Genomic DNA, 57035 nt, shown 5'->3' with positions numbered 1-57035 from the left:
CCGGATGCGTGCCGAGGCGCCGATCCTGCCGGTGTTGTTCCTGACGGCGAAGGACGCCGTGGAGGACCGCATCGCCGGGCTCACCGCGGGCGGCGACGACTACGTCACCAAACCGTTCTCGCTGGAGGAGGTCGTGCTTCGGCTGCGCGCGCTGCTGCGGCGCACCGGCGTGACCGACGCGGACGCGGGCACCCGGCTGATCGTCGGCGACCTGTCGCTGAACGAGGAGACGCGCGAGGTCGAACGCGCCGGCGCCTCGATCGACCTGACGGCGACGGAGTTCGAACTGCTGCGCTACCTGATGCGCAACCCGAAGCGCGTGCTGAGCAAGGCCCAGATCCTGGATCGCGTGTGGAGCTACGACTTCGGCGGCCAGGCGAACATCGTCGAGCTCTACATCTCCTACCTGCGCAAGAAGATCGACGCCGGGCGCACCCCGATGATCCACACGATGCGAGGCGCCGGTTATGTCCTCAAGCCTGCGACCTAGAACGCTGCGGGCGAAGCTGGTCTCCGGCCAGATCGTCCTGCTCACCGCGCTGTGCCTGGTGATCGGCGGGGTGTCGGTGCTCGCGCTGCACGCGTTCCTCATGAGCAACCTGGACCGAGAGGTCACGACCCTGCGGCCGGGGCCACCCGGCTCGCCCTACGGTCCTCCCGGCATCAACGCGCAGATCCAGCGCAACGGCAGCATCAGCGGCACGATCGAACTGCCGGGGTCGCAGTCGCCACGACTGCTCACCGACGACGAGATCGCGCTGCTGGCGGCGACGCCGTCGGGTCCGCACACGGTCGATCTGGGTGAGGCGGGCGAGTTCCGCGTGGTCACCGACCGGTTCGGGATCAAGGGCCTGCCGCTGGGGCCCGTCACGGACATCGTGTGGCAGATGGTCTGGATCCTCGCAGGACTCATCATCGCGGGAGCGGCGGCGGTCGCCCTGGCGGGCAGGGTGATCGTGCGGCGCGCGCTGGTGCCACTGGACCGGGTCGCGGAGACCGCCTCGCGCGTCTCCGAACTCCCGTTGCACGAGGGCGAGGTCGCGCTCGCCGAGCGCGTGCCGGACGAGGACACCGATCCGGCCACCGAGGTCGGCAAGGTCGGTCTCGCGCTGAACAAGCTGCTCGGCCACGTCGGCGAGGCGCTGAAAGCCAGGCACGACAGCGAGACCAGGGTCCGGCAGTTCGTCGCCGACGCCTCGCACGAGCTCAGAACACCGCTCGCCGCCATCCGCGGCTACGCCGAACTGACCAGGAGGACCACCGCGGACCTGCCACCCGAGGTCACCCACGCGATGAGCCGGGTCGAGTCAGAGGCGGTGCGGATGACCTCACTGGTCGAGGATCTCCTGCTGCTCGCCCGCCTCGACGCCGGCAGACCGCTGGAGAGCAAGGACGTGGACCTGTCGAGGCTGGTGCTGGACGTGGTCGGCGACGCCAGGATCGCGGGCCCCGGCCACCGCTGGAAGCTCGCGCTGCCGGAGCAGCCGGTCACAGTTCCCGGTGACGTGCAACGACTGCACCAGGTCATCGGCAACCTGCTGTCCAACGCCCGCGCGCACACCCCGCCGGGCACGACCGTCACGACCGGTCTGTCCGTCCACAACGGACAGGTGGACCTGACCGTCACCGACGACGGTCCCGGCATCCCCGAGGGCCTGGAGGTCTTCGAACGGTTCGCGCGCGGCGACTCCTCGCGTTCGCGGGCGGCGGGAAGCACCGGCCTGGGACTGTCGATCGTGTCGGCAGTGGTCGGCGCGCACGACGGCGACGTGGCCGTCACGAGCAAGCCGGGCCACACCACGTTCACGGTCTCGCTGCACACAGGTCGTTCACAGCGGGAGCACACGACCGACCCAGGCTAGGCCGCGACTCTCGTCCCCATGAGACGAGAACGCCTGGCGCTGGCGGTCCTGCTGATCGCGACCGGCGCGCTGTACCTGTGGCGACTGGGGGACTCGGGTTGGGCCAACGCCTACTACTCCGCCGCCGCGCAGGCCGGTGCGACGAGCTGGAAGGCGTGGTTCTTCGGCTCGTCGGACGCCTCGAACGCGATCACCGTCGACAAGACGCCCGCCTCGCTGTGGGTGATGGGCCTGTCCGCGCGGCTGTTCGGCGTCAACGCGTGGAGCATCCTGGTGCCGCAGGCGTTGATGGGCGTGGGCAGCGTCTGGCTGCTGTACGCGACGGTGCGCCGCTGGTTCTCCCCCGCGGCCGCGCTGATCTCGGGGGCCGTGCTCGCGCTGACGCCGGTCGCGGTGCTGATGTTCCGCTTCAACAACCCGGACGCGTTGCTGGTCCTGCTGATGGTCGCGGGCGCCTACTGCGTGACCCGTGCCGTCGAGAACGCCAATCCCTACTGGCTCGCGCTCGCAGGCGTCGCGGTCGGTTTCGGGTTCCTCACCAAGATGCTGCAGGCGTTCCTGGTTCTGCCCGCGTTCGCACTGGTCTACCTGCTCGCCGCCCCGATCTCCACGGGCAGGAAGCTCCTGCACCTGGCCGGCGCGTTCGGCGCCATGGTCGTCGCGGGCGGCTGGTGGATCGTCGCCGTCGAGCTGACGCCGGACCGGCCCTACATCGGCGGATCGCAGACGAACAGCGTGCTCGAACTGACCCTGGGCTACAACGGTTTCGGCCGCCTGACCGGTGACGAGGTCGGCAGCGTCGGAGGTGGCCGCGGCTGGGGTTCCGCGGGTTGGGGCCGCCTGCTGGGCGCGGAGATGGGCAGTCAGATCGCGTGGCTGCTGCCGGCCGCGGTGGTGCTGCTGGTCGCCGGGCTGTGGCTGACGAAGGGCCGTGCCCGCACCGCACTCGCGTTGTGGGGAGGCTGGCTCGTCGTCACCGCCGGGGTGTTCAGCTTCATGAACGGGATCATCCACTCCTACTACACCGTGGCACTGGCTCCCGCGATCGCCGCCGTCGTCGGCATCGCCGCCACCGAACTCTGGGACCGGCGCAGCGAACCCGTTGCGGCAGCGGTGCTTTCGGGTTCCGTCGCGCTGAGCGCGCTGCAGTGCTACGTGCTGATCAACGAGTTCTCCACGCCCGTCGCGGTGCTGGTGCTGATGACGGGACTGATCGCGGCGGTCGGCCTGGTCCTGTCGATGCGCTGGGCCATCCCGGTAGCACTCATCGCCGCGTTGCTCGGCCCCACCACGTACTCCTTCGCCACCGTCACCACCCCGCACACCGGCGCGCTGCCCGTCGCGGGCCCGTCGAACGGCCGGATGGGCGGCATGGGCGGCGGACTGCTCGACGCGACGACCCCGGACGCCGAGGTCGTGACCCTGTTGCAGGACAACGCGGGCAGCTACAGGTGGGCCGCCGCGACGATCGGCTCCAACAACGCGGCCGGGCTCCAGCTCGCGAGCGGGCAGCCGGTCATGGCGCTCGGCGGCTTCAACGGCACCGATCCCGCGCCGACCCTGGAGCAGTTCCAGGAGCTGGTCCGAAGTGGACAGATCCACTACTACGTCGCGGCCGACCGGATGATGCAGGGCGAGAGCGGCAGCGACGCCGCCCACGACATCGCCGCGTGGGTCGCCGAGAACTACACCGCGACCACCGTCGCCGGTGCCACCCTCTACGAACTGGACGCGTCATGACCGCCACGCTCGCACCCGCGCCCACCGCTGCCCCGGCACCGGAACCACAACGCAAGCCGAAGTCGAAAACGGTGCACCGCATCGCCTTCCTCGGTCTGCTCGCCGGTACCGCCGTGCTGTACCTGTGGAACCTCACCGCGTCCGGCTACGGCAACGAGTTCTACGCGGCGGCCACCCAGGCGGCGTCGCAGAGCTGGAAGGCGTTGCTGTTCGGCTCGCTCGATCCCGGCAACACGATCACCGTCGACAAGCCGCCCGCGTTCCTGTGGGTCAGCGGCCTGTTCGCGAAGGCGTTCGGCTTCTCCAGCTGGGCCGTGCTCGCCCCGCAGGCGGTGGAAGGCGTTGCGGCGGTGGGACTTCTGCACGCGACGGTCAAGCGCACGTCCGGACCTGTCGCGGCGTTGTTCGCCGGTGCGGCCTTCGCGCTCACCCCCGTGGCCACGCTGATGTTCCGGTTCAACCTGCCGGACGCGTTGCTGGTGCTGCTGATGGTCGCGGCCGCGTACTGCACGGTGCGGGCGCTGGAGAAGGCGAGCCCGCTGTGGCTGGCGTTCGCGGGTTCGGCGATCGGGTTCGCGTTCCTCACCAAGATGCTGCAGGCGTTCCTGGTGCTGCCCGCGCTCGCGCTGGCCTACCTGATCGCGGCTCCCACCTCACCGCTCAAGCGGCTGCTGCACCTGCTCGGCGCCGGCGTCGCGATCGTCGTCTCAGCCGGGTGGTTCATCGCGCTGGTCGAGCTGTGGCCGGCGGACAGCCGCCCGTACATCGGCGGGTCGACCAACAACTCGTTGTGGGAACTGGCCATCGGGTACAACGGGCTCGGCCGCATCTTCGGCAGTTCCGGCGGTCCCGGTGGTGGCGGGATGGGCGGCAACGGCAACATCGGCTTCGGCGGCGAGACGGGCATCGGGCGGTTGTTCGGCGCCAGCATGGGCCCGGAGATCTCCTGGCTGCTGCCCGCCGCGTTGATCGGCCTGGGCGCCGGACTGTGGTTCCTGCGCCGTGCGCCCCGCACTGACCGCACGCGTGCGGCACTGGTGGTGTGGGGCGGCTGGGTGCTCGTGAGCGGCGCGGTGTTCAGCTTCATGAGCGGCATCACGCACCCGTACTACACAGTCGCTCTGGCGCCCGCGATCGCCGCGGTCGTGGGCATCGCCGGACGGGAGCTGTGGCGCGGCCGCGGCCACTTCCCGGTGCGGATGGCGTTGACGGCGATGGTCGCGGCCACCGGTGTGTGGGGCTTCATCCTGCTCGACCGCACGCCGGACTGGACGCCGTGGCTGCGCTGGGTCCTGCTGGCCGTCACCGCGCTCGTCGTGTTCGCGCTGGTGTTCGGCCTGAACGGACGCCGCTGGATCGCGGCCGCGCTGGTGGTCGCCGCGTTGCTCGGCACGTCCGGCTACGCGTTCGCCACCGCCTCGACGACGCACAGCGGGTCGATCCCGTTGTCCGGCCCGCGTTCCCAGCAGGGCGCCGGCATGGGCATGCGGGAAGGCGGTTCGTCGACGGAGGTCGTGCAGCTGCTGAAGGCCACGGACACCGAGTGGGCGGCCGCGACGACCGGCGCCCAGAGCGCGGCGTCGCTGCAGCTGGCGTCCGGGCGGTCGGTGATCGCGATCGGTGGCTGGAACGGCAGCGATCCCGCGCCGACGCTCGACGAGTTCAAGGCGCTCGTCGCGGAGGGCAGGGTGCGGTACTACGTCGAAGGTGGCGGCGGCGGACGAGGTGGCGGCAGCGAGATCGCCGAATGGGTCGCGGCGACCTTCCAGTCCACGACGGCGGGCGGCCAGACCCTCTACGACCTGACCACGGGCTGATCCTCAGAGACGGCCGGTGTCGGCGGGGAGCACCTCCCCCGGCACCGGCCCGATCGCCTCGGCCGGCTCGTCGGCCCACAACAGCGGAAGCAGGTCGGCTCCGCGCTTCCACAGCCACGGAACACCCTTGAGCATCAGCCACGCCATGTGGTGCCACACCGTGAGCTCGCGGCCGCCGGAGCACTCCAGGCTGACGTCGCCGAACTGGAGTCCGTCCGCGCGCAGTTCGGCCGCGAACGCCCGCGCCAGCATGCGGTGACCCCGCTCCGACGGGTGCAACCGGTCGACGGCCCACGTGTCCAGCTCGTAGGCGCCGGGCATCGTGTGCAGGTCGACGCACCGCACACCGTGCCGTGCGACCACGACGTCGACCACGCGGTTGTACTCGTCGATGCGGTCCTTGAGCACCCGCCGCAACCTGCCCGGCAGCTTGAACACGCGGCCCTGGTCGTGGAACCGCACGGTGACGACGGCGACCCCGGCCGCGGTCAGCTCACGGCAGACGTGGTCGAGGTCCTCGTACATCCGCCGCGCGGAGAAGTCGGACCGGAGCGTGTCGTTCACGCCGGCGATGACGACGGCCGCGCTGGGCCTGTCGCGCAACGCCTGCGGCAACTGGACGCGTCGGACGTCGGCCAGCCGGGCACCGGAGACGGCGTGGTTGCGATAGCCGTTGTCCGAGTAGGCGGACGAGAGGATCGGGCCGAAGCCACGCCATCCGCCGGGCACGAGGTCGCCGATCCCGACCGCCGTCGAGTCACCTAGTAACACCAGCACGCGGTTCAGGATCAGCCTGCCCGGTGAGCCGGGAATGACCGTGCGGGAACGGTTCAGCGAAATGCTGGGTAAAGCGGGAGTTCGAGCACCTCAGGGCCGTAGCGGTCGGCCAGTGCCCCGATCACCGCGTCGGCGTGCGACGCGACCGTCTTCTCGCCCAGCAGCAACGCGTCGGACCTCAGTCGGATCCACCGGCCGGTCAGCACGACACTGCGCGGCGGAGCGTTGACAACGTTGGGCATGGGCTTGGAGAGCGCTCGCCACGTCGCGAGCCACACCCACAGCAGCTGGGCTTCCAGCAGCCGCGGTAAGAACACCGCGTCGTCGTCCATCTCGGGCCACACCGACCCGACCTCTGCCCGCCAGGCGGCGACCATGGCCTCGGACATTCCCGGCGGCAGGCCCCATCCGCACCAGCAGGACGGGAACGGCACGCGCAGCGCGGCGGCGTCGAACACGATGTCGCGGACGCAGCCGCCCTCGAAGTCGACGAACCGGACGCCGCGCGAGGTGACCAGGTGGTTGTCCGGGCAGGACGTCGACGGGCTGAACGCGCGCCGCCGTGAGGTGCTGAACGCCCGCGCGGACTCCGCGGCGAACTCGATGGCCTGCGTGGACGTGCCGACGCCCAGGGTGGTCTCCAGCAACCCCGGTAAGCCCGCGATCGCCGCGTGCACGTCGACCGCGATCGGGTCCTGGCAGCACTGCGCGCCGGCCCGCCGCATCAACGCGTCGAAGTCCGCGTCACGGCCCGCCGTCGTGGCGTGCAGGCGGCCCATGGCGTGTGCCCACGAGAGCAGGCCACGTTCCGCGGCGCGCGCATCCGGCGCGTGCAGCTTTTCGGACAGCCGCGGCGCACGGCCCAGGTCTTCCAGCACGACCAGACGCATCGCCGCGTCGTGGGCGAAGAGTTCCGGGGTGGCGCGCTCTTCGGCCGGAAGCGCCGTGAGCAGCTGGTGGCTGACCGCCTCGTGCGCCCACGGGTCGCGGTCGCCGGTCCCTGCGGGATAGCGCTTCACGACCAGCGTGCGCGGCATGGAGAACGGCGAGGAGGCCACTCTTACGCGAATGACGACGGAACGACCGGTACCCCCGAGAGTCTCGGGGTCCGCGAGGCGCACCTGTGCGCCCAGTCTTCTGGTCAGTACGCGTTCAGCCGCCCCGACAGCGTCTGCGATCTCAGGTGAAGTCGTGTCGGGAGGGCCCGCGGTGATCTCCACGCTCATCCCCTCCGACCCTACTCCCCAAGTCCGTGAGCCGGACCGACGCTAATCGGGCCAGGCTGCGACCACCACTACTCGTTGATAACGGCTCGCGGTGTTTCCGGATCCCCCTCCGACGTGTGGACGTGTGGAAACACCTTCCGTTGCCCACTACGTGCCGATCAACCCGATCGATCGCCGCCCTTGGGTCAATACCGATCAAGTAGCTGCTCGATCGGGCGAACGGGTCTCATGTTCTGAGACGCTCGGAGGCATCCGGCAGGTTGCCTCCGAGCCGGCCACGTTCCGGGACACGCCGCCGAAAGATCGTTAAGCCTTCGACTCGGCCTTGTCGGCGGTCTTCTCGGCCGCCTTCTCCTGCGGCTTGGCGTCCACGCCGGCCTCCTTGCGCTGCAGCGCCGTGATGGGCGCCGGAGCGGCCGTCAGCGGGTCGTAGCCGCCGCCCGACTTCGGGAACGCGATGACCTCGCGGATCGAGTCGGCGCCCGCGAGCAGCATGCAGAGGCGGTCCCAGCCGAGCGCGATGCCGCCGTGGGGCGGGGCGCCGAACTTGAACGCGTCGAGCAGGAAGCCGAACTTCTCCTGCGCCTCCTCGGCACCGATGCCCATGACGTTGAACGCGCGCTGCTGCACGTCCGCGCGGTGGATACGAATCGAGCCACCGCCGAGCTCGTTGCCGTTGAGGATCACGTCGTAGGCGTAGGCCAGCGCGTTGCCGGGGTCGGACTCGAAGTTGTCGATCCACTCCGGCGTCGGCGAGGTGAACGCGTGGTGCAGCGCCGTCCAGTTGCCGCCACCGACCGCGACGTCGCCCGCGTCGAGCTTGTCGACCGACTCGAACATCGGGAAGTCGACGACCCACGCGAACGCCCAGGCGTTCTCGTCGATCAGGCCGACGCGGTGCGCGATCTCGACACGGGCAGCACCCAGCAGAGCGCGCGCGTCACGCGGGTCGCCCGCACCGAAGAAGATGCAGTCGCCCGCGTTGGCGCCGACGGCCTTCGCGAGACCCTCGCGCTCGGTGTCGGTGAGGTTCTTCGCGACCGGGCCGCCCAGCGTGCCGTCCTCCTGGATCAGCACGTAGGCGAGACCCTTGTGGCCGCGCTGCTTGGCGAACTCCTGCCACGCGTCGAGCGTGCGGCGCGGCTGCGAGGCACCACCCGGCATGACGACGGCGCCGACGTACGGCGCCTGGAACACGCGGAACGTCGTGTCCTTGAAGTACTCGGTCAGGTCGGTGAGCTCGAGCTCGAAGCGCAGGTCCGGCTTGTCCGAGCCGTACTTCGCCATCGCGTCGGCGTAGGAGATCCGGCGGAACGGCAGCGGCAGCTCGACGTCCTTGGTCTCCTTCCAGATCGCGGCGAGCAGCTTCTCGGTCAGCGCGATGACGTCGTCCTGCTCGACGAAGCTCATCTCGATGTCGAGCTGGGTGAACTCCGGCTGGCGGTCGGCGCGGAAGTCCTCGTCCCGGTAGCAGCGCGCGATCTGGTAGTAGCGCTCCAGGCCACCGACCATGAGCAGCTGCTTGAACAGCTGCGGCGACTGCGGCAGCGCGTACCAGGAGCCGGGACGCAGCCGCGCCGGCACCAGGAAGTCACGCGCGCCCTCGGGGGTGGAACGGGTCAGGGTCGGCGTCTCGATCTCGGAGAACTTCTCGCCGTGCAGCACCTCGCGGGCGATGCGGCTGACCTCGCTGCGCAGCCGGATGGCCTTGGCCGGGCCGCTGCGGCGCAGGTCGAGGTAGCGGTGCTTGAGGCGGGCCTCCTCGCCGGGCTCCACGTCGCTCTCGACCTGGAACGGCAGCGGCGCGGCCTCGTTGAGGACCTCGAGGTCGGTCACGTAGACCTCGATGGCGCCGGTGGCGAGGTCGGGGTTGTCACTGCCCTCGGGACGCTTGCTCACGTCGCCGGTGACCTTGATGACGTACTCGCTGCGCAACCGGTGCGCGCGCTCGGCCATCTCGCCCTCGCGGAACACGACCTGGGCCACACCGGAGGCGTCGCGAAGGTCGATGAAGATGACACCGCCGTGATCCCGCCGGCGAGCGACCCACCCGGTGAGGGTGACGGACTGCCCGGCGTGCTCGGCCCGGAGTGATCCGGCCTCGTGCGTGCGCAACACGGTGGTGGCTCCTTGTAGACGAAGTCAGCTTTGCCGTCAAGGCTAGCCGGAGCCACCGACAGATTTTCACGCAGGGCTTTTTCGCTGCGGAGATGATCTCCGTTGGCTAGGTTCCGCGGCATGCGGATCGCGGTCGCCCTGCTGGGCATGCTGGTGATGTTCGTGGCCGCCGTGGGCGTCCTCTTCTTCGGCGTCCTCGGCTTCACCCCGGTCAGAACGTGCACCGGCGCGTGCCACGCGCCCTTGCTGATCATCTTGGTGGGCACGGTGGTGATCGGCCTGTCCGCGACGTTCGCGACGTGGTTCCGCGCGCTGCGCGAGCCGCGCGCCTACTGCCCGTGGGTCGGCGCGGCACTGATGGTTCTGCTGTTCCTGGTATCACTCAAGATCGCGGAAAACGTCCTGTAACTCCGGTTTCGCCTTCTCCCAGGCGGCGTGCCAGCCGGCGTCGACCTGCTCGGCGTTCTCACCGTCGTCCGCGATCCGTTCGATCAGGTCCCGCAACCGCGCCCGGTGCTCCGGCGCGAGCGACGGCATCACCGCGACCAGGAACGGCAGCACCGCCGTGGCCGCGGGACACACGAAACCGCCTTCCTCGTGCACGGTCCTGTCCAGGTCCGTGACGGCCCGCGCGACCACCTCGGGATCCTCGGACGACAAGGCCCGCAGATGGCCTGGCGTGTCCAGCGCGGGACCGTAGGCGTGGTCGATCGAGTGCCACGCGACGTCGTCCAGCCCCTCCAGTGTCATCCGAGCTCCAGCAGCACCGACGTGGCCAGCGTCGAGACCTTCTGCCCCAACGACGTCACGCCGTGGTCGTGCACCCTCTCGGCGACGAGGTCCCGGTACTCCCGAGCCCCCGCGACGCCGGTCAGCCACACCGCGAACGCCCGGAGCCGCACGTCCGGATCGGCGATCCACACCGGCACGAACGGAACGACCAGCCCCACGTCGGTCGTGTCGCGTTCGAAGAGCCTGCGCAGGTAGTCGAGCGCCTCGGTCCGCCACGGCAGCACGTCCACCAGCGCCAGCACGAGGTCGATGCCGTCGAAGTCCTTGGGCCCCACCAGCCAGAGCACGTGCTCCAGCACCTCGTCGTAGCCCATCTCGAACGACCCGGTTGCCAGGAACAGCTCCAGGTCGCCGGTCAGCGCGCGCAGGATCACGTCGGCGTCGGGCCGGGTCGCCGCGGACACGAGCATCCGCACGAGCGGTTCGTCGTCCGCGACCGTCAGCTCCCGCAACCACGAGGCCGCCGCCTCGTCACCCCGCCCGGCGAACTCCGTGGCGACGATCACGACGCACAACCGCGTGGCCGGATCGACCTCCTCCTCCCACCGCCGGGACAGGGCGGGCAGCACGAGGGCACTGTCCCCGAGCCCCTTCCCCAGCATGAACAACACGCCCCGCCGCACCGCCGCCGAGCTGTGGTCGAGCAGGGCGAGCAACGCCGGTTTCGAAGCCTCCCAGGCGGGTGGCCAGCCGGGGTCGACGCCGTCGGAACCGCTGCCTCCGGCGACCGCGATCGCGCCGCACAGGTTCTCCAGCAGCCAGTCACGGCTCGGGGTGTTGTCGTGGGCGACGAGTTCCAGCAGGAACGGCCACGCCGCCGCGGTCGCCTCGCTGACCTCGGACTCGTCCCCGGTCAGGTGGCGCACCAGCTCCTCGTGCGGCTCGACGGACGTCCTGGCCTGCCTCAACAGCCTGGGAAGGTCGTCGGCGAACCCGTCGTGGCTCCGCAACCGGTACCAGTCGATCTTCTTCAGGCCGTCCACCATGGATCCAACAATAGGAAAAAGGGCCGCGACCGGAGTCGCGGCCCTTCACCCAGAGCTAGCTCACGCGGTCGGCGCGAGGTACAGCAGGCGGTTCGGCGAACCGGAGCCCGGGTTCGTCACCTTCGACGGCGTCGACTGCGCGACCAGGTACGAGGCGACCTGGGCCGGCGTCGCCGCGCGGTTCGTCGAGAGGTAGCGAGCGGCGGCACCCGCGACGTGCGGGGTGGCCATCGACGTACCGGAGATGGAGTTGGTGGCGCTGTCGGACGTGTTCCACGCCGACGTGATGGCCGAGCCCGGCGCGAAGATGTCCAGCACCGAACCGAAGTTCGAGTAGGACGCGCGGGCGTCGGTGCGCTCGGTGGCGCCGACGGTGATCGCCTCGGTCACGCGGGCCGGGGAGAACGTGTTGGCGTTGGCGTTGGAGTTGCCCGCCGCCACGGCGAACGTGACGCCCTTGGCGATGGCGTTGCGCACGGCCGTGTCGAGCGTGGCGTTGGCGCCACCGCCCAGCGACAGGTTGGCGACGGCCGGCTTGACGGCGTTGGCGCCCACCCAGTCGATGCCGGCGGCGACGCCCGCGAGGGTGCCGGAGCCCGCGTTGTCGAGCACGCGGACGGCGACGATCTTCGCGGCCTTCGCGACGCCGTACTGCGAGCCCGCGATGGTGCCGGCGACGTGCGTGCCGTGGCCGTTGCCGTCCTGCGCGACGTTGTCGTTGTCCACGAAGTCACGGCCGTTCGAGGCGCGGCCCCCGAACGTCGAGTGGCTGATGCGGACACCGGTGTCGATGACGTACGCCGTCACGCCGGAACCGGTCGAGGTGTAGCTGTAGGACTGGTTGAGCGGCAGGTTGCGCTGGTCGATGCGGTCGAGACCCCAGGACGGCGGGTTCGTCTGCGTGGCCTGCGTGTGGACGACCTGGTCGGCCTCCACGAACTCGACCGACGGGTCGGCCGCGAGGCGCTTGGCCTGCTTCTCCGTGAGCTTCACGTTGAAGCCGCCGAAGGTCTTGTACTCGCGCTCGACCGTGCCGCCGAAACGCGAAGCGAGGGCCTGCCCGTTCGCCTTGCCCTCCTTCAGCTTCACGATGAAGCTGCCGGCGATCTTCTCGGGTGCGTTGAGGGACAGCACCTCGCCTTCCGCGGCGGAGGCGTTGGGAACCATCAGAACCGACATGGCGAGAGTCGCCGCGCCGGCACCGGCGAGGAACCGGATCTTTCGCGTCATGAGTCGCTTTCCGTTCTTTGCAGGGGAACGAAGCGCTTTCGACGTTATGGAGAGATCCGGTTCCTGCCAAGGGTGTCTTAAGATTTAAGACGGGCTTGCATTGCCGGACATTTCACCTTTCACAGGGATGGCGGCCAGTAAAGGATACGAGTGACGGGTGGCGTCCCCGGAGTGCCCGTGGTAACCAGCGCGCGCTCGACCTGCGCGGGCGTGGCGGCACGGTTGCGTTCCAGGAACCTGGCCGCGACACCGGCCGCGTGCGGTGCGGCCATGGACGAACCGCTCAGCGTGTTGGTCGCCGTGTCGGAAGTGTTCCAGGCGGAGGGAATGCTCACGCCGGGCGCCCAGATGTCCACCAGGGGCCCGAAGTTGGACGACGAGGCCTTGGTGTCGTTCTGCGTCAACGCTCCCACGCAGATCGCCTGCGAAACCCGTTGCGGCGACGAGTTTCCCGGATCGGTGTTGCTGCCACCGGCCGCGACCGTGTACGAGACGCCGGAGTCGATCGACTTCTTCACCGCCGTGTCCAGCGCCGCGGAAGCGCTGCCGCCCAACGACATGTTCGCCACCGCGGGCTTCACGGCGTTGCTCGTCACCCAGTCGACGCCCGCGATGACACCGGAGATCGTGCCGGAACCGGACCCGTTCAGCACCCGCACGCCCCACACCGTGGCGTGCTTCGCGACGCCGTACTTGGTGCCCGCCGCGATGCCCGCCACGTGCGTGCCGTGACCGTTGTCGTCCTGCGCGATCGCGTCGTTGTCGACGGTGTCCCAGCCGTTGCGCGCACGGCCGCCGAAGTCCGCGTGCGTCACGCGAAGACCGGTGTCGATCACGTAGATGTTCACGCCACGGCCGGTGGTCGTGTACTCGTAGCGCTGGTCGAGCGGCAACGCGCGCTGATCGATCCGGTCCAGCCCCCAGGGCGGGTTGGGCTGGACGCTGTTGGCGTGCACGATCCCGTCACGCTCCACAGAGGACACGTTCGGATCGGCTTTCAGCGCACGGAGCTGCGCCGATGTCAGCCGGGCGCTGAAACCGTTCAGAACACTGGTGTACCGGTGCTCGACGGCACCGCTGAAGGACGACACAGCGCCGTCCTTCAGCACGACGATGTACGACGACGTGGCCGCGGACGCCGGGGCGACCACGACCGTTGCCGCGAGGGCGGCGACTGCCAGCAGGGCTCTCACGGGCAGACTTCCTTTCATTTGCAGGGAAAACGGCCCCGGCTCACAGGGAGCCGGGGCCGCACATCCGAAGTGGCCGCGATCAGCTGGTCGGCGGCCAGTACAGGAGCCTCGTGGTCGTGTTCGCTCCGGGGTTGGTCACCTTGCCGTTGGTGGCGTTGGAGGTGATCGCGGTCGCCACCTGCGCGGGCGTCACGTTGAAGTTGCCCTGCAGGTACCGGGCGACCACGCCGGCGACGTGCGGCGACGCCATCGAGGTGCCGGAGATGGTGTTCGTGGCCGTGTCACTGGTGTTCCACGTGGACGTGATGCCACCGCCGGGCGCGAAGACGTCCACCACGGGGCCGTAGTTGGAGAACGAGGAGCGGGCGTCCGTGCGCTCGGTGGAGCCCACGGTCAGCGCCGCCGCCACACGCGCGGGCGAGGTGTTCGCCGCGTTCGTGTTGGAGTTGCCCGCCGCGACGGCGAACGTCACGCCGCGCGTGATCGCACCCGACACGGCGTTGTCGAGCGAGGTGTTGGCGCCGCCGCCGAGCGACATGTTGGCGACAGCGGGCTTGACGTGGTTGGACGCCACCCAGTTGACGCCCGCGACGACACCGGCGATGGTGCCGGAGCCCGAGTTGTTCAGCACGCGGACCGCGACGATGTTCGCCTGCTTCGCGACACCGTGCAGCGTGCCCGCGACGGTGCCGGCGACGTGCGTGCCGTGCCCGTTGCCGTCCTGCGCGACGGCGTCGTTGTCCACGAAGTCGTAGCCGTTGCGCGCCCGGCCGCCGAAGTCGCGGTGCGTGATGCGGACACCGGTGTCGACGATGTAGGCGTTCACGCCGGAGCCGGTGCTGTTGTAGGTGTAGCGCTGGTCGAGCGGCAGGTTGCGCTGGTCGATCCGGTCGAGGCCCCACGACGGCGGGTTGACCTGCGTGGCCTGGGTGCTGACGACCTGGTCGCGTTCCACGTACTCGACGGAAGGGTCAGCGGCGAGTCTGCGCGCCTGCGCGTCGCTCATCTTGACCGAGAAGCCCTGGAAGACGGTGTCGTAGACGTACCCGACCTGGCCGCCGAACCGGGAACCGAGAGTCTGCGCGCTCGCGGTGACCCCGCCGTCCTTCAGCTTGACGATGAAGCTGCCCGCGATGTTCTCACCTGGTGACACCCGGATCTCACCCACCGCGGCCGTCGCGGGTGCCGCGAACGCCGCGATCATGACCGCCGAGCCCAGCAGAGTTGCGGTCTTGCGCATTGTGTAGTCCTGTTCGTCGCAGGGATGCTCAGGAACCCAATCGGAGGCTATTGGCGGCGTAATAGTCCCGAGATCTGAACCTGCCGAGTTTCGAACCCTGACAAAACCGCCGATCGGCTGTACCGCGCTCCCTTTGCTGCCGATAGCCTTCCGACCTTGACTCCGTGAAACCGGAGGAGCGATGCTCACGATTTACCCACCGCGCGAGGAGCTCGCCGACCTTCTCGTGACGGGTCCGTTCGCGGACGCGTTGCGGGTCGCGATCCAGGTGCGGGGACTCAGCCTGGAACGGCTGCAGCACCGCCTGAAAGTGCGGGGCGCGCCGATCAGCGTGACGGCGCTGAGCTACTGGCAGTCAGGCCGGCGCAGACCCGAGCGGCCGGAGTCGCTGATGGCGCTCGCGCAGCTGGAGAACGTGCTCGGGCTGCAGGAGACCGCCCTGAGCCGCCTACTGGGCCCGCCGCGGCCGCGCGGCCGTTCACGCAGACGGGAGCTGTCGTCCCGGGCGCCGTGGGACGGTTCCGGGCTGTTGCTGACCGCCCAGCACGACCGGGTCGACGTCGCGCCCTGCGGTGGTGTGCGCGGCATCCGTTCACGGCAGGTCCTGCAGGCCAGTTCCGCCAATGTGGACCGCTGGATCCTGTGCCAGGAAACAGGTTCCGCGCAGCCCGCGCTCACCGCCGTCCGTTCCTGCCAGGTCGGCCGGATCGCGCGGGAACGCACGAACGGCGTGCTCGTCGCGGAGCTGTTGTTCGACGAACCGATCTCCGCCGGAGAGTCGATCGCGATCGAGTACGAATTGATCTATCCACATCCGACCGTCGAGCACACGCATTTCCGGCGGTTCGGCGAACGCGTGCACGACTACGTCCTGGAGATCAAATTCCCGGCCGAGTCCCCGCCCGCGTCCTGTGAGCAATTCGCTTCCGGCCCGGCGGGAACAGAAATGCCCGGCGGCACCCGCCCGGCCCCCGTGGACGAAGGGGGCTACGCACACGCCGCCGCGCTCGACTTCGGCCCTGGTCTTTACGGAATGCGCTGGACCGCCGCCGCGAACGCCACGGGATCATCGCCCCAGGGGAAGTGACCGGCGCCGGACTGCACGACCAGCGTCGCGCGCGGGATCAGCTTCGCGAACTCCTGCGCGCGGTTCGGCGGCAACGCCACGTCGTACTCGCCCGCGACCAGAAGTGTTGGCACGTCCAGGTTCCCGAGCTCCTCGCGGACCCGCAGCGGATCGAACGCACCCTCCGCGTAGTACTCCCGGGCGGCCTCGGGGTTGCGCGGGTGGTCGTCCAGCGCCCGCGCCGCGTCGTCCCAGCGGCCGTGGAAGAACGGACTGATCTTCGCGAACGCCTCCGGCGTCACGTTGCCGGCCCAGATCTCCTCGAATCCCTTGATCGCCTCGGCGTACCAGGGCTCACCACTGCGCCGCAGCGCGATGTCCCTGCGGTCGTCATCGGTGACGTCGATGCCGACCACGCGCGGACTGGGCGCGACGAGCACGAGTTCCTCGACGTGCTGCGGGAACCGCGTCGCGTAGAGGATCGCGAGCGTGCCGCCCGCCGAGTGGCCGAGCAGGCTGATCCGGTCGAGACCGAGATGCCGGCGCAACGCCTCCACGTCACCGACCTGCTGATCGACGCGGTAGGCCGCAGCCTTCTCCGAGTCGCCGGTGCCGCGCAGGTCGAGCCTGATCACGTCGTCCAGCGGCAGGCCGCCCAGGTACGACGACGCCTGCATCGGCCCGCCGGGCAGGCAGATCAACGGATCGTCGGCCTCGCCGTGGTAGACGAGGCCGACGCCGTCTGAAGTGCTGAAAGTCCCCATGGACCGCAGTGTGTCAGTAGGAGCGCGGCAACTTCAGCGAGTTTTGCGCGACGAAGTTGAGCACCATCTCCCGCGACACGGGCGCGATGCGGGACAGCCGGGACATGCCGAGCATCGACGCCAGCCCGAACTCGGAGCTCAGCCCGTTGCCGCCGTGCGTCTGGATGGCCTGGTCGACGGCCGCCGCGATCGCCTCGCCCGCCGCGTACTTGGCCATGTTCGCGGCCTCGCCGGACTCCTTGTCGCGGCCGGAGTCGTAGAGCGCGGCCGCCTTCTGCGTCATCAGCCTGGCCAGCTCGATCTCGATGTGGATCTTCGCCAGGGGGTGCGAGAGGCCCTGGTGCGCGCCGATCGGGCTGTCCCAGACCTGACGTTGCCGGGCGTAGGAGACGGCCTTGCCGATCGCCAGCCGCGCCGACCCGGTCGCCATGCTCGCGCCCATGATCCGTTCGGGGTTGAGACCGGCGAAGACCTGCAGCAGCCCCTGGTCCGGCGAGCCCACGACGGCGTCGGACGGCAGCCTGACGTCGTCGAAGAACAGCGTGAACTGCTTCTCCGGCGCCACCAGGTCCATCTCGATCTGGTGGTGGGTGAAGCCCTCGGAGTTGGTCGGCACGACCACGAGCACCGGCCCGGTCGCCTGGATCGCGACCACCAGCACGGCGTCGACCTCGTCGACGCCGGAGATGTAGGTCTTGGTGCCCTTGAGGATCCAGTCGTCACCGTCGCGCCGGACGTGCGTCTTCAGCTTGTGCGAGTTGGACCCCGCGTCCGGCTCGGTGATCGCGAACGCCATCTTCAGCGTGCCGTCCGCGAAACCGGGCAGCCACTTCGACTTCTGCTCGTCCGTGCCGAACCGCGCGATCACCGTCGCGCAGATCGCCGGCGACACCACCATGAGCAGCAACGGACATCCCGCCGCCGCCAGCTCCTCGCACACCGCCGCGAGGTCACCGATGCCACCGCCACCACCGCCGTACTCCTCGGGCACGGCCACACCGAGGTAGCCGAGTTTGCCCGCCTCTTCCCACAGCTCGGTGGTCTTCTCCCCCGCCCGGGACTTGGCGATGAAGTAGTCGTGGCCGTACTTGGCGCCGAACTCGGAGACGGCCTTGCGCAGCGCGATCCGCTCTTCGGACTCGACGAAGCTCACGATCGGTCTCCACTCTCTTCGGCTACTACGGCCAGGACATCTCCGGCGTTGACCTGCTGTGCCTGCTCGACAAGGAGTTCGGTGACGGTGCCCGCGTTGTTCGCGAGCACGCGGTGTTCCATCTTCATGGCCTCCAGCACCAGGAGTTCGGCACCGGCCTCGACCACATCGCCTTGGCGCACGCTGACCCTGACCACGGTGCCGGGCATCGGCGCGATGGTGGCGCCCGGCGCGAGCTTCGTCTCCGGCTCGGGGAACCGCGGCACGACCTTCAACGACAAGGATCCGCGCGGCGAGTCCACCTCGACCAGATCGCCGTAGCGGGCGACGTGGAACGGGGTCCGCACGCCGTCCAGATCCAGCGCGATCACGCCGGGATTCGCCTGTGCGGGGTCGTACTCGACCTCGACGAGCTCCTCACCGACCAGGAACCTCGCCTTCGGCTGCTGCGACCGCACGTTGCGCCAGCCGAGCGGCAGGTGCCCGATCCGGCGGCTCGCCGCCTGAGCCAGGGCCGCCGCACGCGCAAACGGTTGCGGGTCAACGGTTCGGCTGAAGTCGTGCTCGGTCAGGAACCCGGTGTGCGTGTCACCGTTGAGGAACGCCTCGTTCCCGAGGATGTCCACGAGCAGTGCGCGGTTCGTGACCAGGCCGTGGATCTGGGCGCTCTCCAACGCCGTGGCGAGCTTGCGGGCGGCCGCCCTGCGCGTCGGGGCGTACGCGATCACCTTGGCCAGCATGGGGTCGTAGTGCACGGAGACCACGGACCCGTCCTCGACGCCGCTGTCGAGCCGGACGTCACCGGGCACGTGGAACCGGTGCAACGTGCCGCTCGCCGGGCGCCAGTCGTTCGCGGGATCCTCGGCGTAGAGCCGGACCTCGATCGCGTGCCCGCGCGGTTCCGGCACGTCCACCGGCAATCGAGCGCCCTCGGCGATCCGGAGCTGCCACTCGACCAGGTCCACGCCGTGCACGAGCTCGGTGACCGGATGCTCGACCTGCAGCCGGGTGTTGACCTCCAGGAAGTGGAAGTCCTCGCCCTTCAACATGAACTCGACGGTGCCCGCGCCGACGTACCCGATCGACTCGGCCGCGGCCGTCGCGGCGGCGAACAAACGCTTGCGCACGTCGTCGGTGACCGCCGGGCTGGGCGACTCCTCGACGATCTTCTGGTGCCGCCGCTGGATCGAGCACTCGCGTTCGCCCAGCGCCCACACCGTGCCGTGCGTGTCCGCGAGGATCTGCACCTCGACGTGCCGCGCGTGCTCCAGCAGCGGCTCGCAGAACACCGTGGGATCACCGAACGCCGACTCCGCCTCGCGCCGCGCACTCGCCAGTGCGTCCGCGAACTCGGCCTTCTCGCGCACGATCCGCATGCCCCGGCCACCACCACCGGCCGACGCCTTGATCAGCACCGGGAACTCGGTGACGGTCTCCGGGTCCAGTTCGGGCAGCGTGGGCACGCCGGCGGCGGCCATGCGCTTCTTCGCGGCGACCTTGGAGCCCATCGCCTCGATCGAGTCCGGTTCCGGACCGACCCAGGTGAGACCCGCCGCCTGAACCTTGCGCGCGAAGCCGGCGTTCTCACTCAAGAACCCGTAACCGGGGTGGACGGCGTCCGCACCGGCCTTCGTCGCCGCCTCGACGAGCAGGTCGGCACGCAGGTAGGTCTCGGTGGGCGACGCACCGGGCAACCGGACCGCGAAGTCGGCCTCCCGCACGTGCGGCGAATCGGCATCCGGGTCGGAGAAGACCGCGACCGTGCGGATTCCGTTGTCCTGACAGGTGCGGATGATCCGGCGGGCGATCTCGCCGCGGTTGGCGATCAGCAGAGTTTTGATCACTGGGGTCATCACATCCGGAAGACGCCGAAGCCGTCGGCGCCCTTGATCGGTCCGCTGTGGACAGCGGAGAGGCAGAGGGCGAGCACGGTCCTGGTGTCGCGCGGGTCGATCACGCCGTCGTCGTAGAGCTTCCCTGACAGGAACGGCGCGAGCGACTGCTCCTCGATCTGCGCCTCCACCATCTTGCGCATGGCGGCGTCGTGCTCCTCGTTGTACTCCTGCCCCTTCGCCATCGCGGCCTGCCGTCCGACGATCGACAGCACGCCGGCGAGCTGTGCGGGCCCCATCACCGCCGACTTGGCGTTGGGCCAGGTGAACAAGAAGCGAGGGTCGTACGCCCTGCCGCACATGCCGTAGTTGCCGGCGCCGTACGAGGCGCCCATCGTGATCGTCAGGTGCGGGACCCGGCTGTTGGACACGGCGTTGATCATCATCGAGCCGTGTTTGACGATGCCGCCCTGCTCGTACTGGGCGCCGACCATGTAGCCGGTGGTGTTCTGCAGGAACACCAGGGGCGTGTCGCTCTGGTTGGCGAGCTGGATGAACTGCGTGGCCTTCTGCGACTCCTCGCTGAACAGCACGCCGCGCGCGTTGGCGAGGATGCCGACCGGGTAGCCGTGGATGCGGGCCCACCCGGTGACGAGACTGTTGCCGTACAACGGCTTGAACTCGTCGAAGTGCGACCCGTCGACGAGCCGAGCGATGACGTCCCGCGGGTCGAACGGCACGCGCTGGTCCTCGGACACGACGTCCAGGATGCTGTCGGCGTCGAACTTCGGTTCCTCGATCGCGGCCGGTGCCGGCCCGAGCTTGCGCCAGTTCAGCCGCGCGACGACCCGGCGGGCCAGCCTGATCGCGTCGGTCTCGTCCTCGGCCACGAAGTCCGCGAGCCCGGACGTGGCGCCGTGCATGGTCGCGCCGCCCAGCGACTCGTCGTCGGATTCCTCCCCGGTCGCCATCTTGACCAGCGGCGGACCACCCAGGAACACCTTCGAGCGGTCCTTGATCATGATCACGTAGTCGGACATGCCGGGCACGTACGCGCCGCCGGCCGTCGCGTTGCCGAACACCGCCGTGATCGTCGGGATGCCCGCCGCCGACAACCGGGTCAGGTCGCGGAACGCCCGGCCGCCGGGGATGAAGATCTCGCTCTGCGTCGGCAGGTCCGCGCCGCCCGACTCGACCAGGCTGACCAGCGGCAGCCGGTTCTGCAACGCGATGTCGTTGGCCCGCAACGACTTGCGCAACGTGTACGGGTTCGACGAGCCGCCGCGCACCGTCGGGTCGTTCGCGACGATCACGCACTCGACGCCTTCGATCCGCCCGATGCCCGTGACGACCGAAGCGCCGACCGGGAAGTCGGTGCCCCACGCGGCAAGCGGCGACAGCTCCAGGAACGGGCTGTCCTCGTCGATGAGCAGCTCGACCCGTTCACGGGCGAGGAGCTTGCCGCGCTTGTGGTGCCGCTCGACGTACTTCGGCCCACCGCCCGCGAGCGCTTTGGCGTGTTCGGCGTCCAGTCCCGCGATCTTCGCGAGCAGCGCCTCCCTGTTGCCCATCAGGCGAACCCCAATCGTCGTGCCGCGAGCTCGGTCATCACTTCACTCGCCCCGCCCCCGATGCCGAGGATGCGGGCGTCCCGGTAGTGACGCTCCACTTCGGACTCCCGCATGTACCCCATGCCTCCGTGCAGCTGCACCGCTTCGTCGACGACCTCGGAACAGGCGTCCACGGCGGCGTTCTTCGCGAAGCAGACCTCGGTCACGCAGTCCTCGCCGCGGTCGATCCGGGCCGCGACCTCGCGCGTGTACGTCCGCGCCAGGTCGATCTTCTGTGCCATGTGCGCGAGCTTGTGCCGCACGACCTGGTTCTTGATCAGCGGTTTGCCGAACGTCTCGCGGTTGCGCGTCCACTCGACGGTCAGGTCCAACGCCCGTTGCGCCGTCGCATAAGCCTCGACCGCCATCGTCACGCGCTCCACCTGGAACTGCTGCATGATCAGCGCGAAGCCCTGGTTCTCCTCGCCGACCAGGTTCGCCACCGGCACGCGCACGTCGTCGAAGTGCAGTTCGGCGGTGTCGCTGCAGTGCCAGCCCATCTTGTCGAGCTTGCGCCGGGTGAACCCGTCCTCGATCACCAGCAGCGAGATGCCCTGATAGCCCTCGCCGCCGGTCCGCACCGCGGTCGTCACGAAGTCCGCACGGCAGCCCGAGGTGATGAACGTCTTCTCGCCGTTGACGACGTAGTGATCGCCGTCCCTGACCGCTCTGGTCCTGATCGCCGCGACGTCGGACCCGGCGCCGGGCTCGGTGACCGCGAGACTGCCGATCTTCTCGCCCCGGATCGCGGGCTTCGCGAACCGTTCGATCAGATCCTCGTCGCGCGACTGCCAGATGTGCGGAATCGCGATGCCGAGCGTGAACAGCGCCGCCATCACGCCCGACGAGCCGCCGTTCTGGATGATCTCCTCGGTCAGCGCCACCGAGTCCAGCAGATCGCCATGCTCGAACCCGATGCCGAGCAGGTCGAGTTCCGCCGCCTTCTTGTGCAGCTCGCGCGGAACCTCGCCGTCGCGTTCCCACTGGCCGAGGTGCGGCGCGATCTCCCTGCGGGTGAAGTCGCGGACGAGTGCCCTGAGTTCTTTCCGCTCGTACAGGTCCTTCGTGATCACAGGAGCTCCTCGGGGATCTCTACTTCCCTGCCGCGCAACCACTCGCCCAGCGCCTTGGCCTGCGGGTCGAACCGCGTGCTGCTCGCCACCCCGTCGCCGAGCAGGCCGTGCAGCACGAAGTTGAGCGCCCTGAGGTTCGGCAGCTCGTACCTGCTGACGTTCTCGGCCTCCGGCAGCAGTTCCTTCAGCTTCTCGGTGGTGAGAAACCCGTTGAGCCACTCGAAAGCTTCTTCGGTGCGGACCCACACGCCGAGGTTCGCGTCCCCGCCCTTGTCGCCGCTCCGCGCGCCGGCGATCGTTCCCAGTGGCTTCTTCACAGCAACACCGCCTTGGCACTGACCTCGTCACGGTTCACGTACGCGGCCCGGTAGACCCCGAACGGCGTCCCGTCACCGGGCGGCGCCGTCACGTGGAACCCGGGATAGCTCGCCAGCGCCAGCTCGATCGCCGCCCGGCTGAACCCCTTGGCCCGCTTGGGATCCGGCGTCTTGATCGTGACGTGCAGCAACGCGCTCGCCTGCTCCTCGGTAGCCGCGTCCGGCTGATCAGTCCGGGCCAGGGTCCACGTCAGCCCTTCCTCACCGATGGCGTCGTGGAGCTGCCGCTGGACGAGCTCTGCCTTGGCATCGACGTCCAGTCCGGTGAGGACGAACGTCGTGGAGTTCCTGAACCCGCCCAACGTGTTCAGGCAGACCTTCAGGGTGTCCGGCGGCGGACTCCCCTTGACACCACTGATCCTGACCCCGCGCTCGTGCTCGCCGAGACGGATCGTGTCGAAGTGCGTGATGACGTCCGGCCCCAGGTACTCCGGCGCCCCGATCTCGTACAACAGCTGCGCCGTGACGGTGTCCGCGGTGACCGCGCCGCCGGTGCCGTCGTGCTTGGTGATCAGGCACGACCCGTCCTCGTCGATCTCCGCGATCGGAAACCCCGGCCGGGTCACGTCGATCTCGGTGAAGAACGAGTAGTTGCCGCCCGTGGCCTGCGTCCCGCACTCCAGCACGTGCCCGGCGACGGTGGCTCCCGCGAGCCGATCCCAGTCGTCGCGCGCCCACCCGAAGTGCGCCGCGGCGGGCCCGACCACCAGACTGGCGTCCGTGACGCGCCCTGTGACCACGACCTGCGCCCCCTGGTTCAGGCACTCCGCGATCTCCCACGCGCCCAGATAGGCGTTGGCGGTCAGGGCTTCCGGGAACCGCGCCTTGAGATCGTCGCCCGTGACGTACCCGACCTTGGCGTCAAGCTTGCGCGCGAGCCCCTCGGGGTTGAGCCCACCGGCGTTGACGACGATCTTGACGCCCTTGTCCAGCGCCAGCGCCAGACAGTCCTCCATCTGCCGCAGGAACGTCTTCGCGTACCCGAGATCGGAATCCTTCATCCGGTCGCGGCCGAGGATGAGCATGGTCAGCTCGGCGAGGTAGTCACCGGTCAGGACGTCGAGATGGCCACCTTCGAGCTGCTCCCGCATCGCGGAGAGCCGATCGCCGTAGAACCCGGACGCGTTGCCGATCCTGATCACCGGCCACCACCGGGCGGCCCCGCGAAGGCCTGCGCGATCGGCACCCACTCCTCCGCGACCGGCCCGGATGCCTCGATCGCGAGCTCCTTGCGGTTGCGCCGCTGCGTCACCAGCCACGCGAAGTCCAGCGCCGGCCCGGAGACCCGGTTCTCGGTGTCCTCGGGTCCCCAGGTCCACGCCTCCCCGCCCGGCCCGGTCAGCTCGACCCGCACCTCGGCGGTCGGCGCCGCCAACCCGTTGAGCAGGAACGCGAACCCCATCGTCCGCACCCCGATGTGACACACGTGCCTGATCCGCGCGGTCGGCTCCCGCACCACGCCGAGCGCGTCCGCGACGTCCTGCCCGTGCGCCCAGGTCTCCATGATCCGCGCGGTCGCCATCGAGGCGGGGCTCATCGGCGGCCCGAACCAGAGGATCTTCCCGGAGGCCTGGGCGAGGTGCTCCAGCAACGACTTCCGGCTGTCCCGCCACAACTCCAGCAGGTCCGGCAGCGCCGCGGCCTCCGCCGCCGTCCGGTCGACGATGTCGGCGGTCAGCGGCTGCGCCTGGAACGCCTCGGGATCGGTGATGGCGAGGACCGACGCCCTGTCCGTCCACATGAGATGGCCGATCTGGTGCCCGACCGTCCAGCCCTCGGCGGGAGTCGGCACCGACCAGTCGTCCGCCGCCGACACGATCTCGTCGAGCGAACGCGACTCGGCGTCGAGATCTGCCAGCAGTTCGGTGATCACAGCTGTTCCTCCAGCATCCGCGCCCAGTAACGCACCACGTGCGCCCGGCGCTTGGCGTCGTCGGCGAGCTGGTTGGCGAGCGCCAGCCCGCGCACGAGATCCAGGGTTGCCTGCACCGCGTCCTTCACACCCGGTTCGGTGTCGTCGACGTCGAGCAGTTCCAGCGCCAGCCCGTACACCTCGCGGCCCAGCCGTGCTTGCAGCTCCAGCACCTGCTCGCGCAGCTCCGGATCGGTGCGCGCGGCCACCCACAGCTCCAGGGCCGCGGTGAACAGGTCGCTGGCGTGGAAGTCCGCGATCAGCTCCACCACGGCGTGCGTGGTCTTCTCGGCGATCTCCGCGCGCCGCTTGAGCACCTCGACGCTCTCCGCGCCCACGTGCTCCACGGCCGCCGCCACCAGCTCACCGCGCGTGCGGAAGTGGTGCAGCTGAGCGCCGCGGGACACCCCGGCGCGTTCGGCCACCTCGGTCGTCGTCGTGCCTGACCAGCCACGTTCCACCAGACACTCGACGGTCGCCTCCATCAGCTTCCGCTTGGTCTCGCGGCTGCGGTCGGCCTGGCGCTGCCTCGTCTCCACGCCCCCGAGTGTTCCGCCGAACAAACAAACAGTCAAGCCTGCTTGTAAATGTCGCTGCTAGCGTCCGGCAGCGATGAGCATCGTGGAACGACTGCGGGCCGCCGGCTGCGTTTTCGCCGAGGAAGAGGCCGCACTACTGGAAGAAGCCGCCCGCGACGACCAGCACCTCGAGGAGTTGGTCAGGCAGCGGGTCGACGGCCTGCCACTGGAGCACGCCGTCGGCTGGGCGATGTTCTGCGGGCAACGGATCGTGGTCACGAAGGGCGTCTTCGTCCCTCGCCACCGCACCGAACTGCTGGTGGACCTGGCCACCGACCTGAAGCCCTCCCTGGTCGTCGACCTGTGCTGCGGGTCAGGCGCGGTCGGCGCGGTGCTGCAACATCGACTGCCGGCCGCCACGGTCTACGCCGCCGACATCGACCCCGTGGCCGTGGCGTGCGCGCGCCAGAACCTCACGAACGTGTTCGAGGGCGACCTGTTCGACGCCCTCCCCACGCACCTCAAGGGCCACATCGACGTCGTGGTCGCCAACGTGCCGTACGTGCCGACCGACGACATCCGGTTCATGCCCACCGAAGCCCGCGACCACGAGGCACGGGTGGCGCTCGACGGCGGCGTGGACGGCCTCGAGGTGATGCGCCGCGTGGCAGCGCAGGCAGCGACCTGGCTCCGGCCTGGCGGACACCTGATGAGCGAGACCAGCGAACGCCAGGCACCGGCCGCACTCCAGGCCTTCACCGCCGCGGGACTCGAAGCCAAGCTCGTGACCAGCGAGGACACCACGGCAGTGGTCGGCATCGCCTAAGTTCCGTACAATGTACGGTATGGCGTACGACGAGGTCATGCAGTGGTTTGCGAAGTGGGACGAGCTCGCGGTCAAGGGCGACGTCGAGGCGATGGCCGACATGGCCCTGTTCCCGATCAACACGGTCACCGACGGCTCGGCCACGTCGTGGGACCGCGAGACGTTCCTCCGGGAGATGGGGGCACAACTGGGCGGTGAGGTGCAGATGGAGTCCACCAGGACGCCGCACTTCATCAACGACAACCTGGTCTTCGTCATCACGGACGGCACGATCAACGGGATGACGGTCCGCTACGGCGACCTGCTCACGAAGGTCGGCGGCGAGTGGAAGTTCCAGACGATGGCCCAGGGCGGCTGGGCCGAGTAGACCGCGCGAAGGACACCCTGGGGAAGAGGGTGCTCCTCACGCTGAAGTTCACAGCAGGGTGAGTTGTTCCTGGTCCACGCGCGGTGCCGGCACACCCACCGGCAGGCTGCCGTCGGGCCACACGCCGTCGTCGTCACCGGGCACACCGGTGACGGCCTCGGCAGGACGCCCGCGCGGCACCAGCCCGTGCTTCTCGATCAACGGCACGACCCGCGCCGCGAGCCGGGCGCGATACCGCTTGTCCACATAGGACCCACGTCCATAGAGGTACCGGTACGTCTCGACCAGGTCCGGGTGCTCGCGGCGAAGCCAGGCAGCGAACCACTCCTTGGCCCCGGGACGCAGGTGCAACGGCAGCACGGTCACGCCGGTGGCACCGGCGGCCGCGATCTGCTCCAGCAGGAAGTCGAGCTGCTCGACGGAATCCGTCAGCTCGGGCAGCACCGGGGCCACGAACACCCCGCACGGTAAGCCTGCCTCCCGCACCTTCCTCACCAGATCGAGCCGGGCGGCGGGCGTCGGCGTGCCGGGCTCCAGCGACTTGTGCAGATCCCGGTCCATCAACGCCAGCGACACCGCGATCCCGACCGGCACGACCTGTGCGGCGGCCGACAACAGCGGCAGGTCCCGTGCCAGCAGCGTGCCCTTCGTCAGGATCGAGAAGGGCGTGCGGGAGGCGGTCAGCGCCTCGATGATCCCTGGCATCAAGGCGTACCGCCCCTCCGCCCGCTGGTACGGATCGGTGTTCGTGCCCAGCGCCACGTGCTCCTGCTTCCACTTCGAGGAACGCAGCTGGCGCGACAGCACCTCCCCCGCGTTGACCTTGACGATCAGCTGGTTGTCGAAGTCCTTGCCGGTGTCGAGGTCCAAATAGGAGTGGGTCTTGCGCGCGAAGCAGTTGTGGGACACCACTCCGTTGGCGATGAAGTCCGCGGTGCCGGTCGAGATGTCGTAGAGCGTCATCTCCCCCAACGGTTCCACGGACACGACGCCGAGCGGCTGCTGCGACTTGATCGCCACGCCGTCGATGTCGCGCTTGCGGGTGATCGCCGGGTCGACGGTGTGGAAGAAGCGCAGGTTCTCCCGCAGTCCGCCGCGCAACCGGACGACCCGCACGCCACGACGGCGACGCAGTTCCTCGATCGCGAAGTCGAAGTCGAAGTGCTTCAAAGCCAAGCAGATCGCTTCCAGAACGGTGGCGTTGCGCGTGGACATCCGCAGGATGCTGCGCGAGCAGGTCCCGAGGTAGTCGAACGCGCCGGCCAGGAATCCCTTGAGCCAGTCGGGGTTCGGGGCTATCTGCCAGTGCGCGAGCTCGCGCACTTGGGGCAGAAATCCCCTCCCTTCTCGCACACCGAAGTAGTCGAGATACTCCCGGGTGCGGTCCATGGCCTCGATGTCGGCCGCGGGGATGCGGATCTCGTGCTCGTCGTCCACCATGCCGCGCAGGTAGCCGCGGCGGTAGTCGTCGGTCACGGAGGGCTGCTCGACGAACGCCCCCGTGCCCATCAGCTTGTTGCCGGTCGTGAGGTGCGGACGACGGCCCGTGCCCGCCGTTTCGCCCGTCACGTGCTTCCAGCCGCGGTCGGTCAGGAAGCGGTGGTCACCCGAGGCGACCACGGAGGTGCCGTCCTCCAGCGTCAGCCGGTACGCGGTCTTGCGCGTCTCCCAGTGCGCCAGCACGGTGGTGAGCTTGTAGCGCCGGTAGTTGCCGACCAGTTCGGTGCCGTAGATCTCATCGCCCTCCCGGATCTCGGACAACGGCTTGGTGCGGCCGTTGCCCATGAGGATCGGCGTGTCGCCCGCCAGGCAGTAGGTGCAGGCGTGTGAGCAGCCGCGATACGGGTTGACCGTCCACGAGAAGGGCAGCGACGAACCCGGCACTCCGTTGAGCACGGATTTGGCGCGGACCTCGTGGAACACCACGTCCGCGAACTCAGGAGTTCGTACGCTGCGCACCAGTCCCGGTAGCCCCGGTAGCGCCTGCTGCGGCTCTGCCTCGAGTTTCTGTCCGTCCCATCGCACACCTCGATTCGAACACATGTTCGAACAGCGGTCAAGGAGCGCACGTGTCACCCGAAAAGGTTGTCGAGATCGCGGGCTTCATCACCGGAGCACTCTGCGTGTGGCTCGTGGCCAGGCAAAACGCCTGGAACTGGCCCATCGGCATCGCCAACAACGTCGCGTTCTTCGTGCTGTTCTGGGGCAGTGGCCTGTACGCCGACTCCGGACTCCAGGTCGTCTACGTCGTGCTCGCGGTCTACGGCTGGTGGGCGTGGCTACGCGGCGGCGACCAGCACACGACGCTGCACGTCAGCCGCACGACGACGCCGCAGTGGATCTGGCTCGCGGTCGCCGGCGTGCTCGGAACCGGTCTGTTGCACTGGGTCCTGGTGACCTTCACCGAGTCGACCGTGCCCTTCTGGGACGCCATCACGACGGTGTTGTCGCTGCTCGCGACCTGGGGACAGGCACGCAAGAAGATCGAGTGCTGGTGGCTGTGGATCGCCGCGGACGTCATCTACGTGCCGCTCTACGCGTACAAGGAGCTTTATCTGACGGCAGTGTTGTACGTGGGGTTCATGGTGCTGTGCGTGATCGGGCTGCGTAACTGGATGAAGGACGAGGTGCGCGTGTGAAGGAGTTCGAACACGCCCTCGTGCTCGGCAAGTTCTACCCGCCGCACAACGGGCATCACCACCTCATCGAGACGGCAGCCTCGCGTAGTGAACGCACGACCGTCACGGTGCTGGCGGCCTCGCACGAGACCCTCCCGCTCGAACACCGCGTGCGCTGGCTGGCCGAGACGCACGCCGCGACCCCAGGCGTGCGGATCATCGGCGACCTCGACGACCACCCGATGGACTTCGACTCCGACGAGGTCTGGGACCTGCACGTCGCACTGACGCGCGCGGTCCTGGCCAGGCGGGCGATCGCGGACGGGGACCCGTCGAAAGCCCCGGTCGACGTCGTGTTCTCCAGCGAGAAGTACGGCGACGAACTGGCCGAACGACTCGGCGCGCGGCACGTCCTCGTCGACCTCGACCGCCTCACGCACCCGGTCTCCGGCACGGCGATGCGGACCGATCCCGTCGCGAACTGGCATCACCTCGCGCCCGCGACCCAGCGCGGCCTCGGCTGGAAGGTCGTGGTCGTCGGCGCCGAGAGCACCGGCACCACGACACTGTCCACACAGCTCGCTGAGCACTTCAAGGCGCCGTGGATCCCCGAGTACGGCCGCGAACACACCGAGCACAAGCTCACCGCCGCACGATCGTTCGATCCGCACGCCACCGTGGACAGTCTGGTGTGGACGCTGGGCGACTTCGAAGACGTTGCCCACGAACAGGAACGCCGCATCCAGGCCGAGACCGCGCCGCTGGTCGTCGCGGACAACGACGCGTTCGCCGCGACCGTCTGGGGCGAGCGCTACCTGGGTTTCCGGCCGGAACTCTTCCTCGGCACCGAACCGGACCTCTACCTGCTGACTGACCACGTCGGCGTTCCGTTCGAACAGGACGGCTGGCGTGACGGCGAACACCTGCGGGAGTGGATGACGGGCTTGTTCGAACGCGAGCTCGCGCGGCGCGGTGTGCCGTGGCTGAAGCTCACCGAGGACAGGTTCGCGTCAGCCGTAACGGCCGTCGAACATCTGATGAGGCAGGATGTCGCGCGTGGGTCACGGTCACGGGCATAGCCATGCGCAACCAGTAGAACCCGCCTCGGAGCGCGTGCGCACGTTGCTGATGTGGCTGTTGGTGCCGTTGGCACTGGCCACGATCGTCGGCGCGGCGCTGCTCTACCCGTTCGGGGTCGAGCAGAAGACCGGCGCGGAGATCGGCCTGCACCAGACGCCGGTCGAGGCCGTCGTCACCGGCGTGGCCGAGAACTGCGGCGAGAAGTGCGTCGCGGTGACCGTGAAGATGACCGACGGTGCCGCGAGCGGGCAGAGCATCACGATCCCGAGCGTGAAGGGCCCTGGAGCGCCGAGCTTCCAACTCGGCGACGAGGTGGTGCTGTCCTACGCGGGCAGCCAGCCGCAGGCCGCCGAGTCGTACCAGATCGTCGACTTCCAGCGCGGCTGGTCGCTCGCCGTGCTGGCGCTGCTGTTCGCGGCCGCCGTGCTGCTCCTCGGGCGATGGCAGGGCCTCGCCGCCCTGGGCGCGTTGCTGCTGAGCTTCGTGGTGCTGGTGCTGTTCGTCATGCCGTCGATCCTCGCGGGCCAGAACCCGCTGATGGTCGCGGTGGTCGGCGCCGGACTGATCATGTTCGTGGTGCTGTACCTGACGCACGGCATATCGGCGCGCACGTCGACCGCGGTGCTCGGAACGCTGGTCAGCCTCGCGCTGATCGGGGTGCTGGGCGCGCTGTTCTCGGCCCTGTCGAAGCTGACCGGCCTCGACGAGGACACGACGAACCTCGTCACGCTGCTCGGCACCAGCATCGACACCCGCGGGCTGTTGCTCGCGGGAACCCTGATCGGCGCGCTGGGCGTGCTGGACGACGTGACGGTCACGCAGACCAGCGCGGTCTGGGAGCTTCGGCGGGCCAACGACAAGCTGACGTGGCGCGAGCTGTTCGCGGCGGGCTCGCGGATCGGGCGCGACCACATGTCGTCCGTCGTGAACACGCTGGTGATGGCCTACGCGGGCGCGGCGCTGCCGTTGCTGCTGGCGATCTCGCTGGCCGGGCGGTCGATGGGCGAGATCCTGACCTCGCAGCAGATCGCGCAGGAGATCGTGCGGACCCTGGTCGGCAGCATCGGCCTGGTGGCGGCGATCCCGGTGACGACGGCGCTGGCCGCCCTGATCGCGGTACGCCAGGAGGTCGCCCCGATCACTGCTGCGGAACCCGAACCCGAACCGCGACCGAAGTCACAGCCCGAACCGAAGACCGTGAAGCGCGCCGCGAAGCCCGTGAAACCACGGCCCGCGCGGATCGAGGGCGACCTCTTCACCGGCTACGACCCCGACAAGGGGCCGTGGGAACGTCCTAGTGAGCCAGGAGCACGAAGAGCAACGTCAGCACACCAGGCACCACCTGCACGAAGAAGATCTTCCGGCTCGCCGTGAACGTGCCGTAGATCCCCGCGACGATCACGAACACCGTGAACAGCACGGACGCGCCGAAGTCCTGGCGGATCAGCGCGTAGATGAGGCCGGCCGCGAGGAAGCCGTTGTAGAGGCCCTGGTTCGCGGCGAGGGCCTTGGTCGACTGCGCGTACTCGGGCGTGAGGCCGAATGCCTTCTGGCCGCGCGGCGTCGTCCAGAGGAACATCTCCAGCACCACGATGTAGAGATGGATCACCGCCACGAGGGCGATCAGAACGTTCGCGACAACCTGCACTTGGGTCCTCCTCTGGACTGACACACCCGGTGAGACAATAGAGCAGTGGGAAGACAGCGGCCCGACACCGAGGCGATCACCGAGTCGATCGACTCCGGCGTTGCCGAACTGGTCCCCGATCTCGGCGGACGACGCTCCTGGACGTTGCGGGTCAACGGAACCCCACAGTCGCATGTGGACCTGGACGACCCGACCTATCTGGAGTTCGAGTACGTCCGCCGGCTGGGTCACATCGTCGATCTCACCGCGCCTTCGCGGGTGCTCCACCTGGGCGGTGGCGCGCTCACGCTAGCGCGCTACGTAGCCGATCTACTGCCTCGGGCGTCTCAGCAGGTGGCCGAGATCGACGCAGGGCTGATCGCGTTCGTCCGCCGCGAACTCCCGCCGCCTCCACGAGTGAAGATCACCACAGGTGACGCCCGCGCCGTGCTGGTCAAGGCACGTCCCGGCTCGTTCGACCTGATCGTGAGCGACTGCTTCGCGGGAGCCCGCACACCGGCACACCTGACGTCGGTCGAGTTCGTGAAGCAGGCGTCCACGGCACTGGCCGACGACGGCATCTACACGGCGAACATCGGCGACGGCAACGGCCTGCAGTTCGCACGGTCCCAGTGCGCGACCGTGCGCTCGGTGTTCGAACACGTCTGCGTGCTCGCCGAACCGGGCGTGTTCCGGGGCCGGCGCTTCGGCAACTTCGTGATCATGGCCTCGCACAACGGCCTGCCGATGCAGCAGCTCACTCGCGCGACGGCGGGAGACCCGTTCCCCGGCCGGGTCGAACACGGCACTGGGCTGACGAAGTTCATCGGTGGCGCGCCGATCACCACGGACGCGACGGCAATTCTCTCGCCCGCCCCACCTTCGGGTCTCTGGGGAACGTGAAAGCAGAACGCCCGCCGCGAGAGTCCGCGACGGGCGTCCAGGGGAACGACTTCAGTCCAGCGAGGTGACGAACTTCGAGACGGCGTCCGGATGGAGCTTCTGCGCCATCCTCCCGGCCGGAGCCAGCGAGCCCAGCCGGTACAGCGGCCGTTCCGCCGCCGCCATCCCGCGCGCCTCGGCCCGCAACTGGGCCACGAGCAGCTCCGAGAACACCAGACCAGGCGTGTCGCCACGCGCGGCCAGCGCGTCGGCCAGGCGGCGGAGCTGGTAGACACCCAGCTCGCGGCCGCCGGTGCCCGCGTACATCGACAGGGCGATGTTGATCGCCTTCTTGTTGCCGCGCACGAACAGGCCGACGGTCCGCGCGCCACGCAGGTCGGTGACCAGCAGGTCGAGACCGTCCGCGACGGCCAGGTCGACCTTGCGCGTCCCGAACGCCCGCACGTAGACCGTCGTGCCCTCGAGCCACACCGTGCGGCGGGCCTCGGACAGCGCCAGCAGGATCACCGGCACCGACACGATCAGCCCGGCGATGACGCCGGACCAGCGGCCACCGATGAAGCCCACGATCGCGCCGAAGGCGAGGGCGACCATCAGGCCGCCGATCGCCACCATGCGCGCACGCTTGCGGACCGTCGCCTTGTCGAGCAGGTCGAGAACGAGCTTGTCGTCGCTCACGGAGTCTCTCGCACCGCCTCGGCCGCCACAGCTCCCGCGTCCGACGCCAGACCCTCGACGCCACCCGGCACAGCGGCCACGAGCGCGGACGGCTTGAGCGCTGCCCGCACCGCCTCGATCACGTCGGTCAGCGCCACGTCGACCTGCTCGCCGGTCGCGAGGGTCTTCACGCCGATGTTGCCTGCCTCCAGGCCGCGGTCGCCGAGCACGAGCGCCAGCTTGGCGCCCGACTTGTCGGCGGCCTTGAAGCCCGCCTTCATCGACCGGCCGCCGTAGACCAGGTCCGTGCGCACGCCGGCTGCACGCAGCTCGCCGGCGATCGCGACCAGGCGGGCCCGTGCGGCCTCGCCCAGCGGCACGCCGATCACGTCGACGCGGCTGAACTCCGGCAGCACGCCCTCGGCCTGGGCCGCGAGCAGCGCGCGGTCGACGCCGAGGCCGAAGCCGACGCCGGACAGCGACTGGCCGCCGAGCTGTTCCATCAGGCCGTCGTAGCGACCGCCGCCGCCGATGCCCGACTGGGCGCCGAGACCGTCGTGGACGAACTCGAACGTCGTCTTGGTGTAGTAGTCGAGGCCGCGGACCATGCGCGGATTCTCGACGAACTTCACGCCCAGCTCGGTCAAGTACCCCTTGACGAGCTCGTAGTGCTCACGGCAGCCGTCGCACAGGTGATCCACCATCAGCGGCGCCTCGGCGACCAGCGCGCGCACCTCGGGGCGCTTGTCGTCGAGAACACGCAACGGGTTCAGCTCGGCCCGCTGCTGGGTCGCCTCGTCCAGCGGCAGCTTCGAGAGGAACGACTGCAGCAGTTCGCGGTAGGCCGGGCGGCAGTTCGCGTCGCCCAGGGACGTGAGCTCCAGGCGGTAGCCGGTGAGGCCGATCGCGCGGAACCCGGCGTCACCGACGGCGATGACCTCGGCGTCCAGCGCCGGGTCGTCGATGCCGATGGCCTCGATGCCGACCTGGTGGAACTGCCTGTACCGGCCGGCCTGCGGGGCCTCCGCGCGGAAGAACTGGCCCGCGTAGTAGAGCTTCGCCGGCAACGAACCGCGGTCGAGGCTGTGCTCGATCACGGCCCGCATCACGCCCGCGGTGCCCTCGGGGCGCAGCGTGATGGAGCGTTCACCGCGGTCGAGGAAGGTGTACATCTCCTTCGTCACGACGTCGGTCGACTCGCCGACACCGCGCGAGAACAGCGCCGTGTCCTCGAAGACCGGCAGCTCGATGTAGCCGTAGCCCGCGAGCTCGGCGGCACGGGTCAGCGTCGACCGGACGTGCGCGAACGCGGCGGACGTCGGCGGGATGTAGTCGGGAACGCCTTTGGGTGCGGAAAACACGTTTCTCAGAGTCCTCGGTGCGGGGCGGCCGGAGCGTCCTGCAGCTGAAGCAGGTAGGGGTTCGTCGCACGCTCGCGGCCTATGGTCGTCGTCGGGCCGTGGCCGGGCAGCACCACTGTGTCATCGGGCAAGGTCATGACCTTGCTCTGCAGAGACGACAACATGCGTGAGTGGTCACCGCCAGGCAGGTCGGTGCGTCCGATGGAACCGGCGAAGAGCGTGTCACCCGAGATCACCAGGCGACCCCCTTCCTGCGCGCCGGAGCGGAACATCACCGACCCGCCGGTATGGCCCGGCGTGTGGTCGACGGTGATCTGCAGCCCGGCGAGGTCGAGCGCGGCGCCGTCGGTGAGCTCGCGCACCTCCGAGGGCTCGCGCATCTCCAGCTTGCCGCCGAAGAACGCGGCCGTCTCGGCGCTGATGCCCTTCAACGGGTCGGCGAGCATCGCTACGTCATCCGGGTGGATGTACGCGGGGATGTCGTTGCCGTCGCAGACGGGCGCGACGGAGAAGGTGTGGTCGAAGTGCCCGTGCGTGAGCAGCACGGCGACAGGCGCGAGACGGTGCTGGCGCAGGGCCTGTTCGATCGGTTCGACCGCGTCCTGACCGGGGTCGATGATCACGCAGGGCTCGCCCTCACCGGCCGCCAGGACGAAGCAGTTCGCCTGGAGCGCACCAGTCGGGAACCCGATCACGAGCACGAAAATGACCTCCCTGTTCAACGACAGCCTAACCACCACACAAAGCTCATATGCCCAGGCCCTAGACTGCCGAGCCGACCGCCCTATTCGCATGAGTCCCTGGGGAGGGAGCACGTGCCCACCAACGAGCAGCGACGCGCGGCAGCCAAGCGCAAGCTTGAGCGTCAGATGGTGTACCGCCAGGAGCGGGCCAAGAAGCGTCGTATCATCGCCGTCGTCTCGACGGTCGTCGTTGTTGCGCTCGTCGGAGGTGGCGTGTGGTTCCTCGCGACTAACGACGTCTTCGGTAATGGTGACGCCGCCGCGTCGGAGACTCCCACCCAGGAGTCGGTGGACAAGGCGGAGAACATTCCCACCGCGCTGCACCAGATCCCGAAGCGCCCGGCCGCGCTTCCGGAAAAAGTGAACTGTGAATACACGAAGGGCCAGGAGCCGGCGGCCAAGGAGAACACGCCGCCCGCGAACGGCGAGCAGCCCGCCACCGGCACGGTCGGCGTCACGCTCGGCACCTCGATCGGTGACCTGAAGTTCAACCTGGACCGCGCGCTCGCGCCGTGCACGGTGAACAACTTCGTGAACCTCGCCAAGCAGAAGTACTTCGACGGCACCACGTGCCACCGCCTCGTCGTCACCGGCATCCAGGTCCTGCAGTGCGGCGACCCCGGCGGCAACGGCATGGGCGGCCCGGGCTACTCGTTCAAGGACGAGGTCTACCCGGAGCTCACCTACGGCCGCGGCGTGCTCGCCATGGCGAACTCGGGCCCGGACACCAACGGCTCGCAGTTCTTCATCGTCTACGGCGACGGCGCGAACCTGCAGGCGAAGTACTCGATCTTCGGCACGGTCGACGAGGAGTCGCTGAAGAAGATCGACGAGGTCGCGAAGACCGGCACGGTCTCGCAGCAGCCCGGCCAGGGCGACGGCAAGCCCAAGACCCCGGTCGACATCAAGTCGGCACTGGTCGCGAGCTAGCCCTCACCGCTCAGCAGAACGGCCCCGGAGCGAGCGCTCCGGGGCCGTTCTGCGTGCTTGGACCGAATTACGAGGCTGACGTCACGCGATAGACGTCGTAGACGCCCTCAATGCCACGCACGGCCTTCAGAACGTGGCCCAGGTGCTTCGGGTCGCCCATCTCGAACGAGAACCGGCTGACGGCCACCCTGTCGCGCGACGTCGTCACCGACGCCGACAGGATGTTCACGCGCTCGTCGGCCAGCACCTTCGTGACGTCCGAGAGCAGCCGGTGCCGGTCGAGCGCCTCCACCTGGATTGCGACCAGGAAGACGCTGGAGGACGACGGCGCCCACTCGACGTCGAGGAGGCGTTCCGGCGACTTCAGCAGCTCCTCCGCGTTCGTGCAGTCGGTGCGGTGCACGGACACGCCGCCGCCCCGTGTCACGAAGCCGAGGATGTCGTCGCCTGGCACCGGGGTGCAGCAGCGGGCGAGCTTCACCCACACGTCGCCCGCGTCCTTGACGATCACGCCCGCGTCGCCGGTGGGGCGGCGCCGGGTGACCGTGGACGGGGTGGCGCGGTCGGCCAGTTCCTCCTCGGCGTGATCGACACCGCCGAGCTGGGCGACGAGCCGTTGCACGACGTGGCGGGCCGAGGTGTGCCCCTCGCCGACCGCCGCGTACAGCGCGCTCATGTCCGTGTGGTGCAGTTCCTTGGCGAGGGCCTGCATCGAGTCGACGCTGACCAGACGCTGGATCGGAAGCCCGACGCGCCGGACCTCCTTGGTGATCGCGTCCTTGCCCTGCTCGATCGCCTCTTCCTTTCGCTCCTTGGCGAACCACTGCTTGATCTTCGCCTTGGCGCGCGGGGACGCCACGAAGCTCAGCCAGTCGCGGGACGGGCCCGCACCCTCCGCCTTGGAGGTGAAGATCTCGACGACCTCGCCGTTCTCGAGCTTGCGCTCCAGAGCGACCAGACGACCGTTCACGCGGGCGCCGATGCAGCGGTGGCCCACCTCGGTGTGCACGGAGTAGGCGAAGTCGACGGGCGTGGAGCCCGTCGGCAGCGTCTCCACGTCACCCTTGGGGGTGAACACGAAGATCTCGCGCGCGGCGAGGTCCCAGCGCAGGCCCTCCAGGAACTCACCGGGGTCCGCGGCTTCCCGCTGCCAGTCGAGGAGCTGGCGCATCCACGCCATCTCGTCGATCTCGACGGACTTGCCGTTGTGCGTGCCCTTGGTCTCCTTGTAGCGCCAGTGCGCCGCGATGCCGTACTCGGCCCGCTGGTGCATCTCGGAGGTGCGGATCTGCACCTCGAGAGGCTTGCCGTCGGGACCGATCACGGTCGTGTGCAGCGACTGGTACACGCCGAACCGCGGCTGCGCGATGTAGTCCTTGAACCGGCCCGGCATGGGCTGCCAGGCGGCGTGGACGACACCCATGGCGGCGTAGCAGTCCCGCACCTCGTCCACGAGGATCCGGACGCCCACGAGGTCGTGGATGTCGTCGAAGTCCCGGCCGCGGACGATCATCTTCTGGTTGATCGAGTAGTAGTGCTTCGGCCTGCCCTCGACCTTGGCGACGATCCGCGCGGTCTCGAGCTGCGAGTTCAGCTCCTGGACGACGGTGCGCAGGTACGTGTCGCGACTCGGCGCGCGCTTCGCGACCAGGCGGACGATCTCGTCGTACTTCTTGGGCTGCAGGATCGCGAACGCGAGGTCCTCCAGCTCCCACTTGACCGTCGCCATGCCCAGGCGGTGAGCGAGCGGCGCGAGCACTTCGAGCGTTTCCCTGGCCTTGCGAGCCTGCTTCTCCGGCGGCAGGAACCGCATGGTGCGCATGTTGTGCAGCCGGTCGGCGAGCTTGATGACCAGGACACGAGGGTCCTTCGCCATCGCGATGACCATCTTGCGGATGGTCTCGGCCTCGGCCGCTGCCCCCAGCTTGACCTTGTCGAGCTTCGTGACTCCGTCGACCAGCCGGGCGACTTCCTCGCCGAAGTCTTCCTTGAGCTGGTTGAGCGAGTAGTCGGTGTCTTCCACGGTGTCGTGCAGCAGCGCGGCCACCAGCGTCGTGGTGTCCATGCCCAGCTCGGCGAGGATCGTCGCCACGGCGAGCGGGTGGGTGATGTACGGGTCGCCGGACTTGCGGCGCTGCGGGCGGTGCTTCTCCTCGGCAACGTCATATGCGTGCTGCAGAAGCGCCAGATCGGCCTTGGGATGGAGGTCGTAGTGCGCGGCGGCGAGAGGTTCGAGGACCTGCTTCACCGGGGCCGCACGTTGGGCGGTGATGCGCCGCGCAAGGCGGGCGCGCACACGCCGGGTCGCCGACGGTTGAACAACCGTCGCAGCGGGTTCGGTGTCTTGACTCAACCCCACGCTCCTCGGGTCTCGCGAGTACCGAGGATAACGCGTTTACGATGCGGAAACTTCCGATGACGCGTTGAGCGGCACAGCTCACACGGTGAACGCGCCCCAGATTATTGCTGGGCCGATCAGGCGACACTCCCCCGACACGTCCCTGGCATGGCTCAGCCGTGGGGCCCGCCGCTCACGTAGAGCACCTGCCCGGTGACGTAGTCGGCGTCCTCAGCGGTGAAGAACAGGACGGCCCGCGCGATGTCGTGCGGCGTCCCGGTACGCCCCCGCGGAATGCCCTTCGCCTGGTGCTTCAGGTGTTCCTCGAGCGTCCGCCCGGCCCGCGCCGCACTGACCTCGGTCATCCGCGTGACGACGACCCCGGGCCCGACCGCGTTGACCGTGATCCCGACGGGCGCGAGATCGAGCGCCGCCGCCCTCGTCAGCCCCTCCAGCCCGGCCTTGGCCGCGACGTAGTTGACCCGCTCGTCGTCGACGATCGCCGAAATGCTCGAAATGTTGACCACGCGCCCCCACCCCACCGCACGCATGGCCGGCGCCGTGGCCTTGAGGAACAGGAACGCACCCCGCAGATGCGTGTCGACGACCGCGTCCCAGTCCTCCAGCGGCATGTCGAGCACGTGGTTGTCCTTGGCGAACCCGGCGTTGTTGACCAGGATCTCGACCGCCCCGAACGCCTCGCCGATCTCCGCGACGGCCCGCTCGACCTGCCCGGGATCGCTGACGTCAGCGCAGACCGCGACAGCCGCATCACCCGCCTCACGAATCTCGTCGGCCACCGCGCGGGCGGCCTCCTCGACCCGGTCCAGCACGGCGACCCGATGCCCCTGAGCGGCCAGCGCGAGCGCGATCCCCTGACCGATACCCGAACCGCCACCCGTGACCAGCGCTACCCGCGACCGCACTTCACCACTCAGTTGCACAGCGGCCTAGTCCTGCGCCTGCGCCACGAACGCACGCCAGGCGGAGAGCGAGAAGGCCAGGACGGTGCCACCAGAGGCCTTGGAGTCCCGCACGAGAGCAGCCTGGTCCAGGGAGACCTCGACACAAGTACCGCTGTCCGTGCTGCCGCTGTAGGTGCTCTTACGCCAACTCCGGTCGAGCGTCATTGAGGTCCTCTCGCAGTCCACTGACGTAGTCCGTCAGCATGCTCCGCGATTGTCCCTCATCCAACGCAAGGGCATCCAGCCACTTAAAGAACTCCCGGCTGCTCGCGATGGCTTTGCCGTCGTGCGCGAACAGTTGCGCCACATCGGTTTCGCTGTAGGCGACCGGCACCATCTTCTCGAAGCTGAACAGCCTCCGTGCTGACCTCATCGCGATCGCGATGCCCGCCGACATGGGCACTATGCGAAGGCTGTGGGGCTGGAAAAGCAGGCGCAGATACTGCTCCTCCATGATCTGGGCGCTGCCCACGCGCATTCGCAACGCGAGCTCATGCACGTAGAACGTGCACTCCGGCCGATTCGGGCGCCTCATGATCGACTGCCGGTCGATGCGGAGCTGGACGTACTTCTCGATGTTCTCCGGGGCCTCGTTGCCACCCTCAGTGAGCAGTGCCCGTGCGTACTCAGGGGTCTGGGCGAGCCCTGGCATGGTCAGGCCGTCGAAGCTGGTGATCTTCGTCGCCTGGGCCTCCGCCATCGCGAGCGTTCGCAGGTTGTCGGGTACGACCAGCACGTATGGGTCGAAGGCGTAGCGGTAGCGGTCTCGGAAGGCCTCGAAGTAGTTACTGTCGCGGCCGCAGGTCATCAGGTACTGGACTAGGTCGATCTCGCTCGCACGGGCTTTGCCGTTTTCGATGTTGGAGACCTTGCTCGGGTCCCAGCCGAGTTGTTCGGCGAAGCCGAAGCCCGTCAGCCTGGTGTGTTTCTCGCGCAGGCGGCGCAGTTCGTCGCCCAGGTCGCGGCTGTAGGCGGTGGAGGTGATCGCAGTCATTCGTCCGACGGTAGGCATTGACCCTCCTCCACGAACCTGCTCATTCGGGTGAAAACGGTTGCTCGCGCGCGGGTGTCATCAGGCGACTTCGCGGTGGTCTGGGTGGGTGTTGGTTCTGGGAGTGCGGGTGGGGTCGAGCCAGGCGGGCGGGGTGAACGTCGGGGTGCCATTGAGGAGCCTTACCTCCCATTCGCTTTGGTGGATCAGGGTGTGGTGGTGGCGGCACAGCAGGGCCGCGTTCTCAACTGATGTGCCGCCGCCCTCGGACCAGAATCTGATGTGGTGGGCGTCGCAGTGCTTGGGCGGGCGGTCGCAGCCCGGGAACGAACAGCCCTGGTCTCTGGCGACCAGGAGGCGGCGGATCGAGGCCGGGAAGGTGCGGGTCTTGCGGCCGATGTCGACGTGCTCGGAGCGGCCGCCCAGTACCACCGGGATGACGCCGGCGTTGCAGGCCAGGCGGCGGACCAGCTTGGCCTGCACGCGCTCGCGGGTGTCCAGGGTGGCGAAGCCGGTCTGCTCGGCCAGGTCGCGGTAGGCCATCGTCAGGGTCAGCGTGACCGGCTCGCCGCCGTGTTCGGGGAGGCGGTCGGCACGCAGCATCAGGTCGATCAGGTCGGCGAAGGCGTCGCCTTCCCGTTCGGCGCGCGTGCGGGGGTCCTGGCCTTCTTCCGGGGTGGTCGGGCGGGGTTTGGCCAGCGGGTCGATCATCGCTTCGAACTTGGCTCCGGCGATCTTGTCCAGCTTCGCCGACACCTCCAGCTGGTCGCCCTTCCACTCCATCCGCAGCCGGTTGACCGGCGGCGCCGGAACAGCCTCACCCGGCTCCGCGTCCTGCTGGTAGAGCCGGTACGCCAGCTCTTTGCCGAACGCGCGCACCGCACTGGGCTCGTTGGCCTGGGCGAACTCGACCACAGGCCCCTCAGCCTCAGGCGGCAGATCCTTCATCACCTCGGCCACAGCCGAGATGTGCTCCCCGGAGAGCGCGCCCTCCGCCACCACAGCGGCGGTGACCGGCAGCTCCGGCTCCACACGCGAACCGGACGGCGTGAGCTGGTGGGTCAGCAGCTCGGCTCGCGCAACCCACTGACGCGCGGTCTTCAAGTCCCACCGCACGGCATGACGCAACACGTGCGCCACATTCCTGTACCCCAGCTCGGTTGCCGCTCCGCGCCTCTCCAACTCGGCGATCTTCTGCATCATCACATTCTCAAGAACGCGAATTTCCACCACGTCTCCGACGACTGCGGCAAGCAGTTCGTCGGTAGACAGAAGGCAGAAGTCTCGTTCGCTCATGCGTTCGACACTACCGCAAGATCACGACATAAAAGCACGTCAGCGGCCACACGTTCGGGTGAACGACCTAGCCAATGGCCATAGGTTCCGTTAGTGCACATCTCTCTAGACGCAACGCAACCACTAGCAACCACGCACGCACAGAAACGCGAAATACGCACACAAACCACGCCCCGCAACCACCAACGCAAACAAACCACAGAAATGCAGTCCGGCACACGCCCGACGAAGGAGGGCATGTGCCGGTTCGGCGCAGCCGTGCACTCCTGGAACACTCGGCACGGTGAGGACTCTGATCTGGTGCGCCGCGATGACGTTCGTGTGGCTGGGCACGATGGCGTACCTCGCCCTCGACGACCCCAGCTACGTCGACCAGCGGTCGATCATCGGCTCGACAGTCGGCTGGGTGGTCGCGACAGCACTCAGCTGGCTGGTGCTGCGCCGCGCAAAGACGCCAAAACTGTGGGAGATCGCGGTAGTAACAGCACCGGCGTCACTGGTCACGCTGGTCTTCGTCAGCATCGGCGCCGCCTTCGTAGCCCCACCGCCGATCGCCTGAGATCGTCCGGCTGAGAAACTGAAGCCATGCACTCGCACCGCCCGATCTGGCACTGCCTGGCGTTCGCGGGCATCTGGTACGCCGCGATCGTCCTGCTCAGCCTGGTCACCAACGGCGGCAGCGAGGCTCTCCGCGCGGCGATGCTGGGCGTCGTCCCGTGGCTGGGCGCCTCGGCCGCCCTGATGCGGTTCGGGCACGGCGACATGAAGGCCTGGCGCCTGATCCTGCTGGGTCTGCCGATCTTCTACTTCCTGTGGGCGGTCACCGTGGTCTTCGCCTATCGGTTCATCGCAGAGCCAGTCACCGGCTGACACGCAAAAGGGACCGGCGACAACGTCACCGGTCCCCTCGCAAGCAAAGTCCTCTACACGGCCAGCAGAGCGCTTACCTCGCGGCCCGCCAGCCGGGAGCGTCCGCCCAGAGCGGTGATCTCCAGAACCACGGACACACCAGTCACGATGCCGCCGGCCCGTTCGACCAGCGTGCACGCGGCCTCAGCGGTGCCGCCGGTGGCCAGCACGTCGTCCACCACCACAACACGCTGCCCAGGCAGGATCGCGTCCGCAGGAAGCTCCAGAGACGCCGTGCCGTACTCCAGTTCGTACGACTCCGAGTCGGCGACGACCGGGAGCTTGCCCGGCTTGCGCAGCGGCACGACGCCGTAGCGCCAGCCGTAACCCAGAGCAGCACCCAGGAGGAAGCCGCGCGCCTCGATGGCGGCGATCACCTGGGTGCTGTCGTCGATCTTGTCCTGAAGGGCGTCGACCACGGCGCGCAGGGCGTCCGGGTCGGTGAGAACCGGCGTGAAGTCCCGGAAGACGACCCCTGGCTTGGGGAAGTCCGGGACTTCACGCATCAGTCCCAGAGCACGATCCAATTTCAACGCTGACGCTTTCCGGTCGGACGGCGGCGGGCGTCGCCTGCCTTGGCGGTGCGGTGAGGCACCGAGGCAGCCGCGGCGTACGCCTCTTCCTTGCGCAGGTCGGCGTTGAGGGCCTCGTCGTCGACCGACTCGATGCCCTCGGCGACCTGCGGGCCCGTGGCCTTGGCGCGGCGGGTGGCCACGCGCTTGGCCTGCGCGATGTACTTCGGGTCGCGCATCTTCAGGTCCACCAGCACCGGGGTGGCGAGGAAGATCGAGGACAGGGCGCCGATGAACATGCCGACGAGCTGCACGAGCGCCAGGTCCTGCAGGGTGCCGACGCCCAGGATGCCGACGCCGACGACCAGCAGGCCGATGACCGGGAGCAGCGCGATCAGCGAGGTGTTGATCGAGCGCATCAGGGTCTGGTTCAGCGCCAGGTTCGACGCCTCGGCGTACGTGCGGCGGGTCAGGCCCAGCAGGCCTCTGGTGTTCTCCTTGACCTTGTCGAACACGACGACCGTGTCGTACAGGGAGAAGCCGAGGATGGTGAGCAGACCGATCACCGTCGCCGGCGTCACCTCGAAGCCGATGATCGAGTACACGCCCGCGGTGATGATGACGTCGTGGAACACGGCGACGAGCGCGCCGACGGCCATCTGCCACTCGAAGTAGAACACCAGGAAGACCGTCACGGCGACGAAGAACCAGAACAGGGCCCAGAGGGCCTTGCCACTGATCTCACCGCCCCAGGACGCGGAGACGGCGCTGTCGGAGATCGCCGTCTGACCGCCCTGCGGGTTGGTGTCCTGCGCGAGAGCCGTCTTGAGCGTCGCGACCTCCGCGACGTTCAGCGCCGGCGACTTGAGCTGGATCGACGCGCTGGCGCCGGAGCCGACGGCCTGCACGGCGTTCGGCTTCTTGCCGGGCAGGGCCTTCGCGTAGACGTCCTCGACGGTGCTCGTCGTGATGGTCTGGCCGCTGGCCGACACGGACGGCATCGAGATCTTGGTGCCGCCCTCGAAGTCGATGCCGAGGTTGAAGCCCTTGAACACCATCGAGCCGATGCAGACCAGCAGGATGATGCCCGAGACGATGTACCAGCGGGTGCGCTTGCCGACGATGTCGAAGGCGCCGTTGCCCACGTAGAGGCGTGAGAACACGCTGCTCATGTCAGGCCTCCTTCACGGCGGTCGTCTTGCCGGTCGAGGTGGCGCGGTGCGATGCGCCCTCGCGGGCGGCACCTCCCAGGCCCGACAGGCTCGAGTTGGAGAGGAGCTTGGACTTCGACGCGATCGCGACCAGCGGGTGCGTCACGAGGAACACGACCACGAGGTCGAGGACCGTCGACATGCCCAGGGTGAACGCGAAGCCCTTCACCTGGCCGACCGCGATGATGTACAGCACGGCGGCGGCGATGAAGCTGACCGCGTCGGCGGAAAGGATCGTGCGGCGCGAACGGACCCATGCGCGCGGCACGGCCGAACGGAACGTGCGGCCCTCACGCACCTCGTCTTTCAGTCGTTCGAAGAAGACGATGAACGAGTCCGCCGTGATACCGATGGCGACGATGAATCCGGCGATACCGGCCAGGTCGAGCGTGAAGCCGATCAGGCGGCCCAGCAGGACGAGCACCGCGTAGATGACGACCGCGGACAGGACCAGCGACAGGATCGTCAGGATGCCGAGCAGGCGGTAGTAGAACAGGCAGTAGACGAAGACCAGCGCGAGGCCGATGCCGCCGGCGATGAGACCCGCCTTGAGCGACTGCAGGCCGAGCGTCGGGGAGATCGTCTGAGCCTCGGACGAGTCGAAGGACAGCGGCAGCGCGCCGTACTTCAGCGTGTTCGCGAGGTTCGTGGCTTCCTTCTGCGTGAACTTGCCGCTGATCTCGGTGGAGCCGCCCGCGATGGCCGACTGGATGGTCGGCGCGGACATGACCTCGCCGTCGAGCACGACCGCCACGGCCTGCTGGACGTTGGCCGAGGTGAACGAGCCCCACTTGGTGCCGCCCGCGGACTTGAAGTCCAGGTTGACGACGTAGCCGGTGCCGTTCGGGTTCTTGTTCGCGACGGCGTTGTTGATGTCCTCACCGGTGAGGCGGGAGTAGTTCGTGTAGTCGTCCGCCTTGGTCTCGGTGTCCTCCTTGGGAGGGTTGACCGGGGCCAGCGTGTACTTGAACTCGCCCTTTTCGTCACAGGTGACGAGAGGCTTGTCCAGGTCGTCGTTGCCGCGCAGCGGGTCGGGCTGCGAGCAGTCGAGCATGAGCGCGGCCTGCTGCAGGATCTGCGGGTCGGTCGCCTGGCGGAGGGCCTTCGCTTCCTGGATCTCCTTCGCGACCTTCGGGTCGACGTTGGAGGGAGCGGACGGCGTGCTGGGCGGCGCGCTGGCGTTGCTGGACGGCGCGGCGCTGTTCGACGGCGGCGTGCTGGACGGCTGCGCGGCCAGGTTCGGCGCGGGGCGGCCCTGCGGAGCACCGCTCGACGGCGGCGGGCTGCCGGCGCTCTCGCTCGGCGGCGTCGACGGAGGCGTGCTCGCACTGCCGGACGGCGGCGCGCTCGTCTGGGTCTGCGGCACGGCGCCCGCGGGCACCGGCTGGCCGATGACCTTGCGGAACGCGAGGCGAGCGGTCTGGCCGAGGCCCTTCGCGCCTTCGCTGTCCGCGCCCGGGACCGTGATCACCAGGTTGTTGCCGTCTCGCACGACCTCGGCACCGGAGACGCCGAGACCGTTCACGCGGACCTCGATGAGGTCACGTGCCCGGTTGAGCGCTTCCTCGCTCGGCTGTGCGCCGTCTTCCTGCCGAGCTGTCAGGGTGACGAGAGTGCCGCCCTGGAGGTCGATTCCGAGCTTGGGTTTGGCCGAACCGTTCCCGGTGAGAAACACCAGGGCGTAGAGCGCGACCACGATGAGGACAAAACTCGCCAGATACTTCGCAGGGCGAATTTGCCCGGCCGGAGGTGCCACGATCCGTCCGTCTCCTAGTAGCTATGGTTTCCGAGCGCGCAGCGTAACGCGCGCCGCGTGAGCTGCGCGTCACTACCTGGAGTTGGCGGTGTTCACAGTTGCCAACTCCAGGTGTCACGGGCCTGTTGGTTACTTCTTGGCGCCGTGGTCCAGGGGCTCGGCGACCTGTGCGGTGGTCGCGGGCACCTCTTCCTCGACGTCGTCGGTCTTGTCCTCGACCACTGCCTCGTCGGTCTCGGCGACCTTCTCGCGAATGGCGGCACGCAACCAGCGCGTGACGACGCCTTCGGAGATCTCGATGTCGATGGTGGTGTCGTGGCTCGCGTCGGCAACGGTGCCGTACAGGCCGGACGTCGTCATCACCTTGTCGCCGGGGGCGAGCGAGTCCTGCAGGTTCTTCTGCTCGGCCATCGCCCGCTTCTGCTTGCGCGCGCTGAGGAACAGCGGCACCGCCAGCAGAACCAGAAGCAACGGGAACATCAAAGACGAAAGGTTGCCCATCATTCTCCGATCAGGTGGACATGCCTTCGACGCACGTCCGATATGTCCAGGTGCTTTTACCGATTGTGCCAGGTCACCACAGTTGATCACCGGCGGGCGGCTCCAGCCCCAGGTGGTACCACGCGGCGGGCGTCGCCACTCGGCCGCGCGGTGTCCGGGCCAGCATGCCAGCCCGCACCAAATACGGTTCGCACACCTCTTCCACGGTGGTCGGTTCCTCACCGACCGCGACCGCGAGGGTGGCGACGCCGACCGGGCCGCCGTTGAAGCTCTTGACCAGGGCGTTCAACACCGCGCGGTCGAGCCGGTCGAGGCCCAGTTCGTCGACGTCGTAGACGACGAGGGCCTGCTTGGCGATGTCCTCCGTCACCTTTCCGTCGGCCCTGACCTCCGCGAAGTCGCGCACACGGCGCAGCAGGCGGTTCGCGATGCGGGGGGTGCCGCGGGAGCGACCGGCGATCTCGATGGCGGCGTCCTCGGCGAGGTCGACGCCGAGGATCTTCGCGCTGCGCTTCACGATCAGGTCGAGCTCTTCCGGCGTGTAGAACTCCATGTGCCCGGTGAAGCCGAAGCGGTCGCGCAGCGGTCCCGTGAGCGCACCGGACCTGGTCGTGGCCCCCACCAGCGTGAACGGCGCGATGTCGAGCGGGATGCTGGTCGCTCCAGGGCCCTTGCCGACCATCACGTCGACGCGGAAGTCCTCCATCGCGAGGTACAGCATCTCCTCCGCGGGCCTCGCCATGCGGTGGATCTCGTCGATGAAGAGGACGTCGCCCTCGACGAGGTTCGACAGCATCGACGCCAGGTCGCCGGCACGTTCCAGGGCGGGGCCGCTCGTGATGCGGATGGCGGCGCCGAGCTCCTTGGCGATGATCATGGCCAGCGAGGTCTTGCCCAGGCCGGGAGGGCCGCTGAGCAGGACGTGGTCCGGGGCCGTCCCTCGCCTCATCGCGCCCTGCAGGACGAGTTCGAGCTGCTCGCGCACGCGCTGCTGACCGACGAACTCGTGCAGGTCGGCCGGGCGCAGGCTGGTCTCGAGATCGCGTTCGGCCGGTGCGACGTAGGGGCTGAGCTCGTCCTCGGTCACTTGCGCCCCAGGGTCGCGAGCGCACGGCGCAGGACGGCGGACGTGGACTGGTCCGGGTTCGCGGCCAGCACGCTGTCGACCGTGGTCTCCGCGGACTTGGCGGGGAAGCCGAGGCCGAGGAGCGCCTCCACGACGTGGTCACGCGTCTGGCTGTGCGCGGGCGTCGTGGGCGCGGCGAGCTGACCGACCTTGTCGCGCAGCTCGATGATGAGGCGTTCCGCGCCCTTCTTCCCGATGCCCGGGACCTGCGTGAGCACGGTGATGTTGCCTTCGGCGAGCGCGTGGCGGAGCTTGTCCGGCTCCAGGACCGCGAGGGTGGCCAGTGCGATGCGCGGGCCGATGCCGCTGACCGTCTGGAGCAGGCTGAACAGCTCGCGCGCCTCGGCGTCGGCGAACCCGAACAGGGTGAGGCTGTCCTCGCGGACGATCAGGGTGGTGGCGAGGCTCGCCTCCTCGCCGCGGCGCAGGGTGGCGAGCGTGGTCGGCGTCATCTGGACGGCGAACCCGACGCCGCCCACCTCGACGACGGCGTGGTCGAGGCCGACGTGCTGCACCTGGCCGCGCAGTGACGAGATCACCTGTGTCCTCCGGACTTCACGCTCACGCAGGCGTCCCCTCGCGAAGGGGACCCCTTGATTTCATTCTTCCAGCCGACCCTGACAATTTCGGCGCGCACTGAAGCCGTCATGACCCGCTCCGGCGAGCCGCCTCTGCCAGCTTCGCCTTGTGCACGCGGGCGAGTTCCGCCGCACGGGCCTGCGCCTCTTCCAGCCTGTTGCGCATCGGCGCGCGCCAGTGGTGGCAGATCGCGATGGCCAGCGCGTCCGCCGCGTCGGCCGGCTTCGGCGCGACCTTCAGGCCGAGCAGCTTGGTCACCATCGCGGTCACCTGCGCCTTGTCCGCGCGGCCCGAACCCGTGACAGCGGCCTTCACCTCGGACGGCGTGTGGAACTCGACCGGCACGTTTCGTTGCGCGGCAGCCAAAGCGACGACGCCCGACGCCTGCGCGACCCCCATCGCGGTGCGGACGTTGTGTTGCGCGAAGACGCGTTCGATGGCGACGACCTGAGGTTCGTAACGGTCCAGCCACACGCAGACGCCGTCGTACAGCTCATGAAGGCGCACGGACAGCGGAGCGTCAACGGGCGTGCGGACGACATCGACGGCCACGGCGCGCACGACTCGGCCTGGTCCGCCGTCGACGACGCCGAAGCCGCACCTGGTCAGACCGGGGTCGACCCCGAACACCCGCACAACAGCTCCCCGGATCGCTGAACGAACAACAGTTCGAACCATATCCGGTGCACCGATAGGGGACTTGCACCGACACGGACCGACACGGTTCGACAAGTCCACGCCGCCGTTACTACGGTGGTCGGGTTTCGATCACGGGAGTCACGGTGAAGAGGTTCTGGATCGTCGCGGGGTGGGTCGGCACCTTCATCGCGATCGCCATCCTCACCGCCCTCTCCGCGCCGCGCGATATCGGTATCGCAATCGACAAAGTCGTGCAGCTGGTGTTCGCCATCGCGGCGTTGGTCGCCTACGCGCGGGCACGCGACCGTTGGATGACGGCGGCGATGATCAGCCTGAGCGTCGGGTTGTCCGCGTGGATCTGGGGCCAGCAGATCATGGGCGTGCAACTGCCGTCGTCGACGATCGCGCCGATCGGCTTCACGATGGTGCCGGTGCTCTGCCTGGCCGCCGTGATCGCGAAGGCGCAGAAACGCCGTTCCGACGACCTGCTGCCGAACTACCGCAGCCGCACGGTGCTCGTGCTCGACGGGCTGATCGTGATCGGGTCGCTGTTCGTGCTGACGTGGGTGTCGGCGCTGGAGTCGCTGACGCGGGCATGGGCCACCGAGGGTCCCGGGTTCGCCACCGTCGTCGCGCATCCCGCCGCGTACCTCGTGCTGCTCGTGGCGATCGTGGTGATGTCGTGGACGCATCAGGCCGTGCGTCAGTGGCCGATGTTTTTCGTCGCGCTGGCCGGTATCGCGCAGTCGTCGTCGGGCTGGGTGTTCGCGTTCTACATCTCCAAGGGCAACACGGCGATCCCGGCGGCCGCGGACATCGGTTTCATGCTGTGCCCGGCGTTCTTCCTGCTGAGCGCGCTGGCCCCGGTGCGCAACCTCGAAGCCACGTCCGGCCGCATGCGCACGGCCGACCTGCTGCACCTGCTCGTGCCGTACCTGCCGCTCGCGATCACCGGCCTGTTCGTCATCTGGAACACCGCGACGGGTGGCCGCCTCAACCCGGTCGAGATCTACGTCGGGCTTCTGGTCGTGTGCCTCGTGATCGTGCGTCAGCTGCTCACGATGATGGACAACGTACGGCTGATGGACCAGCTCCGCGTCTCTCGCGAGGAGCTACGGCACGAGGCGACGCACGACCCGTTGACCGGCGTCGCGAACCGCTCGCTCTTCCGCGAACGGCTGGAGCGCGCGCTCGCGGTTCGTGACCGCGCGAAGCCGTTGATCCTGCTGTTCATCGACGTGGACGGCTTCAAGGCGGTCAACGACAACAACGGGCACGCCGAGGGCGACATGGTTCTGCGCAATGTCGCCGCACGGCTGGAGAACAACGTCCGGCCCGAGGACACCGTGGCGCGGCTCGGCGGTGACGAGTTCGGCGTGCTGATCGACGGCGGCGACGCGGACGAGATCGGCGCACGGCTGCTGGACGCGTTGGGGCATCCGCACGAGGTGCTCGGCCGGGTGCATCGGGTGCACGCCAGCATCGGTGTGGCGCAACGGTTCTCGTACGATCCCAAGATCACTGCCGACGACGTGCTCGGGGCCGCGGACGCCGCGATGTACACGGCGAAGCGGCTCGGCAAGGGCATGGTCGTCGTGCACGGTTCCCCGCTTCCGGAGATGACGTGACCCCAGAGCAGTTGATTTCCGCGTTGAACATGCAGGAGTTGCCCGTCGAGGGCGGGTACTTCGCGCAGACGCACCGGTCCGACGAGGTGTCCGCGATCGCGTACCTGTTGCGCCGCCCGGACTTCTCCGGCATGCACGTGCTGAAGCACCTGGAGATCTACCACTTCCACGCCGGGTCGCCGTTGCGGATGCTGCTGCTGCACCCGGACGGCACGGTGACCGAACCGGTGCTGAGCGCGTCCAACCCGCAGGTCGTGGTGCCCGCGGGCGTGTGGCAGGGCAGCACTCCGGCCGGCGACTGGTCGTTGGTCGGCACGGTCGTGGTGCCGCCGTACACCGACGACATCGTGGAGTTCGGGCACGCGGACGACCTGTGCGCGCGTTATCCCTCACACGCTGCCGCCATTCGACCGTTGTGCAGGTTCTAGCGTCTCTAAGATCGTCGGAATGGCGCTTGTCCCGCTCAACGGCATCGAGCTGAACGTCCAGACCGAGGGTTCCGGTGACCTCGTCGTGCTCGTCATGGGCACCGGCAGTCCCGGCAGGGTCTGGCGCACCTACCAGGTGCCCGCGCTGGTCAAGGCCGGTTACCGCGTCGCGTACTTCGACAACCGCGGCATCAGGCCGTCGTCGGAGTGCGCCGGGGGTTTCACGCTCGACGACATGGTCGCCGACACCGCCGCGCTGATCGAGCACCTGGGCGGCCCTGCGCACGTGATCGGCACGTCGCTGGGCGGGCGCATCACCCAGGAACTGGCGCTGGCGCATCCGTCGCTGGTGCGCAGCGCGGTGATGATGGCGACCGCCGGCCGTCCCGAACCGGTGCAGCAGGCGTGGTCGCAGGCGCTGTGCGACCTGCACGACAAGGGCGTCGAGGTCCCGCTGGCGTTCTACTCGGCGGCGTCGGTGGTCCGGAACCTGTCACAGGCGACCCTGGCCGACCCGATGGTCGCCGGCGACTGGTTGCAGATGTACGAGTTCGCCGGGGCGTCGCTCGGTGCGGGCGAACGGATCCAGCTCGGCCTGGCCGAGTACGACACGCGTCTGGAGGCCTACCGCGCCATCGCCGTGCGGTCGCTGGTGATCGGGTTCGCCGACGACCTGGTGCTGCCGCCGCGGCTGTCGCGCGAGGTCGCGGACGCGATTCCCGGCGCCCGGTACGCCGAGGTCGCGGACGCCGGGCACGTCGGGTACCTGGAGCGGCCGGACGAGGTGAACCGGCTGCTGGTCGAGTTCCTCAGCGGAGCGTGAACTCGTAGGTCTCGTCGACCATCCGCGCGAGGAACCGGTCGCGGTCGAACTCCGGGTCCTCGTCCATGCCGGGCGGCGGCACGTGCACGAAGCTGAAGTGGCCCGCCTTCGGCACGATCCGCAGGTCCACCTCGGCCGGAGCGGTCTTCAGGACCTCCACTTCGGACGCCGGGACGAACGTGTCCAGTTCGCCGACGTAGGCGAGGATCGGCACCTTCACCGCGTCCAGCGCGCCGGGGGCCGCGAACCAGCCGGCGGGTGGCGTGTAGAGCACCAGGCGGCTGACGCGGGAATCCCTTGGCACGTCAAGGGGCTCGCGTTCCTTGCTCCACGGCGTCGCGCCCGCGAGGCACAGGCCCGCCCAGGCGCCGATCGAGTGGCCGATCACGGCCACCTCGGCGTCCGGGGCGACGTCGCACAGGGCCTCGACCAGGCCCAGCGGCCGGGCCAGGTAGTCGTCCCAGGTCGCCTGCTGCGGGTGCAGACGCGGGAAGGACGGTGCGATCACCTGGTGGCCCTGAGTGGTGAAGTGGTCCAGGAGCGGGCGGTGCCGTTCCGGGTCACCACCGCCTCCGACAGCGAAGAGCACGATCAACGAAGTACCCCCGTCAGCGATGCGCGGCCTGTCCTGTCGGCCGCAGCAGGATCTCGTTCACGTCCACAGTGGACGGTTGGGACACGGCGTAGAGCACCGCCCTGCCAACGTCTTCCGGTGCCAGCTTCGGGTCGTCCACCCGCGACGCCGGGATGGCGTCGGTGTCGACCAGGCCCGGCTGCACCACCGTCACCCTAACCCCGGTGGCCACCGCCTCGGCGCGGATCGCCTGCGCCAGACCGGTGATCGCCCACTTCGTCGCCGAGTACAGGTTGCCCGGCCGGACGCCACGGCCGGCGGCGGAACCGGTCATCACCAGGTGGCCGCCAGAGCGGATCAGCGCCGGCATCGCGGCACGGGCGGTGAACGCGGGACCGCAGACGTTCGTGACGACCATGTCCGTCCACTCCGACGGCTTCGCGCCAGCGTCCGAGACGAACGACGTGTCGACGGAAACTCCAGCGTTCGCGAATACAACGTCGATCCGGCCCCAGCGGGACTCCACTCGGGACATGAGATCCTGCACGGAATCCCAGGAAGAGACGTCGCATCGGGCGTCCCAGCCGCGATCTCCGACAGATTCTTCGGCGCTGCGGGAGGCCCTGACCACGCGATACCCCGCCTGAGCTGCGAGAACAGCGGTCGCCGCCCCGATTCCGCGGGAAGCGCCGGTCACCACGAAGACGTGTTCCATGATCCGGAACCCTAGTCAGGGAAACGTCAGGGGCGCCTGTTTTGATACCGCTCATGACTTTGAACCGCAGGTCCGTGTTCGGGCTGGGAACCGTCGCGGCCGCGACGGCCGTGCTCGGCTCCAACGGTGCAGCACAAGCCCAGGAAGACGCGGAGGTAGAGATCGAACGCTCCCCGGCGACGGCCGACCGGTCGCGCAAGCGCGTGGCCCAGATCTACCGGCGGCAGACCCGCAAGGCGAAGGGCAGCTGGTCGTCGCTGATCACGGTCGCCGATCTCGACGGGACGACGAAGGCCGCCGTCGACGAGGACGCCGACAAGGTGGTCGAGGCCTACAGCGTCAACAAGATCGCTGTCGCGGTCGCCGTGCTGGACAAGGTGGACCGGGGGCTGATCAAGCTCGACCAGACGGTCACCGTGTCGGCCGCCATCGTCATCCAGGACACCGACGGCATCTTCGCGCTCGACGGCGCGTACCCGAGCGAGGTCACCGTCGGCCACGCGCTGGCGAACCTGCTGACCGTTTCGGACAACACCGCGGTCCGCCTGTGCGGCCTGGTCGTGCCGGCGCTGGAGCTCAACGAGATCCTGCGGTCCAAGGGCTTCGTGCACACGCAGGTCGTTCCGGTCGCGAACCCGAACCGGTTCTTCCTCGGCACCACGACGGCGCGCGAGACGCACACGTTGCTGCAGAAGCTGGTCGACGGTCAGCTGCTGTCCGCGGCGTCCACCGCGTACCTGCTGAACATCCTGCGTGCGACGGCGAGCTTCACCGACGGCGTGCGGCTCAACCTCACGACGAACGAGCGTCTGCGCGTCGCGACGAAGGCCGGTTGGTTCGAGGACGGCCGCAACGAGGCCGGGATCATGTTCAGCGCGGACAACCGGGCGATCCTGATCTACTCGATGTTCGCGTCGGGGACCTTCGCCGGCGACAAGGCCGTGAACGACGAGGACTTCAGCACCACGCACCCGGCCGTCGCGGCCCGCGCGGAGCTCGGACGGTCCATGTTCGACGCCGTCATCAAGATCACGACCACGAAGCCGAAACACCGTGCAAAGGTTTACAGGTTCGTCAACGGCGGCTGATTGCCGAGATTTATCTGAAATCTGGACCAAAGAGCGCTGATTTTCGGATATACACAAACCAACGCCGGGGTCGGTCGTCGCCGCCGTCGACGACCGGCTTCCCCGCGTTGGTCAGAGCGCCGGTTCCACAATGTCGTGGTACCTGCGCGTCACCTCTTCGATCACCTCGTCGAAGTCCGCCGCCCAGATGGCCGCGTTGAAGATCTCCACCTCGACGTCCCGCGAATATCCGGTCGCGGCGACGTGCCGTGTCAGGCGGTCCAGGTCGATGTCACCGTCACCGGGATAACCGCGTCCGAGCAGCACATCGGCGGGCACGGGCGTGAGCCAGTCACACACCTGGTACGACGCGATGTGCGGCCCCGCGCGCACGATCTGCGCGTCCAGATCGGGGTCCCACCACACGTGCAGCGCGTCCACGACGACGCCGACCGACTCGTGCTGTTCGGCGATGTCCAGCGCCTGCGCCAACGTCGACAGCACGCCGCGGTCCGCGCAGAACACCGGATGCATCGGTTCCAGCGCCAGGATCACGCCCGCCTGCGCCGCGTACACCGACAGTTCCGCGATGGCATCGGCAACGCGCTGACGTGCACCGATGATGTCCTTGTCGGCCTGCACTCCACCGACGACCATGACCAGCGTGTCGGTGCGCAACGCCGCCGCCTCGTCGATCGCACGGCGGTTGTCGTCCAGCGCGCTTCGGTTGTCCACGGCCGTGAGGAACCCTCCGCGGCACAACGACGACACGCGCAGTCCGGCGTCCGCAACGAGTTTGGCCGTGCGTTCCAGGCCGTGGTCGGCGACGGGTTCGCGCCACAGTCCGATCGACTCGATGCCGTGCCGCGCACAACCTTCGACCGCCTCGGCGACCGTCGCGCGTTTGATCGTGGCCTGGTTCAGCGAGAGGCGAGCCATTGGCTCCACCGCCGTTCCGCGAACTCCGGTTCGATCACGCCGGCGATCTCCGCGAGACGTTTCGCCTCGGCCAGGTGCTCGACGCTGCGCGCGGATTCCAGGCCGCCGAGGAGTTGGAATCGTTCCTGATGCCCGGCCAGCCACGCCAGGAACACGACACCTGTTTTGTAGTAGTAAGTCGGCGCGCTGAACAGATGACGGGACAACGGAACCGTCGGCGCCATGATCCGGTGGAACTCGTCGGTGTCACCCTCGGCGAGTTTCGCCAGCGCACGAGCGGCCACCGGGGCGATCGGGTCGAAGATGCCGAGCAGCGCGTGGCTGTGGCCCTGCTCATCGCCCGCGATCAGGTCCGGGTAGTTGAAGTCGTCGCCGGTGTAGCAGCGGACGTTGCCCGGCAGCGCGCGCCGCAGCCCGATCTCGTGGTCCGCGTCGAGCAGCGAGACCTTAACGCCGTCGATCTTGTCCGGCCGCGAGTGGATGATCTCCAGGAAGTTCCGGGTGGCCTGCGGGATCTCCCCCGCACCCCAGTAGCCCTCCAGCAACGGGTCGAACGCGGTGCCGAGCCAGTGCAGGATCACCGGTTCGCTGACGCGGTCGAGCAACGTGCCGTAGACCTTCTCGTAGTCCTCGGGACCACGTGCCGCCGCCGCGAGTTGACGTGAGCACATCAGCACGGGCTGTGCACCGGCTTCCTGGACGATGTCGAGCTGTTCCAGGTAGGCGTTCAGCACGTCGTCGAGGCCTGGCTCACCGGTGAGGTGGTCGGTCGCGACGCCCGCGCAGATCCGTCCCGCCTTCTCGGCGGCGCTGCGGCGGATGAGCTCGGCGGCCGTCGGCCAGTCCAGGCCCATGCCACGTTGCGCGGTGTCCATGGCTTCCGCGACACCGAAGCCGTGCGACCACAGGTGGTGCCGGAACGCGAGAGTCGCGTCCCAGTCCACTGTGCGTTCGTCCTTCGCCACAACGTGTGCAGCGGCGAACACGATCCGATCACCTTGATTTTGGCTAGACATCCGCGATCTCCACCCTGCGACCCTCCGAAGAGGACTGGAGACCGGCGGCGGCCAGCGCGACGCCCCGTGCCCCGGCGCGGAAGTCGTGCGGGAACGGCGTGCCGTCGTAGACGTGCCGCAGGAACTCCGCCCACTGCACCTTGAAGCCGTTGTCGAACTCCTCGTTGTCCGGCACCTGCTGCCACTGCTCGCGGAACGGGTGCGTGACCGGCAGATCCGGGTTCCAGACGGGTTTCGGCGTGACGGCGCGGGTCTGCGCGAAGCACTCGCGCAGACCCGCGACCGCACTCCCCTCGGTGCCGTCCACTTGGAACTCGACGAGCTCGTCGCGGCGCACGCGCACGCACCAGGACGAGTTGATCTGGGCGATGACGCCGTTCTCGATCTCGAAGATCCCGTACGCGGCGTCGTCCGCGGTCGCCTCGTAGGCGTTGTTCTGCTCGTCCCAGCGGGTTGGAATGTGCGTGACGGCCTTCGCCGTAACGGCCTCGACCCGGCCGAACAGGTCGTGCAGCAGGTAGCTCCAGTGGCAGAACATGTCGGAGACGATGCCGCCGCCGTCCTGCGCCCGGTAGTTCCAGCTCGGGCGCTGCGCGGGCTGCCAGTCGCCCTCGAAGACCCAGT

General features: G+C 68.7%; 55 protein-coding genes and 2 pseudogenes (2 of these 57 only partly in view). 19 read left to right on the top strand and 38 right to left on the bottom strand.

The genetic code is table 11. The features are described from left to right. The 4 genes in view from OG205_RS44700 to OG205_RS44685 are tightly spaced (at most 18 nt apart) and all read left to right on the top strand, a layout consistent with a single transcriptional unit that may run on beyond the window. Positions 1-490: the 3' portion of a response regulator transcription factor gene (locus OG205_RS44700; RefSeq protein ID WP_319978891.1), read on the top strand. Its footprint begins 236 nt before the window's first position; the window shows 490 of its 726 coding nt (coding positions 237-726); its start codon lies beyond the left edge, outside the window; its stop codon occupies positions 488-490. After that, positions 468-1862, top strand: coding sequence for a sensor histidine kinase (locus OG205_RS44695; RefSeq protein ID WP_330273789.1), 1395 nt, complete (start codon positions 468-470; stop codon positions 1860-1862). Before OG205_RS44700 ends, OG205_RS44695 begins: the two co-directional genes overlap by 23 nt. 18 nt (positions 1863-1880) lie before the next feature. Further along, a complete protein-coding gene (locus tag OG205_RS44690) occupies positions 1881-3602 on the top strand; it encodes an ArnT family glycosyltransferase (protein ID WP_330273788.1) in 1722 nt (573 codons plus the stop codon). Further along, on the top strand, positions 3599-5419 hold the full coding sequence (locus OG205_RS44685) for an ArnT family glycosyltransferase (RefSeq protein ID WP_330273787.1): 1821 nt from the start codon (positions 3599-3601) through the stop codon (positions 5417-5419). The genes OG205_RS44690 and OG205_RS44685 overlap by 4 nt, the downstream gene beginning before the upstream one ends. A 3-nt stretch (positions 5420-5422) precedes the next feature. Here the strand turns inward: OG205_RS44685 and OG205_RS44680 are convergent, their stop codons facing one another. The 3 genes from OG205_RS44680 to aspS form a co-directional block, all read right to left on the bottom strand. Further along, a complete protein-coding gene (locus OG205_RS44680) occupies positions 5423-6196 on the bottom strand; it encodes an SGNH/GDSL hydrolase family protein (protein WP_330273786.1) in 774 nt (257 codons plus the stop codon). A 53-nt stretch (positions 6197-6249) separates the two neighbouring features. Next, entirely contained in the window at positions 6250-7422 is a 1173-nt protein-coding gene (locus OG205_RS44675) for a hypothetical protein (RefSeq protein WP_330273785.1), read from the bottom strand. Between the two features lie 306 nt (positions 7423-7728). After that, the gene (gene aspS / locus OG205_RS44670; RefSeq protein WP_330273784.1) at positions 7729-9540 is read right to left on the bottom strand and encodes an aspartate--tRNA ligase; all 1812 of its coding nucleotides are present in this window, start codon (positions 9538-9540) and stop codon (positions 7729-7731) included. A 120-nt stretch (positions 9541-9660) separates the two neighbouring features. Here aspS and OG205_RS44665 point away from each other — a divergent pair, with 120 nt between their 5' ends. Further along, on the top strand, positions 9661-9948 hold the full coding sequence (locus OG205_RS44665; RefSeq protein ID WP_330273783.1) for a hypothetical protein: 288 nt from the start codon (positions 9661-9663) through the stop codon (positions 9946-9948). Here the strand turns inward: OG205_RS44665 and OG205_RS44660 are convergent. From OG205_RS44660 to OG205_RS44640, 5 genes are all read right to left on the bottom strand, one after another. After that, positions 9919-10290 (bottom strand): hypothetical protein, encoded by a 372-nt coding sequence (locus OG205_RS44660; RefSeq protein WP_330273782.1) that lies wholly within the window; start codon positions 10288-10290, stop codon positions 9919-9921. The two genes, OG205_RS44665 and OG205_RS44660, sit on opposite strands and share 30 nt — an antisense overlap. Then, on the bottom strand, positions 10287-11318 hold the full coding sequence (locus tag OG205_RS44655; RefSeq protein ID WP_330273781.1) for a HEAT repeat domain-containing protein: 1032 nt from the start codon (positions 11316-11318) through the stop codon (positions 10287-10289). Before OG205_RS44655 ends, OG205_RS44660 begins: the two co-directional genes overlap by 4 nt. A 60-nt stretch (positions 11319-11378) precedes the next feature. After that, a complete protein-coding gene (locus tag OG205_RS44650; RefSeq protein WP_330273780.1) occupies positions 11379-12548 on the bottom strand; it encodes a S8 family peptidase in 1170 nt (389 codons plus the stop codon). A 119-nt stretch (positions 12549-12667) separates the two neighbouring features. Beyond that, positions 12668-13741 carry a S8 family peptidase gene (locus OG205_RS44645; RefSeq protein ID WP_330273779.1) on the bottom strand — a complete coding sequence of 358 codons (1074 nt, stop codon included), beginning with the start codon at positions 13739-13741 and terminating at the stop codon, positions 12668-12670. 79 nt (positions 13742-13820) lie between these two features. Continuing rightward, positions 13821-14981, bottom strand: a complete 1161-nt coding sequence (locus tag OG205_RS44640) for a S8 family peptidase (RefSeq protein WP_330273778.1) — start codon at positions 14979-14981, stop codon at positions 13821-13823. Between the two features lie 181 nt (positions 14982-15162). On the opposite strand from OG205_RS44640, the gene OG205_RS44635 reads away from it, so the two are divergent. Beyond that, positions 15163-16068, top strand: coding sequence for a hypothetical protein (locus OG205_RS44635; protein ID WP_330273777.1), 906 nt, complete (start codon positions 15163-15165; stop codon positions 16066-16068). Here the strand turns inward: OG205_RS44635 and OG205_RS44630 are convergent. From OG205_RS44630 to OG205_RS44595, 8 genes and pseudogenes are all read right to left on the bottom strand, one after another. After that, positions 16008-16811, bottom strand: coding sequence for an alpha/beta fold hydrolase (locus tag OG205_RS44630; protein ID WP_330273776.1), 804 nt, complete (start codon positions 16809-16811; stop codon positions 16008-16010). The genes OG205_RS44635 and OG205_RS44630 overlap by 61 nt on opposite strands. A gap of 13 nt (positions 16812-16824) precedes the next feature. Then, a complete protein-coding gene (locus OG205_RS44625; RefSeq protein WP_330273775.1) occupies positions 16825-17964 on the bottom strand; it encodes an acyl-CoA dehydrogenase family protein in 1140 nt (379 codons plus the stop codon). Continuing rightward, positions 17961-19808: an acetyl/propionyl/methylcrotonyl-CoA carboxylase subunit alpha gene (locus OG205_RS44620; protein WP_330273774.1), complete on the bottom strand. Its 1848-nt coding sequence runs from the start codon at positions 19806-19808 to the stop codon at positions 17961-17963. The genes OG205_RS44625 and OG205_RS44620 overlap by 4 nt, the downstream gene beginning before the upstream one ends. Positions 19809-19816: 8 nt before the next feature. Beyond that, positions 19817-21367 (bottom strand): acyl-CoA carboxylase subunit beta, encoded by a 1551-nt coding sequence (locus tag OG205_RS44615; protein ID WP_330273773.1) that lies wholly within the window; start codon positions 21365-21367, stop codon positions 19817-19819. Next, positions 21367-22479, bottom strand: coding sequence for an acyl-CoA dehydrogenase family protein (locus OG205_RS44610; RefSeq protein ID WP_330273772.1), 1113 nt, complete (start codon positions 22477-22479; stop codon positions 21367-21369). The genes OG205_RS44615 and OG205_RS44610 overlap by 1 nt, the downstream gene beginning before the upstream one ends. Then, a pseudogene (locus tag OG205_RS44605) lies at positions 22476-23947 on the bottom strand (acyclic terpene utilization AtuA family protein). Before OG205_RS44605 ends, OG205_RS44610 begins: the two are co-directional and overlap by 4 nt. A 47-nt stretch (positions 23948-23994) precedes the next feature. Beyond that, positions 23995-24729, bottom strand: a complete 735-nt coding sequence (locus OG205_RS44600) for a TIGR03084 family metal-binding protein (RefSeq protein ID WP_330273771.1) — start codon at positions 24727-24729, stop codon at positions 23995-23997. After that, complete coding sequence (locus OG205_RS44595; protein ID WP_401033893.1) at positions 24726-25253, bottom strand: TetR/AcrR family transcriptional regulator; 528 nt, start codon at positions 25251-25253, stop codon at positions 24726-24728. Before OG205_RS44595 ends, OG205_RS44600 begins: the two co-directional genes overlap by 4 nt. 127 nt (positions 25254-25380) lie before the next feature. On the opposite strand from OG205_RS44595, the gene OG205_RS44590 reads away from it, so the two are divergent. Beyond that, on the top strand, positions 25381-26112 hold the full coding sequence (locus OG205_RS44590; RefSeq protein ID WP_330273769.1) for a putative protein N(5)-glutamine methyltransferase: 732 nt from the start codon (positions 25381-25383) through the stop codon (positions 26110-26112). Between the two features lie 19 nt (positions 26113-26131). Continuing rightward, positions 26132-26479 (top strand): nuclear transport factor 2 family protein, encoded by a 348-nt coding sequence (locus tag OG205_RS44585; protein WP_330273768.1) that lies wholly within the window; start codon positions 26132-26134, stop codon positions 26477-26479. A 48-nt stretch (positions 26480-26527) separates the two neighbouring features. On the opposite strand, the gene OG205_RS44580 is transcribed toward OG205_RS44585, so the two are convergent. Then, on the bottom strand, positions 26528-28522 hold the full coding sequence (locus OG205_RS44580; RefSeq protein ID WP_330273767.1) for an intein-containing Rv2578c family radical SAM protein: 1995 nt from the start codon (positions 28520-28522) through the stop codon (positions 26528-26530). A 26-nt stretch (positions 28523-28548) separates the two neighbouring features. Here OG205_RS44580 and pnuC point away from each other — a divergent pair, with 26 nt between their 5' ends. From pnuC to OG205_RS44565, 3 genes are read left to right on the top strand one after another with little or no spacing between them, the layout of a single operon-like run. Further along, positions 28549-29118 carry a nicotinamide riboside transporter PnuC gene (gene pnuC / locus OG205_RS44575; RefSeq protein WP_330273766.1) on the top strand — a complete coding sequence of 190 codons (570 nt, stop codon included), beginning with the start codon at positions 28549-28551 and terminating at the stop codon, positions 29116-29118. Further along, positions 29115-30176, top strand: coding sequence for an AAA family ATPase (locus tag OG205_RS44570; RefSeq protein WP_330273765.1), 1062 nt, complete (start codon positions 29115-29117; stop codon positions 30174-30176). Before pnuC ends, OG205_RS44570 begins: the two co-directional genes overlap by 4 nt. A gap of 34 nt (positions 30177-30210) precedes the next feature. Beyond that, a complete protein-coding gene (locus tag OG205_RS44565; RefSeq protein ID WP_330273764.1) occupies positions 30211-31551 on the top strand; it encodes a YibE/F family protein in 1341 nt (446 codons plus the stop codon). On the opposite strand, the gene OG205_RS44560 is transcribed toward OG205_RS44565, so the two are convergent. Continuing rightward, complete coding sequence (locus tag OG205_RS44560; protein WP_330273763.1) at positions 31472-31825, bottom strand: DUF1304 domain-containing protein; 354 nt, start codon at positions 31823-31825, stop codon at positions 31472-31474. The genes OG205_RS44565 and OG205_RS44560 overlap by 80 nt on opposite strands. Positions 31826-31870: 45 nt before the next feature. Here OG205_RS44560 and OG205_RS44555 point away from each other — a divergent pair, with 45 nt between their 5' ends. Further along, positions 31871-32707 (top strand): spermidine synthase, encoded by an 837-nt coding sequence (locus OG205_RS44555; protein WP_330273762.1) that lies wholly within the window; start codon positions 31871-31873, stop codon positions 32705-32707. Positions 32708-32758: 51 nt separating this feature from the next. Here OG205_RS44555 and OG205_RS44550 read toward each other — a convergent pair whose 3' ends face one another. The 3 genes and pseudogenes from OG205_RS44550 to OG205_RS44540 form a co-directional block, all read right to left on the bottom strand. After that, entirely contained in the window at positions 32759-33385 is a 627-nt protein-coding gene (locus tag OG205_RS44550) for a hypothetical protein (protein ID WP_330273761.1), read from the bottom strand. 89 nt (positions 33386-33474) lie between these two features. Further along, positions 33475-34734 (bottom strand): annotated as a pseudogene (hisS, locus tag OG205_RS44545) (histidine--tRNA ligase); the annotation flags it as partial. After that, positions 34731-35426, bottom strand: coding sequence for an MBL fold metallo-hydrolase (locus OG205_RS44540; protein WP_330273760.1), 696 nt, complete (start codon positions 35424-35426; stop codon positions 34731-34733). The gene OG205_RS44540 and the pseudogene hisS, both read right to left, overlap by 4 nt. A gap of 114 nt (positions 35427-35540) precedes the next feature. On the opposite strand from OG205_RS44540, the gene OG205_RS44535 reads away from it, so the two are divergent. After that, complete coding sequence (locus OG205_RS44535) at positions 35541-36398, top strand: peptidylprolyl isomerase (RefSeq protein ID WP_330273759.1); 858 nt, start codon at positions 35541-35543, stop codon at positions 36396-36398. Between the two features lie 67 nt (positions 36399-36465). Here the strand turns inward: OG205_RS44535 and OG205_RS44530 are convergent, their stop codons facing one another. The 5 genes from OG205_RS44530 to OG205_RS44510 all read right to left on the bottom strand — a co-directional run bounded on the left by OG205_RS44530 (position 36466) and on the right by OG205_RS44510 (position 41988). Beyond that, a complete protein-coding gene (locus OG205_RS44530) occupies positions 36466-38751 on the bottom strand; it encodes a RelA/SpoT family protein (protein WP_442916692.1) in 2286 nt (761 codons plus the stop codon). Positions 38752-38909: 158 nt separating this feature from the next. Then, positions 38910-39662, bottom strand: a complete 753-nt coding sequence (locus tag OG205_RS44525; protein ID WP_330273757.1) for an SDR family NAD(P)-dependent oxidoreductase — start codon at positions 39660-39662, stop codon at positions 38910-38912. A gap of 24 nt (positions 39663-39686) precedes the next feature. Next, positions 39687-39866: a DUF397 domain-containing protein gene (locus tag OG205_RS44520; protein ID WP_330273756.1), complete on the bottom strand. Its 180-nt coding sequence runs from the start codon at positions 39864-39866 to the stop codon at positions 39687-39689. Beyond that, complete coding sequence (locus OG205_RS44515) at positions 39841-40695, bottom strand: helix-turn-helix domain-containing protein (protein WP_330273755.1); 855 nt, start codon at positions 40693-40695, stop codon at positions 39841-39843. The genes OG205_RS44520 and OG205_RS44515 overlap by 26 nt, the downstream gene beginning before the upstream one ends. A gap of 78 nt (positions 40696-40773) precedes the next feature. Continuing rightward, complete coding sequence (locus OG205_RS44510) at positions 40774-41988, bottom strand: HNH endonuclease signature motif containing protein (protein ID WP_330273754.1); 1215 nt, start codon at positions 41986-41988, stop codon at positions 40774-40776. Positions 41989-42271: 283 nt separating this feature from the next. Between OG205_RS44510 and OG205_RS44505 the strand changes: the two genes are divergently transcribed. Both OG205_RS44505 and OG205_RS44500 read left to right on the top strand, forming a co-directional pair. Next, a complete protein-coding gene (locus OG205_RS44505; protein WP_330273753.1) occupies positions 42272-42547 on the top strand; it encodes a hypothetical protein in 276 nt (91 codons plus the stop codon). Positions 42548-42573: 26 nt separating this feature from the next. After that, a complete protein-coding gene (locus OG205_RS44500) occupies positions 42574-42858 on the top strand; it encodes a hypothetical protein (RefSeq protein ID WP_330273752.1) in 285 nt (94 codons plus the stop codon). Between the two features lie 53 nt (positions 42859-42911). Here OG205_RS44500 and OG205_RS44495 read toward each other — a convergent pair whose 3' ends face one another. From OG205_RS44495 to ruvC, 7 genes are all read right to left on the bottom strand, one after another. Further along, entirely contained in the window at positions 42912-43403 is a 492-nt protein-coding gene (locus OG205_RS44495) for an adenine phosphoribosyltransferase (protein ID WP_330273751.1), read from the bottom strand. 23 nt (positions 43404-43426) lie between these two features. Beyond that, positions 43427-44581: a protein translocase subunit SecF gene (gene secF, locus OG205_RS44490; protein WP_330273750.1), complete on the bottom strand. Its 1155-nt coding sequence runs from the start codon at positions 44579-44581 to the stop codon at positions 43427-43429. A 1-nt stretch (position 44582) separates the two neighbouring features. Further along, a complete protein-coding gene (secD, locus tag OG205_RS44485; protein ID WP_330273749.1) occupies positions 44583-46376 on the bottom strand; it encodes a protein translocase subunit SecD in 1794 nt (597 codons plus the stop codon). Positions 46377-46505: 129 nt separating this feature from the next. Continuing rightward, positions 46506-46856 carry a preprotein translocase subunit YajC gene (gene yajC, locus OG205_RS44480; RefSeq protein ID WP_330273748.1) on the bottom strand — a complete coding sequence of 117 codons (351 nt, stop codon included), beginning with the start codon at positions 46854-46856 and terminating at the stop codon, positions 46506-46508. 94 nt (positions 46857-46950) lie between these two features. Next, positions 46951-47964: a Holliday junction branch migration DNA helicase RuvB gene (ruvB, locus tag OG205_RS44475; RefSeq protein WP_330273747.1), complete on the bottom strand. Its 1014-nt coding sequence runs from the start codon at positions 47962-47964 to the stop codon at positions 46951-46953. After that, the gene (gene ruvA, locus OG205_RS44470) at positions 47961-48542 is read right to left on the bottom strand and encodes a Holliday junction branch migration protein RuvA (RefSeq protein WP_330273746.1); all 582 of its coding nucleotides are present in this window, start codon (positions 48540-48542) and stop codon (positions 47961-47963) included. The genes ruvB and ruvA overlap by 4 nt, the downstream gene beginning before the upstream one ends. A gap of 106 nt (positions 48543-48648) precedes the next feature. Further along, on the bottom strand, positions 48649-49218 hold the full coding sequence (gene ruvC / locus OG205_RS44465; RefSeq protein ID WP_330273745.1) for a crossover junction endodeoxyribonuclease RuvC: 570 nt from the start codon (positions 49216-49218) through the stop codon (positions 48649-48651). Positions 49219-49364: 146 nt separating this feature from the next. Here ruvC and OG205_RS44460 point away from each other — a divergent pair, with 146 nt between their 5' ends. The 3 genes from OG205_RS44460 to OG205_RS44450 are packed head-to-tail and all read left to right on the top strand — an operon-like array spanning position 49365 to position 52100. Next, positions 49365-50849, top strand: coding sequence for a diguanylate cyclase domain-containing protein (locus OG205_RS44460; protein WP_330273744.1), 1485 nt, complete (start codon positions 49365-49367; stop codon positions 50847-50849). Next, entirely contained in the window at positions 50846-51277 is a 432-nt protein-coding gene (locus OG205_RS44455) for a cupin domain-containing protein (protein ID WP_330273743.1), read from the top strand. Before OG205_RS44460 ends, OG205_RS44455 begins: the two co-directional genes overlap by 4 nt. A gap of 19 nt (positions 51278-51296) precedes the next feature. Continuing rightward, entirely contained in the window at positions 51297-52100 is an 804-nt protein-coding gene (locus tag OG205_RS44450; RefSeq protein WP_330273742.1) for an alpha/beta fold hydrolase, read from the top strand. Here OG205_RS44450 and OG205_RS44445 read toward each other — a convergent pair. Further along, on the bottom strand, positions 52087-52689 hold the full coding sequence (locus OG205_RS44445; RefSeq protein WP_330273741.1) for a hypothetical protein: 603 nt from the start codon (positions 52687-52689) through the stop codon (positions 52087-52089). The genes OG205_RS44450 and OG205_RS44445 overlap by 14 nt on opposite strands. A gap of 19 nt (positions 52690-52708) precedes the next feature. After that, entirely contained in the window at positions 52709-53392 is a 684-nt protein-coding gene (locus OG205_RS44440; protein WP_330278371.1) for an SDR family oxidoreductase, read from the bottom strand. 50 nt (positions 53393-53442) lie between these two features. Between OG205_RS44440 and OG205_RS44435 the strand changes: the two genes are divergently transcribed. After that, positions 53443-54477, top strand: a complete 1035-nt coding sequence (locus OG205_RS44435) for a serine hydrolase (protein WP_330273740.1) — start codon at positions 53443-53445, stop codon at positions 54475-54477. Positions 54478-54588: 111 nt separating this feature from the next. Here OG205_RS44435 and OG205_RS44430 read toward each other — a convergent pair whose 3' ends face one another. The 3 genes in view from OG205_RS44430 to OG205_RS44420 are tightly spaced (at most 22 nt apart) and all read right to left on the bottom strand, a layout consistent with a single transcriptional unit that may run on beyond the window. Beyond that, positions 54589-55395: a sugar phosphate isomerase/epimerase family protein gene (locus OG205_RS44430; RefSeq protein ID WP_330273739.1), complete on the bottom strand. Its 807-nt coding sequence runs from the start codon at positions 55393-55395 to the stop codon at positions 54589-54591. After that, complete coding sequence (locus OG205_RS44425; RefSeq protein ID WP_330273738.1) at positions 55377-56381, bottom strand: dihydrodipicolinate synthase family protein; 1005 nt, start codon at positions 56379-56381, stop codon at positions 55377-55379. Before OG205_RS44425 ends, OG205_RS44430 begins: the two co-directional genes overlap by 19 nt. Positions 56382-56403: 22 nt before the next feature. Next, on the bottom strand, positions 56404-57035 hold the 3' portion of the coding sequence (locus OG205_RS44420) for a Gfo/Idh/MocA family protein (RefSeq protein WP_330273737.1). The gene runs 511 nt beyond the window's last position; only the last 632 of its 1143 coding nucleotides appear in the window; the start codon falls outside the window, past its right edge; it ends in the stop codon at positions 56404-56406.

The sequence above is a fragment of the Lentzea sp. NBC_00516 genome, assembly GCF_036346835.1.
Lineage (GTDB): Bacteria > Actinomycetota > Actinomycetes > Mycobacteriales > Pseudonocardiaceae > Lentzea > Lentzea sokolovensis.
This window is presented reverse-complemented; position numbering and strand designations above follow the sequence as displayed.

Excerpts from the sequence above, each read along its gene's own strand:
- OG205_RS44685 (WP_330273787.1), top strand. The coding sequence starts at position 3,599 with ATGACCGCCACGCTCGCACCCGCGCCCACCGCTGCCCCGGCACCGGAA.
- OG205_RS44665 (WP_330273783.1), top strand. The coding sequence starts at position 9,661 with ATGCGGATCGCGGTCGCCCTGCTGGGCATGCTGGTGATGTTCGTGGCC.
- OG205_RS44690 (WP_330273788.1), top strand. The coding sequence starts at position 1,881 with ATGAGACGAGAACGCCTGGCGCTGGCGGTCCTGCTGATCGCGACCGGC.
- OG205_RS44695 (WP_330273789.1), top strand. The coding sequence starts at position 468 with ATGTCCTCAAGCCTGCGACCTAGAACGCTGCGGGCGAAGCTGGTCTCC.
- OG205_RS44580 (WP_330273767.1), bottom strand. The coding sequence starts at position 28,522 with ATGTGTTCGAATCGAGGTGTGCGATGGGACGGACAGAAACTCGAGGCA.
- OG205_RS44660 (WP_330273782.1), bottom strand. The coding sequence starts at position 10,290 with ATGACACTGGAGGGGCTGGACGACGTCGCGTGGCACTCGATCGACCAC.
- OG205_RS44500 (WP_330273752.1), top strand. The coding sequence starts at position 42,574 with ATGCACTCGCACCGCCCGATCTGGCACTGCCTGGCGTTCGCGGGCATC.
- OG205_RS44520 (WP_330273756.1), bottom strand. The coding sequence starts at position 39,866 with ATGACGCTCGACCGGAGTTGGCGTAAGAGCACCTACAGCGGCAGCACG.
- OG205_RS44515 (WP_330273755.1), bottom strand. The coding sequence starts at position 40,695 with ATGACTGCGATCACCTCCACCGCCTACAGCCGCGACCTGGGCGACGAA.
- OG205_RS44615 (WP_330273773.1), bottom strand. The coding sequence starts at position 21,367 with ATGGGCAACAGGGAGGCGCTGCTCGCGAAGATCGCGGGACTGGACGCC.
- OG205_RS44635 (WP_330273777.1), top strand. The coding sequence starts at position 15,163 with ATGCTCACGATTTACCCACCGCGCGAGGAGCTCGCCGACCTTCTCGTG.
- OG205_RS44510 (WP_330273754.1), bottom strand. The coding sequence starts at position 41,988 with ATGAGCGAACGAGACTTCTGCCTTCTGTCTACCGACGAACTGCTTGCC.
- OG205_RS44630 (WP_330273776.1), bottom strand. The coding sequence starts at position 16,811 with ATGGGGACTTTCAGCACTTCAGACGGCGTCGGCCTCGTCTACCACGGC.
- secF (WP_330273750.1), bottom strand. The coding sequence starts at position 44,581 with ATGAGCAGCGTGTTCTCACGCCTCTACGTGGGCAACGGCGCCTTCGAC.
- OG205_RS44585 (WP_330273768.1), top strand. The coding sequence starts at position 26,132 with ATGGCGTACGACGAGGTCATGCAGTGGTTTGCGAAGTGGGACGAGCTC.
- OG205_RS44640 (WP_330273778.1), bottom strand. The coding sequence starts at position 14,981 with ATGCGCAAGACCGCAACTCTGCTGGGCTCGGCGGTCATGATCGCGGCG.
- OG205_RS44495 (WP_330273751.1), bottom strand. The coding sequence starts at position 43,403 with ATGCGTGAAGTCCCGGACTTCCCCAAGCCAGGGGTCGTCTTCCGGGAC.
- yajC (WP_330273748.1), bottom strand. The coding sequence starts at position 46,856 with ATGTTCCCGTTGCTTCTGGTTCTGCTGGCGGTGCCGCTGTTCCTCAGC.
- OG205_RS44435 (WP_330273740.1), top strand. The coding sequence starts at position 53,443 with ATGACTTTGAACCGCAGGTCCGTGTTCGGGCTGGGAACCGTCGCGGCC.
- OG205_RS44450 (WP_330273742.1), top strand. The coding sequence starts at position 51,297 with ATGGCGCTTGTCCCGCTCAACGGCATCGAGCTGAACGTCCAGACCGAG.
- OG205_RS44595 (WP_401033893.1), bottom strand. The coding sequence starts at position 25,253 with ATGGAGGCGACCGTCGAGTGTCTGGTGGAACGTGGCTGGTCAGGCACG.
- OG205_RS44675 (WP_330273785.1), bottom strand. The coding sequence starts at position 7,422 with ATGAGCGTGGAGATCACCGCGGGCCCTCCCGACACGACTTCACCTGAG.
- OG205_RS44650 (WP_330273780.1), bottom strand. The coding sequence starts at position 12,548 with ATGACGCGAAAGATCCGGTTCCTCGCCGGTGCCGGCGCGGCGACTCTC.
- OG205_RS44655 (WP_330273781.1), bottom strand. The coding sequence starts at position 11,318 with ATGGTGGACGGCCTGAAGAAGATCGACTGGTACCGGTTGCGGAGCCAC.
- OG205_RS44590 (WP_330273769.1), top strand. The coding sequence starts at position 25,381 with ATGAGCATCGTGGAACGACTGCGGGCCGCCGGCTGCGTTTTCGCCGAG.
- OG205_RS44430 (WP_330273739.1), bottom strand. The coding sequence starts at position 55,395 with ATGGCTCGCCTCTCGCTGAACCAGGCCACGATCAAACGCGCGACGGTC.